The following is a 41,777-nucleotide window of genomic DNA, read 5'->3' as shown; positions in this document are numbered from 1 at the left end:
TGAACTCATATATTTTACTTTCCCGATCAAACTGCCTATCAATTTCAAGCTGTAAATATATTCTTTCAATACAATGCAATATCACTGCACCAGTGTTTATCATACCTCGAATCATTATATATTATTATATTTAATTCATTTTCAATCCCCCCTACTCCCCCCTAGCACCGCCCCCGCCCTTTCCCTACAATAAGGGATCTGTTGAGGCATAACGCAAGGAAAGACGGTGTCGAAAGCCAATCCCAATGCCACTATCGTGGATATCGCCCGCCGCGCCAGGGTGACCAATATCACCGTTTCCCGCGCCTTCAATAAGCCCGAGCTGGTCAAGCCGGAAACCCGCGAGCGCATTCACGCCATCGCCAAAGAGCTGAACTATGTGCCCAATGCCTTCGCGCAGGGGCTGAAAAGCAGCAGCAGCCAGATTATCGGCATCGTCACCAGCAGCATGTACAACCCGTTCTATTCCGGCCTGATCAAGACCGTGTCGCGCATTGCGCGTCAGCAGGGCTACCAGATCATGCTGTTCGACACCGACGGCAGCGAAGAGGCGGAAATGCGCGCCATTCAGGCGCTGTTCGGCTACAAGGCGCGCGGCATCCTGCTGTCGGCGGTGCGCGACGACAAGCGCTACCGCCCCGCCTATCTCGAGCTGGCCGAGGTGTACGGCGTGCCGCTGATCCTGATCGACCGCGATCTCTACGATCAGCAGCTGAGCGGCGTGTTCCTCGACAACCGCGAGATCGGCGTGCTGGCCGGCCGTTATCTGGCAGAGCAGCCGGAACAGAAGCTGCTGATTATCGGCGGCCCGGCGGATTCGGAAATTACGCTAACGCGCACCGCCGGCATCGTCGCGGCGCTGCAGGGCGGCGGCCGTGAGATTCATATCATCAACGGCGACTACGATTTCACCTCGCAGGAAAGCGAAGTGCGCGCCTATCTGGCGCAGCCGGAGAACCGCCCGGATTACATCATCGGCCTGAACGGCATCATCACGCTGGGCGCCATCGCCATCTGCCACGAGATGGGGCTCTATCAGCAGGTGAAGTTCTTCTCGATCGATGAACCGCCGCGCGCCGGCGCTTACGGCCTGCACATTCCGGGGGTGTATCACGATACGCAGAAATTGGGGGAGATCGCCGCGGAGCTGCTGTTCAGCGCCATTAACAGCCCCCGCGGCGAGCTGCCGGTGCGCAGAGAGTTCTTCACCGGCTCGCTGTTGAATCGCTGACGGGCGCTATTGCCCGTAGTAGGCGTGTTTGCCGTGCTTGCGCAGGAAATGTTTGTCCAATAGCTCCGGCTGCATCGGGGCGATGGCCGGCGCCAGCTGGCGCGTCGCCATCGCCATGATCGCCACCTCTTCCAGCACTACCGCGTTGTGCACCGCATCCGCCGCGTCCTTGCCCCAGGCGAACGGGCCGTGGGAATAGACCAGCACTCCCGGCACCTGCTGCGGATCGCGCCCCGCCTGCTTGAAGGTTTCGATAATCACCTTGCCGGTTTCCCCCTCGTAGTCGCCGGCGATCTCCGCCTCGCTCATCGGCCGGGTGCAGGGAATGTCGCCGTAAAAGTAGTCGGCGTGGGTGGTGCCCAGCGCCGGGATCGGCTGCCCGGCCTGCGCCCAGATGGTGGCGTTGCGGCTGTGGGTGTGCACCACGCCGCCGATGTCGGCGAAGGCGCGGTACAGCGCCAGGTGGGTGGCGGTGTCGGATGAGGGCTTGCGGTGCCCTTCGCGCACCTTGCCCTCCAGATCCACCACCACCAAATCCTCCAGCGTCATCGCCTCGTAGGCGATGCCCGAAGGCTTGATCACCACCAGCCCGCTCTGGCGGTCGATCGCCGAGACGTTGCCCCAGGTAAAGGTCACCAGCCCGTATGCCGGCAGGCTGAGGTTGGCGGCCAGCACCTGCCGCTTGAGTTCGTTCAGCATGCGATGCCTCCATCAATCATCTGTTGTTCGATCCAGGCCTTGGCCTGGGCGATGCGTTGCTTATCCTGCCCGTCTTCGCGCGCCCACATCTCCAGCAGGTAGGGGCCGCGATAGCCGAGCGCGTTGAGCACGGCAAAGGCGTGAGCGAAATCCACGCAGCCCTCACCGAACGGCACGTCGCGAAACTGCCCGGCGCTGCCCGGCCCCACCGCGACGGTGTCTTTGAGGTGCACGGCGGTGATGCTGCCGATGCCCAGCGCCAGCTCGGCGGCGACGTCGTTGCCCCAGGCGCTGAGGTTGCCGAGATCGGGATACACCGTGAACCACGGGCTGTTGACGTGACGGGCGATGTCGCGCCATCTGCTGATGCTGTTGATGAACGGCGTGTCCATCACCTCCACCGACAGCATCACCTGCGCCCTGGCGGCCTGCGCCGCCGCCCACTGCATGCCCTCGATAAAGCGTGCGCGGCTGTGGCGATCGGCGGGTTCGTAATAGACGTCGTAGCCCGCCAGCTGGATGTTGCGGATGCCGAGATCCGTCGCCAGTTCCAGCGCCTTGCTCATCAGCACCCGCGCCCGCTCGCGGGTGACAGCGTCATGGCTGCCGAACGGATCGCGCCGGTGCGCCGACAGGCACAGGCTCGGCACCGTCACCCCGCTGTCGAGCCGCGCCTGGATAAACGCCAGCCGCTGGCGGCGATCCCAGTCCAGCCGCTGCTGGCGCGCCGGCTGTTCGTCGATCGACATCTCCACAAATTCAAAGCCCAGCTCGGCGGCGGTGGCCAGCCGCTGCGGCCAGCTCAGATTGGCGGGCAGCGCCTTTTCATACAGCCCCAGACAGGCGGCGTTAGTCGTTTGCATCAGTCACCTCACTCAAAGCCTGGGCGACCGCCAGATAGCGCGCCTGCTGGGCGCGCAGGCGCCGGTGGGCGGCGGTCGCGGGATAATAACAGCGCAGTTTGGGCGGCGCGGCGGCGATCGCTTCGGCGAACCCAGCGTACTCCCCGGCGCCGACGGCGGCGCACAGGGCGGCGGCGCGGCAGCCGCTCTGGCGCGTTTCCACCACCTCGAGCGGCAGGTTGCCGGCGTCGGCGTACATCTGCATCCACACCTCGGACTGCGTCGGCCCGCCGGTCATGCGTACCCGCTCGATGCGCGGGTTCAGTTGCACCATGCGCTCCTGATGGATCAGGTGCGAGAACACGATGCCCTGGTAGATCGCCTGCACCACGTCCGCCATCTCGTGGTGGGCGCTCAGGCCGATCAGCCCGCCCGGCGTGTTGCCGCCGAGGTTGGAGCCGTACAGATAAGGCAGGAACAGCAGCCCGCTCGGCTGCTCGCGGCGCTCGGCCACCCAGGCATTGAACTGGGCGTAGCGCTGCCGATCGTCGGCGCAGAACTGGCGCAGGAACCAGGCCAGGTTGCCGGCCGAGGTCGGGCTGCCTTCGTGCACGAAATAGCGGCCGTCGATGCAGTAGCGCCCCCAGGCGTAGGGATAATCGGCGGGAATGATGCGCTCGGTCACGCAGGTGGCGATCGACCAGGTGCCCGCCACCGCGCTGAGCGTGCGATCGTCGGCCACGCCGGAGCTGAGCGCCGCGCCCACCACGTCGAACAGGCCGCCGTACACCGCGGTGCCCGCGCGCAGGCCGCATTGCGCCGCCGCCGCGGCCGTCACTCGCCCGGCCAGCTGCGCCGAGCCGATCACCGGCGCGGTCTTCTCCTGCGCCTCTTCGATGCCGAAGGCCGCCATCAGCGCCGGATCGTAAGCGCCGCTGTGCTGGTTAAACAGGTTGCTGCCGGAGATGTTGGTCACTTCGGCCGCCGCCTCGCCGGTGAGGCGAAAGCGCAGGTAGTCGTGTGCCATCAGGATGCGATCGACGGCGGCGTACTGCGCCGGTTGCCGCTGCTTCAGCCAGCGCAGCAGCAGCGCCGGGTGGCTGGGCCACAGCGGCTGCAGGCTGCGCGGGTAGGTCTGCGCGTCCACGCCGGCGCGGCGCAGCTCAGCCGCCGTGGCCGCCGCGCGGTTGTCCGAAGAGAGGATGCCGTTGCCGACCGGCTTGCCGTGGCGGTCGATGGCGTACAGCCCTTTGCCGTGCGCCGAGAAGCTGACGCCGCGCACCTGCCCGGCCTCCAGCCCCGCCGCGTGCAGCGTCTGGCGGATCGCCGCGCAAACGTCATCCCACAGCGCGTCCATATTGCGTTCGCTGAAGCCCGGCTGGGCGGCAATCGCCGCGCCGTCGCGCTCGGCGATCGCCAGCTCTTCGCCGCTTGCCCGGTACAGCCCGGCCTTGATCACCGTGCCGCCGACGTCTATGCCAAGAAAGACTGCCATCGCGCCTCCTATTTGCGCCGCACGGAGCTGAGATAGATGGCGGCCAGGATAATGCCGCCCTTCACCACGTTCTGGATATACGGCGACACGTTCATCAGATTGAGGCCGTTGTTGAGCACCCCGAGCATCATCGCCCCCACCAGCGTGCCGACGATGGCGCCGCGCCCGCCGGAGATCGCCGCCCCGCCCAGCACCACCGCGGCGATGGCGTCCAGCTCGAAGCCTTCGCCGGCGTTGGGCTGCCCGCTCATCAGGCGCGAGGTCAGCACCAGCCCGGCCAGCGCGGCGGTCAGGCCGCTGATCACGTACACCAGCATCTTGTAGCGCGGCACGCGGATGCCGCTCAGCCGCGCCGCCTCTTCGTTGCCGCCCATCGCATAGACGTAGCGACCGAACGGCAGTTGGTTGAGCATCAGCCAGGCCAGCACATACACGCCGAGCATGATCAGGATCGGCACCTGGATGCCCAGCACCGTACCGCGGCCGAAGAACGAGAAGACGTCGGGCAGGCCGGAGATCGGGTAGCCGCCGGTATAGAGCAGCGCCAGGCCGCGGGCGATGCCCATCGACGCCAGGGTGACGATGATCGGCGGCATGCGCAGGTAGGCGATACAGGCGCCGTTGGCCAGGCCGAACAGCGCGCCGACCGCCAGCGCCGCCACCATCGCCAGCGGAATGGGCACCGCCGCCAGCATCAGTCCGGCGGCGACCGAACCGGCCAGCGCCATCACCGGCCCCACCGAGAGATCGATGCCGCCGGTCAGGATAGCGCAGGTCATGCCCACCGCGATGATGGCATTGATCGACACCTGGCGCGCCACGTTGGTCAGGTTGTTGACGCTGAGGAAGCTGTCGTTCAGCAGGCTCATCAATACGAACAGGACAGCGAAGCCGATAAACGGCAAGACCGCCGGGTGATGCAGCAGTTTTTCCCAGCGCTTGCCGAGGCTGGGGCCGGCGGCGCGGCGCGCCACGGCGGGTTGTTCAATTCCGATCATAAGGCACTCCCGGTCGCGTGAAGCATGATGTGGTTGGATTCGATGTCGTCGCCGGTCAGCTCGGCGACGATGTGGCCGCCGCGAAACACCAGCACGCGGTCGCACACGCCGATGATCTCCGGCAGTTCGGAGGAAATCATGATGATGGAGATGCCCTGCTGGGTCAGTTGCTGCATCAGCTGGTAGATCTCGGCCTTGGCGCCCACGTCGATGCCGCGCGTCGGTTCGTCGAAGATCAGGATGTTGCAGTCGTTGTTGAGCCAGCGGGCGATCACCACCTTCTGCTGGTTGCCGCCGCTCAGGGTGCTGACGGCGGTCTCGGCGTCCGGGGTTTTCACCCCCACGGCGCGGATCAGCCGCTGCACCACGTCGCGATCCTGGCGGGCGCTGACGAAGATCTTGCCGCGCCGGTGGTGCCGGTTGAGGGTGATGTTCTGCGCCACCGAGAACGGCAGCACCAGGCCCTCGGTTTTGCGGCTCTCCGGCAGCAGGCCGATGCCCTGCTCCAGCGCCTGCGCCGGGGAGCGCAGCGCCGCCGGTTGGCCGCCGAGGCTGACGCGTTTGCGGTGGCAGCGGCTGGCGCCGATCAGCGCCGAGACGGTCTCGGTGCGCCCGGAGCCCACCAGCCCGGCGAAGCCGAGGATCTCGCCCTTGTGCAGGTGGAAGCGGTCGGTCGCGCCGTGCTTCTCGCGCTGGATCTCCGCTTCCAGCAGCACCGTCGCGGTATCGACCGGGTGCTGTTTCACCGGGAAGGCGTTCTCGATTTTGCGCCCGACCATCAGCCGCACCAGCTCTTCCACGTTGGTGTCGCCGGTGGCCAGCGTTTCGATGTAGGCGCCGTCGCGCAGCACGGTGATGCGATCGCAGATGGTGAAGATCTCGTCCAGGTGGTGCGAGATAAACACCATGCCGACGCCCAGCAGCCGCAGATCGTTCATCACGCTGAACAGGTGCTCGGCCTCGCCCGGCGTCAGCGTGGCGGTCGGTTCGTCCAGCACCAGCACCCGCGCCTCCAGCGACAGCGCCTTGGCGATCTCAACGAACTGCTGCTGCGCCACGCTCAGCTGCTCCACCGGGCAATCGAGATCGATAGCCACCGTCAGCCGCTTGAAGATCGCCTCGGCCTTGCGCCGCATCGCCCGCCGATCCAGCAGGCCCCAGCGGTTCCTGATCTCCCGGTTGAGGAAGATGTTGTCGATGGCGCTCATGTAGGGAATCAACGAGAATTCCTGAAAAATAATGCCGACGCCGGCCTCGATCGCCTGGCGATAGTTGTTAAAGCGGCGCTGCTCGCCGTCGATAAAAATATCGCCCTCGTCCGGCTGATAGATGCCGCACATGATTTTCACCAGCGTCGATTTGCCGGCGCCGTTTTCGCCCAGCAGGGCGTGCACTTCGCCGCGTTGAATGGCCAGATCGATGCCGTCCAGCGCCTTCACGCCGGGAAAGCTCTTCTTTATTCGCTTCAGTTCCAGTAAAGGTGTCACCGCATTGCCCTCCGCGCCGAACGCCCCGCCGCAGCGGGGCGAACCTGGCCGCTGTTACCAGCTAAAGCCGGCCGCATTGCTGCGGTCGATCAGCTTCACTTTCACCGGCACGGTTTTCGGCACCGTGGCGCCCCAGTAGCGGGCCAGCGCAATGCCGAGCGCGATGCGCAGTTGGTCGCGCGGGAACTGCGCCGAGGTGGCGATGAACGGCGAGTTCGGCTTGAGGATCTCTTTGATGGCTTCCGGCTGGCCGTCGACGCTCACCAGCTTGACCTTGGCGCCGTTGCTTTCGATCGCCGCCAGGGCGCCGAGCGCGCCGACGTCGTTGACGCTAAAGATGCCCGCCAGATCCGGCGCCGACTGCAGCATGTTTTCGGTCACGGTCAGCGCGGTGTCGCGCTCCTGCTTGCCGTTTTGCTTGGTGACGATCTTGATGTCGGGGTATTTCTTCATCGCCGCTTCAAAGCCGCGCACGCGCTCCAGGATCGGCACCACCGGGATACCATCGAGGATCGCCACCTTGCCTTTGCCGCCCAGCGCTTTCGCCAGGTACTCGCCCGCCTGGAAGCCGGCGTCGTAGTTCTCCGAGCCGACGAACGAGTCCAGCGGCCCTTCCGCCTGCGCGTCGATCGCCACCACCACCGCGCCGGCCTTATGGGCGGAGATCACCGCCGACTGCACCCCCACCGAATCGGTCGGGTTGATCAGCAGGATGTCCACCTTCTTCTGCAGCATGTCTTCCACGTCGCCGATCTGTTTGGCGACGTCATGGCGCGCATCGGCCACGTACACCTTGGCGCCGATATCCGCCGCCGCCTGATCCAGCGCCTGCTTCATGGTGACGAAGTAGTCGTTGTTCATTTCCTGGAACGACATACCGATAGTGATTTGCTTGGCCAGCGCCCCATGGCTGGCCGCCAACATTCCACCGGCGACGATAAAAGGCAGGGTCTTTTTGAATAATGAAAACATAGCCAATTCTCCTGTAGGGAAGCTTCTTGTTGTGGTTATCAGAGCAACAGCATGTCTTTACGTTTGGCCGACCGGCCGGCCCCCCATTGCGAGCGGGCCGGCGATCGTGACTGCAACAACGGTACAGCGGGAGGGTCAGGGAACCAGGATCACCTTGATGGAGTCGGTCGAGTCCGCCAGGGCGAAGGCTTCGTCCCAGTCGTTCAATGAATAGCTGTGGGTAACCACACCATTGGAGGTCACCAGCCCGCGCTCGAACAGATCGATGGCGATTTCATAGCTGTAGGGCGCCAGGTGCGCGCCGCGAATGTCCAGCTCTTTGCGATCGCCGATGATCGACCAATCGACGGTGGTTTCCTTGCCGAACACGCTGAACTCCACGAAGCGGCCCAGCTTGCGGATCATCTGCAGCCCCTGGGTGACGCCGATCGGCGCGCCGGTGGCCTCGATGTAGACGTCGCAGCCGTAGCCGCCGGTCAGCGATTTGACGACTTGGTCGGCGTCTTCCTTCAGCGGGTTGATCACCACGTCGGCGCCAAATTCCTTCGCCAGCGCCAGCCGCTCGTCGATGGCGTCGATCACGATCAGTTTCTTCGGCGTCTTCAGGCGCGCCACCTGCACCATGCACAGCCCGAGCGGCCCGGCGCCGGCCAGCACCACCACGTCGTCCAACTGGATGTCGCCGCGCGCCACGGTGTGAATGGCGCAGGCCATCGGCTCAATCAATACCGCGTCTTCATGGCTCAGGCTTTCCGGGATCTTATGCACGATGGCGTTCTCGGAAAAGCGCATGTACTCCGCCATGCCGCCCTCCGCCACGTCTTTTTGGAAACCGTAAATGTTATGCGTCTCACACATCCAGTAACTGCCGGATTTGCAGTAGCGGCACTCCCAGCACGGCACGATCTGCTCGGCGATCACCCGCTCGCCGAGCTGGTATTTGCCTTCCGCGCCCTCGCCCAGCGCGGCGATGCGGCCGTAGAACTCGTGGCCCGGCACCACCGGCGGTTTGACCCACGGGTTCTCCCCCCAAAACATCTGCGCGCCGTTCTTGCACTTGCAGTCGCCGGCGCAGATGCCGCAGCCTTCCACCTTGATCACCAGCTCGCGCGCCTCCGGCAGCGGGGTGGGCACCTGTTCGAAACGATAGTCCTGCGGGCCGTGGCAAACGACCGCGCGCATTTTTTCCGGCAACTGGCTCATCTCTTCCTCCAATACACTCATTAAACGCTTGAACTTTCTTAATGTTGACGTTGTCATTTTTATCCAACAAAAAACAACAAATGTTACAAAGTGATAAATTTCAATAGATTAATCATCAAAAATCCAGGAAAACCAAAAATGACAACGTGAACATAGAGCAACATATAACCAAAGCTGCAAAAATAATTATTTGAGCGAAATCACATATCGTTAACATTGCGGCTAGAAATGCTACAAATGCGGATCGCGATCCCATTTACGGGATCGGCGATCCGGGGGGATCCGCTACATCAACAGGCGCACGCGATCGTAGATCTGGCGATCTTCCGGCCGCGACGATCGCGCCTGCTGGCGCAGGGTGCGCACCAGCGTGTCGATGAACGCATGGGCGGCGGCGCTTAGAATGCTGTTGCGCCGGGTGACGATATTCAGCTGCGCCGGCCGGCAGCTCTCCCGCAGCGCCAGCGGCTGCAGGCGAGAGGCAAACTGCGGCAGCGCGGCAATCGGCCGCGGGCACCAGGTGCACATCTCGGCGGACTCCACCAGCGCCTGCAGCATGCCAAATGAATGCGCCTGGATAATGCGCTGGCGCGGCAGGCGCACGCCGTGGCGGAGAAACACCTCGTCGAACAGCGCATCGAAACTTTCCGGGGTATAGCTCATCACCCAATCCTGCTCCAGCAGCTGATGCAGCGAGGTGCTGTGCGCCAGCGGGTGGCCGCGCCGCACCATGTACGCCGTTTCATACTCCAGCAGCGGCTCGCAGTGGAACTCCTGCGGCGCCGACGACGCCGGCAGCGGCGTGATGGCAAAATCCATCGTGCCCTCGCGCAGCTGCGACTGGGCGTTGGCCATCAGGCTTTCCGACAGTTCCAGCCGCACCGCCGGCATCTTGCTGCGAAACGCCATCACCGCCGACGGCAGCACCGTCAGCATCAACCAGGGGGTGAACGCCGCCTTGACCAGATCCGCCGTGCGCCCGCGCAGCGCCGCCATTTCGCCCTGCGCCTGCTCCAGCTGGTTCAGCACCAGCCGGGCGTGCGCCAGCAAGGTTTTGCCGTAGGGGGTAAAGCCCAGCCCGGTCGGGGTGCGGATCAGCAGCGGCAGCGCCTGTTCCTGCTCCAGTTCGCGCAGCGCGCGGGTCACCGCCGCCTGCGACAGCCCCAGATGCCGCGCCGCCGCGCGAATGCTGCCGCTGTCGGCGCTGGCCACCAGCGCCTGCAGTTGGTGCAGTTTCATGTTCACCTCCTGACAATCATCGGTTGTCAGCATAACCGAACGGCGGCTACCCGGCAAAAACGGAGTTTGCTAGTCTCGATGCCTACCCCTCTGCCCCATTCCCCGCCCGTTGGCCGGGACCCTTTGCCGGAGACCGTGATGAGCCCTTCACTCGTACTGCCTGAGATCGCCGCCGTTCATGATGAGATGGTCGCGCTTCGCCGCCACATACACGCCCACCCGGAGCTGGGATTTAAGGAGTTCGCGACGTCGGATCTGGTGGCGCAGCGGCTGGAGGAGTGGGGTTACCGCGTCACGCGCGGCGTAGGACAAACCGGCGTTGTCGCCACATTGCAGCGCGGGCCGGGAAAATCGCTCGGCATCCGCGCCGACATGGACGCCCTGCCGATCGCCGAAACCACCGGCTTGCCGCACGCCAGCACCCATGCCGGGGTGATGCACGCCTGCGGCCACGACGGGCACACCGCCATGCTGCTGGCGGCGGCGCGCTGTCTGGCGCGGCAGCCGAACTTCAGCGGCACGCTGCACCTGATCTTTCAGCCGGCGGAAGAAGGCGGCGGCGGCGCCAGAGTGATGATTGAAGACGGCCTGTTTGAGCGCTTCCCCTGCGACGCGGTGTTCGCCATGCACAACGTGCCCGGCTTCCCCACCGGCCACCTGGGCTTCGCCAGCGGCCCCTTGATGTGCTCGGCCGATACGGTGCACATCACCCTGCACGGCCACGGCGGCCACGGCGCGGTGCCGCAAAGCACCGTCGATCCGGTGGTGGCCTGCGCGGCCATCGTCATGAGCCTGCAAACCATCGTGGCGCGCAATATCGATCCGCAGGAAACGGCGATCGTCACCGTGGGGGCGATGCAGGCCGGCCAGGCCGCCAACGTGATCCCGGCGACCGCCACCCTGACGCTCAGCGTGCGCGCGCTGACGGCGGTAGTGCGCGCGCGGCTGGAACAGCGCATCACCGAGCTGGTCACGGCGCAGGCCGCCAGCTTCGGCGCCCGCGCGGAGATCGACTACCGGCACGGCTACCCGGTGCTGGTGAACCACCCGGCAGAAACCGAACTGGCGCGCGCGGTGGCGCTGGACTGGGCCGGAGAGAGCCAGGTTATCCCCACGCTGCGGCCATTTACCGCCAGCGAAGATTTCGCCTTTATGCTGGAGAAGTGCCCAGGCAGCTACATTTCGATCGGCAACGGCCCCGCCACGCCGGGCAATTCCCTGCACAACCCCGGCTATGACTTCAATGACGACAACCTGTCGATAGGCGCCACCTACTGGGTCAAATTGGTCGAGCGCTTTTTGGCTCGCCCCACTGTTTAATCGCCAACGCTGAGGAAATGACATGAAAACCATCAAAGGGCTGTTGTTGCTGCTGCCGCTGGCCGCGAGCTTTCCCGCGCTGAGCGGCGAATTCAGCGGCAAGGTGATCAAGCTGGGCATCGATCCCACCTTTCCGCCGCTGGAATATAAAAACCCGCAGGGCAAGCTGACCGGCTTTGGCGTCGATATCGCCCAGGCGCTGTGCGACCAGATGCAGGCCAAATGCGTGTGGGTGGAAAGCAGCTGGGACGGCATGATCCCCGGCCTGCAGGCGAAGAAATTTGATGCCATCGCCTCGTCGATGACCATCACACCGCAGCGCCAGCAGCAGATCGCCTTCTCCAGCAAAGTCTCCAACGCCCCGGCGCGGCTGGTGGCGCATAAGGGCAGCAACCTGCAGCCTACCGCCGCCTCGCTGAAGGGCAAATCGGTCGGCGTGCAGCAAGGCTCCAGCCAGGAGGCCTATGCCAACGCGCTGTGGCGCCCAGCCGGCGTTAACGTGGTCGCCTACCAAAGCCAGCAGGAGGTGAACGAAGATCTGGCCAACGGCCGGCTGGATGCGTCGCTGCTGGCCAGCGTCAGCGCCAGCGAGTTCTTCAAAACGCCCGGCGGCAAAGATTTCGCCTTTATCGGCGCCGAACTGAACGACAGCAAATACTTCGGCGTCGGCGACGGCATCGGAGTGCGCAAAGAGGATACCGCGCTGCTGAACGCCTTCAACACCGCGCTGCAGGCGATCCGCGCCAACGGCACTTACAAGAAAATCAACGACAAGTATTTCGACTTCGACATGTACGGTGCGGAGCAGTAACAAGCGTTCCCCGGCGGTCACCTGCAGATCCTGCAGGATGGGGAGGCGCCTTCGGCCGCCGGGGAACGCCCCAACGGAAACGGCAGCGTCGGCAAGAACGGAAAATCAGGCGGGATAAGGATGCGGGCCAGGCAGGACGCCCGGCCCGCTAAAGCGGGTTACTTCACTTCGCCCATCGCTTTCAGCTTTTTGGACAGCTCGCGGCGTTCTTTGGACAGATCGGCATTTTTGATGATGTAGTCATCAACGCGATCTTCGTAGTCGCTGCGCATGTTGGCGATGATGCCCTGAATGTCTTCAATGCTCATGCCGGGCTTGATGTACTCACTCAGGTTGTCGAGCAGCAGCACGCGCTTCTGGTTATCACGAATTTTCTTTTCATTGTCGACGATCTCGCGTTGCAGTTTGTTTTTGCGGCGGAACATACGCACAAACTCCAGCACGTCCTGGAAACTCGGCTTATTTGCATTATCCATCTTTATACCCTTGCTTTAGTAATACACAGATTCATTTGCTTACGGCCACATGGCACCAAGATACAGGTTTGTGGCGGTCCGGCACAACAGTGATTGCCTTATCTTACCCACTTTGCCCCGGCGGCCAAAACCCAAAGCGCCGCCTTCATGATCTGACCCCTTATTCGCGCCCGGCGGCGGTGCAGACCAGGAGCAGATCCCCCAGCTCTTCCAACTGCTGCGCAAGCTCCATGCTGAGCCAGACATAGCCGTAAATCGGCGCTTCGCCGTGCTGGCCGAGGCTCACCTCCTGCATCAGCGTTTTCAGCTCGCCGGCAATCTCCGCCAGCTGCCCCGCCGCCGCCTGCCGCTGTTCCTGCGGCCCTTCGCGCATCAGCACCGCCAGCGATTCCAGCGAGCTCAGCGTCAGCAGCTGGGTGCTGCGCAGCGTGCGGGCGTTCAACATGATGAAGTGCGTTTCACGCGAGGCCCAGTAGGCGTCGGCCATCAGCTCCAGCGTGCACACCAGATTGCGGCTGAGGGTTTGCACCGCCTCGAACACCGCTTTGGGGATGCGGGTTTCCTTACTGGCGGGCACGATCAGGCTGCGCAGCTTCACCACCTGATTCAACAGATCCTTGAGCTGCGGCTCCAGCCGCGGCCGCTCGATAACGTTCGGCGAAAAATACGCGCCGTAGATGCGGGCGGCGGTTTGCAGGCAGTCCGCCATTTGCATGCGCCACAGAATATAGGCGCGCTGTGGGTAGATGCTGGTGAACAGCAGCGCCAGCAGCGAGCCGAAGATCACGTCGCCGCTGCGCCACAGCGCGGTGTGCATGTCGCCGGCGCCCGCGCCGCACACCACCGCCAGCGTGATCCCCACCAGCAGCGCCATATACGGCCGCTTGCCGAGCGTCAGGTAACCGCAGACGAACATCACCACGCCGCACCAGGCCAGCATCAGCGGCAGCGAATAGAGTTCCAGATACAGAGCAATCAGGCCGGAAGCGGCGCCGAACACCGTGCCGGCAATGCGTTGCAGCGCCCGCTGCAGCACGTTGCCCCAAAATGAGATCGGCCCCATCACCACCACCAGGGTGATCAGCGGCCAGGTGCCTTCAGGCACCGCCAGCAAGCGGATCAGCAGAAAGGTCAGGATAAACGCCAACCCAATGCGCACGCCGTGAACGATGCGATAGTGCCGATAGGTCAGCAATTCAAGGGAAGAGATTTTTCGATCGAGGCGCACGATGCCTCCGATAAAGACCAGCCAGGCCGCTATTTTAGCGGAGGAAACCCGGCAAGGAAAAGGCGAATGAGGCGTCCCCCATTCGCGGTCAGGCTCAGGCGGCGTACTTGTCGACCAACGCGCGCAGAGCGGCGGCGGTTTCGACATCCATCACGCCGTCATACTTCTGCTGGCGAAAGTGCAGCTGGAACGCGCGCACCAGCTGACGATAGCCTTCTGCGGTGTTCGCCGCCGAGGTATCGTAGCCGTATTGGGCGAACAGTTTCAGCAGCTCGGCCTGCGCCGGCAGCCCCTGGCGGCAGTATTCCTGCTGGCGCTGCTGCTTGGTCGTTTCGTCATACCAGGCGCCGACGCCGGCCTGATACAGCTGCTGCCACGGGAACTGCGGGCCCGGATCGCTCTTGCGGCCCGGCGCGATGTCGGAGTGCGCCACCACGTTCACCGGCGAGATGTCCGGATAACGCTGCAGGATGTTCTGCGCCAGCTGGGTGACCGCCTCGATCTGCTGCGGATTGAACGGCGGGAAGGTGATGTTTCCACCGTCGCCGCTCGCCAGGTTGACAATCTCGATGCCGATCGAGGTGTCGTTGATATTGCTGCGGGTGCCCCACTGGCTGGCGCCGGCATGCCAGGCTCGCTCGTTCTCATCCACCAGGTTGAAAATGCGCACGCCGCTGAAGCCGGCGGCCTGATAGGTGGCTTCGGTCGGATCCGGCACCAGATAGTGTGCGCTGACCGATTTTCCGGTCAACGACTTCACCGAGTCGGCGAAGTTTTGCGCCGTGTAGTGCAGCACCAGAAAACGCACGCGGTGGCCGAAGCTGGCGACCGATCGGTAGCTATTGTAATCAATCTTGTACATCGTAAAGTCCCTCTCTCGCTTGATTTCACTGAGCGGCCCCTCATCATGACAGGCCGCCCCGCACAGGTGAACCTTTGGCTCACTCTTTTTGTTTTAGCTAATTGCTAAATCATGCGCAAGCGTTTTTTAGCAAAACCGTTATTTACCTTTTTGCTAAAGAGTGCGATCATGGCACGATGGAAACTAAAGAAATCAGGCGCAACAATCTGCGCGAATTGATGGCCCGCTACGCCCGGCAAGGCGTCAACCAGAATGAATTCGCCACGCTGGTTGAGTCTTCCGCGCCGACGCTGAGCCAAATCATCGGGGAAAAATCCTCCCGCAATCTTGGCGACAATCTGGCCAGGCGGATCGAGGCCAGGCTGAATTTGCCCAAGGGCTGGTTCGACGTGTTTCACGAAAAGCAGCTGGTACGCCCGTTTGACAACGTGGCAGCGGAGTCGGACTTCCAGCCCGCCCGTTTGAAACCGGTGGTATGGGAAGATACCGAACAAGACAAGGAAGAGTTTGTGGAGATCCCGCTGCTGGATATCGATTTTTCCGCCGGCGACGGCTGCTACGAAATCGTCGATCGCGAGGAGTTTTCGCTGATCTTCCGCCGTTACTATCTGCACAAGATGGGGGTGGCGGTCAACGCCGCGCGCATTATCCGCATCTCCGGCTCCAGCATGGAACCGCGTCTGCAGGACGGCGACGTGGTCGGCATCAACACCGACGATACGCGCATCCGCGAAGGCAAGACCTACGCCATCCGCCACGGCAATTTGCTGCGGGTGAAGGTGCTGATCGAGCAGCCGGACGGCGGCGTCGTCATCCGCTCCCTCAACCGGGAAGAGTACCAGGACGAGCATCTCAGCTATCAGCAGCGCAAGGAGCAACTGGTGGTGCTCGGCCGCGTCTTCTGGTCCTCTTCGTCCTGGTAGCAGAGCAACCTCGGGCGCCCGGTGCGCCCGGCGGTTATTTGAAGTCCACCACCATCTGCTGCTGGATAGACAGCCCGCGGGTCGACTGCACGCAGCCGGCGATATAGTCGGTAAAGCGCGGCGGCTTCGGCATGCCCAGCTTGAGGATCTTTTCGTTGCTGAAACGCACGTTGAGCATGGCGAACGATCCGTACAGGCGCATCGCCTTGAGCATCAGCCGCTCGTTGCACGGGCCGAAAATGTCTTTCAGCTGGCGGCGCATTTTCACCAGCGCGTCATAGGTCACCTGCGCATACTCATCGCCCACCGGCGCCTTTTCCAGCGCCGCCGCCATGGCGCGGTCGATTTCGGCAAAGCTGACGCTGCTCTCCTCACCGGCGGAGATGTGATAAACGTCGTTCTCCAGCGTTTCGCTGTTCATCAGCATCACCAGCGCATCCGCGCAGTAGTCCGCCGGGATCACGTCGATATTGTCCTGCAGCGAGCACATGAATTTGCGCAGCATCAGCGCCATGCCGAACACCCAGAAAATGCTGCTGGAAGGCTGGCAGCCCAGGCGGGTGTGGCCCACCACGATCGACGGACGAGCGATGGTCAGCGGCAGTTGCGGGCAGCGCTGGCGCATCAGCTGTTCGATGGTGGATTTGGAACGGGTGTATTCCACCAGATGCTCGGCGTCTTCCTCAAACTCGCCGCTCTCCGCCACCAGCGAACCCGGCTCCGGCGAACAGGACATGGCGGTACCAACGTGCAGGAAACGTTTTAATCCCGGCACCTGCGCCATTCTTTCGGCAAAGACCAGAGTGCCTTCTACGTTTACCTTCCAAATGAGCGGGTTATTACCAAATGAAGCAACGGCCGCGCAGTTAATAACGTGCGTGACTTTGTTAATACGTGCGTCAGTTAAAAAGTCGGCCGGCTCGGAAAGGTCGCCCAACAATATATTTTCTATCGTAATTTTAGACAGCAGGTTCGCGTCGATATTAAACTTTTCCATATTCGCGCGAATACGGGCCAGCCCTTGTTGCGCATCGTCGGCGCGCACCAGTAAAAGATAATTAACAGACTGATTTTCAATCAATAATTTCTCGAGAACCGCACCACCCAAAAAGCCGGTAGCGCCGGTCAACAGTAGCGTTTTCATAATTTTCATCCACATTGGTATTGAATGTGGGAGATTGTATCTGCGGGTATTTAAACAAATATTAAATAGAATTACGGCGCTAGAAATCACTTCTCTTAATATTATCTTAAGGAATCTTTTGATACATCCAACGTGGATTTAGTAACAAAAGAATCTCATCTATTTTATGATTAATCTCTGCCGTTTAAATACCATTGATGTAGCACCTGATTTAATTTAGCGGTCAATGTTATTTCTCTTATCGTCCGTGGAGGACTTATGACCTATAACCAAAAAATCTGGTTGGGGGTTTTGCTGCTGTGCGCCCTGTTTTGGGGGGCGGTGATAAGCGGCGCCTATTCGCTGTATAACCGGGCGGATCGCTTCCAGGCTCACCACCCGGAGAGCGAGCTCGCCGCTCGCCACAGCCAGCCCCCTTGCACGCAACCCAGCTCACAGGCATCAAGCGCCCCCCGGAATGGGTAGGGACAAGACCCGCTAACGATCCTATTATGCCCTAAGGTTAACAGGGAGATAACGATGGCTCGAAAGCTGGATAGCTTACCGCAGGCACAACGCGAAAAAATAGAAACCGATTTGCTGGCCATCAGCGTGATCTACAATGAGCGCTACGGCATCGCCTCGACCCAGGCGGAAACGGAACGACAGATCCCCGACCACCTGCTCCCCTACTTTCATCAACGGCTGGATTACTATCGCCGTGCGTAATTGCGCGCATTTCGCTAACCGTCGCTTGGCATCGCTCCCTACGCCGTTACAATAGGAACATATTGTATCCGCCACTGAAGAGACGCGATTTTGAGCAGCAAGGCAACGGCCACATTTTATATTCACGATTACGAAACCTTCGGCAAAAGCCCGTCGCTGGACCGCCCGGCGCAGTTTGCCGGCGTGCGCACCGATATGGATTTCAACATTATCGAAGAGCCGCTGGTCATCTACTGCGCCCCGGCCGACGACTACCTGCCGGAACCCGAGGCGGTGATGATCACCGGCATCACGCCGCAGGTGGCGCGCGCCAAAGGCGTTAACGAAGCCGAATTCACCCGCCAAATCCACCAGGCCTTCAGCGTGGCCGGCACCTGCATTCTCGGTTACAACAACATCCGTTTCGATGACGAAGTGAGCCGCAATATCTTCTATCGCAACTTCTACGATCCCTATGCCTACAGCTGGCAAAACGGCAACTCGCGCTGGGATCTGCTGGATGTGATGCGCGCCTGCTACGCCCTGCGCCCGGACGGCATCGTCTGGCCGGAAAACGAAGACGGCTTCCCCAGCTTCCGCCTGGAGCATCTCACGCGCGCCAACGGCGTCGAGCACACGCAGGCTCACGACGCAATGTCGGACGTTTACGCCACCATCGCCATGGCCAAGCTGGTCAAACAGGCGCAGCCGCGGCTGTTCGATTTCCTGTTGCAGCACCGCAACAAGCACAAGCTGAACGCCCTGATCGACGTCGCCGAAATGACGCCGCTGGTGCACGTCTCCGGCATGTTTGGCGCGGCGCGCGGCAACACCAGCTGGGTGTCGCCGTTGGCCTGGCACCCGGACAACAAAAACGCGGTGATCATGTGCGATCTCGCCGGCGACATGACGCCGTTGCTGACGCTGAGCGCCGAGCAGCTGCGTGAACGGCTGTACACCCGCCGCGACGACCTGGCGCCGGATCAGGCGCCGGTGCCGATCAAGCTGGTGCACATCAACAAATGCCCGGTGCTGGCGCCGGCCAAAACCCTGCTGCCGGAGAACGCCGAGCGGCTGGGCATCGATCGCCAGGCCTGCCTGCAAAACCTGCAGCTGTTGAAACAGCACCCGGAAGTGCGCGAGAAAGTGGTGGCGCTGTTCGCCGAAGCCGAGCCGTTCAAAGGCTCCGACGACGTCGACGCCCGGCTGTATGACGGCTTCTTCAGCGACGCCGACAAGGCGGCGATGAGAATTATCCAGCAGACCAAGCCGCAGAACCTGCCGGCGCTGGATCTGGCCTTCAGCGACGGCCGCATGAAAGAGCTGCTGTTCCGCTTCCGCGCGCGCAACTACCCGAATACGCTGGACGATGCCGAACAGCGCCGCTGGCTGCAGCACCGCCAGGAAGCGCTGAGCGCGGAGCGCGTGCAGAGTTACCTGCTGCAGCTCGAATCGCTGTATAACCTGCACGAAGGCGACAAAGAGAAAACCGCCCTGCTGAAAGCGCTGTTCGATTACGGCAAAGAGTTGGTGGGGTAAACCCGCAGCAAGCAGAAAAGGAAAAGGCCGCAAATGCGGCCTTTTTTGTGGCTGAGGAGACGGCTCGCGCTTAGGCGGCGTCTTCGCTCGCTTGCGGCACCGGCAGACGGAAGCTGCGGGTGACGAAGGCCAGGTAGATCAGACCGATGGCCGCCCAGACCAGGCCCAGCGTCATCGAGCTGGCTTCCAGGTTGATCCACAGCGCGCCGACGGTCAATGCGCCAAGCACCGGCAGGATCAGGTAGTTGAACGTGTCTTTCACGGTGCGGTTCATCTTGTCGCGAATATAGAACTGCGAAATCACCGACAGGTTGACGAAGGTGAAGGCCACCAGCGCACCGAAGTTGATCAGCGCGGTCGCGGTCACCAGGTCAAACGACACGGCGGACAGCGCGATGGCGCCAACCAGCAGCACGTTCAGCGCCGGGGTACGCCACTTCGGATGTACATAGCCGAAGAAACGAGTCGGGAACACGCCGTCGCGGCCCATCACGTACATCAGACGCGAAACGCCCGCGTGCGCCGCCATGCCTGACGCCAATACCGTCACGCAGGAGAACACCAGGATCACCGACTGGAAGAATTTGCCCGCCACGTACAGCATGATTTCAGGCTGCGACGCGTCAGGATCCTTGAAGCGCGAGATGTCCGGGAAGTACAGCTGCACGAAGTAAGACACCACGATAAAGATGATGCCGCCGATCAGCGCCGTCAGGAAGATGGCTTTCGGGATCACTTTTTCCGCGTCTTTGGTCTCTTCAGACAGCGAGCTGATGCCGTCGAAGCCCAGGAACGAGAAGCACAGGATGGTCGCGCCGGTAATCATCGGCACCACGTGAGCGTTATCGGACCAGAATGGGCGGCTGCTGACCAGCGTACCGGCGCCTTCGCCGTGGTAAACGCCGTTGATCACCAGGCCGAGGAACACGATCATGATCGCCACCTGCACCACCACGATGATGGAGTTCAGGTTAGCCACCAGCTTGATACCGCGCAGGTTGAAAATCGTCATCAAGCCGACCAGCACCGCCACGAAAATCCAGGACGGAACGCCCGGGAAGATCGCTTCCAGGTAAATCTTGGCCAGCAAAATGTTGATCATCGGCATGAACAGGTAGTCCAGCAGCGATGACCAGCCCACCATAAAGCCGACGTGCGGGCTGATGGCTTTCTGGGCGTAAGTGTAGGCGGAACCGGCAGAAGGAAACTTCTTCACCAGTTTGCCGTAGCTCAGGGCGGTAAACAGGATCGCCAGCAGAGCGAAGGCGTACGCGGTCGCGACGTGACCATCGGTCAGGCCGGATACGATGCCGAAGGTATCGAAGATGGTCATTGGCTGCAGATAAGCCAGGCCCATCATCACTACCGGAACCAAAGTCAGGGTTTTACGCAGCTGAGTGCGCTGAGCCGGAGCGGCGTTGAGGGTGTTATCGGACATTGTTCAGCCCCCCCTTACCTTGAGCCTTGCGGATGGCGGACACGCCAAGACTTAAGGTTGCGGGGAAACTTCGCAACGAGCGACTTAATTCTAAAAGAAGGGGATTGTAAGCTGGATAACGGGTCGAGGTAACCTCGGCTGCTCCATAGTCGCTGCGGCCACAGCGGAAACCGGCGGGCACCGGTGCTAAAGTGAAAAATTGCCCCATCTTTCTAATCCTCATGAGTCACGACCATAAAGTTTTGTTTGATCGTGCACGAAACTATTTATCTATCCGGATCGGTGTCCGGCCTCGCTTGGTGTATGAAACGCTACGTTGGTAAAACTTAATGCAAAAAAAATAACCGACGCGTTAAAACGTCGGCTATCTGCATTTGAGATATTTTGCACCAGAATGCCTCCGGATGACAAGATCCGGAAGCCCTCAAATACAAATTCTTTTTGTCGATCGAGCGGAAAACCGGCCCGGCAGGCGAATTAATCCACTACCGGCAGGCCGGTCGGCCGCACATACCTCTTACTTTATACGCCCATTCAGGCATTTTTCAACATCCAGTCAATCTCGGTTTCCGTCACCCGCCGCTCGAACTGCAGCAGTTCGTCGGTCTTGCAGGCGTGATAAACCTGGGTGAAACGCTCGCCCAGATAGTGGGTCAGCGCGTGCTGATGCTCAAACTCGTACAGCGCGTCGCTCTGGCGGATCGGCAGCGGCAGCCCCTCCTGCTCCAGCCCGTTGCCGGTCACCGGCTCAGGCAGCGGCAGCGCGTTGTCCAGCCCGTAAAGCATGCCGGCCAGGATCGCCGCCATCACCAGATACGGATTGGCGTCGGCGCCGGCCACGCGATACTCCACCCGATGGTTCTCCGCTTCGCCGCAGGGAATGCGCAGCGCCACGGTGCGGTTGTTGTGGCCCCAGGCGGCCTGGATCGGCACATACATCCCCGGCTGGAAACGCCGGTAGGCGTTGACGTTCGGCGCCAGCAGCGCCATCGACGCCGGCATCAGGGTGATCATCCCGGCCAGCGCCTGTTTCAGCAGTGGCGAATCCTCGCCTTCGTCGTCGGCGAACAGGTTGTTGCCCGCGCCGTCCTGCATGCTGACATGCACGTGCATGCCGCTGCCGGCATGATCCTCGTAGGGCTTGGCCATAAAGGTGGCGTGCATGTCGTGGTTCTCGGCCACCAGCCGCACCAGCCGTTTCAGCGCCAGCGCGTGGTCGCAGGCCAGCAAGATATCGTCGGTATGACGCAGGTTGACCTCGAACTGCCCCGGCGACGCCTCCGCCACCGCGCCGTCCGCCGGCAGCCCCTGCAGCTTCGCCAGCGCGTCGATGTCGTTCAGCACCTCGGCGAAATGGTTCAGGTTATCGACGGAGTACACCTGGCTTTGGGTGTTGCGCTCCTGGGTGCCGGGCGCGCACGGCGGCTGCAGATCGCCCTCCGCGTCGCGCTGCCGATCGATGAGATAAAACTCCAGCTCTACCGCTGCCACCGGGAACAAGCCGCGCTGTCGCAGCGCCTGCCACACGCGGTTCAACACATTGCGGGGTTCAACGTCAAAGGGAGTGCCATCTTCATCCAGCATGGTCAGCAGCACCTGGCCGATATGCTGCGGATCGGCGGCCGACGGCGTCAGCGAGCCGGGCACCGGCAGGCAAATGCGGTCCGGCTCGCCGAGCTCTTGCCCAAGGCCGGTCTCCTCCACCACGTTGCCGAGGATGTCCATGGCGAACACCGACGCGGGGAAGTAGCTGCCTTTTTCCAGTTTTTTCAACCCAGAGACGGGTATGCGTTTGCCGCGGAAGGAACCATTGAGATCGGTGAGAAGGATATCGACATACTGCGTGGCGGGATGGCGTTCCAAATAATGAGCAACCTCATTTTGGAACGCGCTACTTCGCCTCTCTTCATGATGCTGTGCAAAATTTTCAACTGCTGCGCTATTGGTTTGCATACGTCACCCGCCATTATGCTCTTAAGGCGCGTTGGCGCCCGTCCGCCGTTCGATTCAACACATGATTGGATTTCTCGCCAGGCTGCGCCGCTGCCGGGCGCTCAAAATAACATCCACACCATGAAACATAGTCTTAACAGAATAGGTTTGCAAATGTTACAATCCTGTTTGATTATTCGCCGCCGGCTGCTAAATTGATAAAATATTGACCGAAAAGGCCTTGCCGCCATTTTTACGTCAACTATTTCGTCCAACGCACCGAGAGTGAACATGGGCAATATATTTTCCAAACCTGCCCTAACTACCGATATCATGCAACATCGTTATCGCCCAGACAGGCGCCCGATAGCGATATTCATGTCTGCCTGTCGCCCCTACCAGAAGGAAGTACCGCTATGAGCGAAGCCAGCTTGGCACCGGGCAAACGCCTGTCGCAGATCCGTCAGCAATTGGGTTTGTCGCAGCGCCGGGTCGCCGAACTGTCCGGGTTAACCCACAGTGCGATCAGCACCATCGAACAGGACAAGGTCAGCCCGGCCATCAGCACGCTGCAAAAGCTGCTGAAGGTGTATGGCCTGTCGCTGTCTGAATTCTTTGCCGAACCGGAAGCCGTCGACGAGCCGCGCGTGGTGATCGACGCCGAGGATCTGATTGAGATCGGCAGCCAGGGGGTGTCGATGAAGCTGGTGCACAACGGCAGCCCGACGCGCAACCTGGCGATGATGCTGGAAACCTACCAGCCCGGCACCACCACCGGTGAAAAGATCAAGCACCAGGGCGAAGAGATCGGCACCCTGCTGGAGGGCGAGATCGTGCTGACCATCAACGGCCAGAGCTACTGCCTGACCGCCGGCCAGAGTTACGCCATCAACACCGGCATCCCGCACAGCTTCAGCAATACCTCGGCGCGCATCTGCCGCATCGTCAGCGCACACACCCCCACCACCTTCTGAGCGCTTCTCGCACCGGCGCAGCCTGACGCGGGTTGCGCCCCTACCCGCCAACGCGTTTTCCACCGCCGTTATGCCATTTTGTTGGTTGCCAACGGCGTAATCTGTGTTACAACAGAGCATAACAGCCATCTAAACATCTAAACGGCCTTAATACCCTATGTCAACCGCAACGCCTTCACGCCTCGAGATGCGCAATATCTCGATCGCCTTCGCCGGCTTCAATGCGCTGCAGGACGTGGACTTCACGCTGCAGGGCGGCTCAATCCACGCGCTGGTCGGCGCCAACGGCGCGGGCAAGTCGACGCTGATGGCGATCCTCTCCGGCGCCCACGATCATTATCGCGGCGAGATCCTGATCGACGGCCAGGCGGTGGCGATCCACTCCCCGCTGCAGGCGCGCCGCCACGGCATTCACGTGGTGCAGCAAGAGGTCGACGTCGCGCTGATCCCCACGCTGTCGGTGGCGGAAAACATCATGCTGGACTGGCTGAACGAACCGGGCCACTGGCTGAACTGGGCGGAACTGCACCGCCGCGCCGCGCAGCTGCTGCAGCAATGGGCGCTGCCGCTCAACCCACGCAGGCGGCTGTCGGACTGCACGCTGGCGGAAAAACAGCAGGTGCTGCTGGCGCGCGCGCTGTCACACCGCTGCCGTTTTCTGGTGCTCGACGAACCGACCGCCCCGCTCGATCGCGCCGAGAGCGAGCGCCTGTTTAACGTGGTTCGCCGCCTGCAATCCGAAGGCATCGGCATCGTATTTATTTCCCACCGCATCCACGAACTGAGAGACATTTGCGATCGGCTGACGGTGCTGCGCGACGGCCGTCGCGTCAGCGAAGACGCCATGCGCGGGCTGAGCGGCGAACAGATCGTCGAGAAGATGCTCGGCCATCGGCTGGACGATATTTTCCCGCCGCCGCGCCCGCCGCACGCCGAGCGAACGCTGCTGCAGGTGCAAGGCTTGCGCGATCGCCACAAGCTGCGCGACGTTTCGCTGCGGCTGCATGAAGGCGAAATTCTCGGCATCGCCGGGCTGGCGGGAGCCGGCAAAACCGAGCTGTGCAAAGCGCTGTTCGGCGCCAGCGCCGTGCAGCTTGAGCGCGGCGAACTGCGCGGGCAGCCCTGGGCGCCGCGCGCGCCGCACCTCTCGGTCGAACAAGGATTGGCGCTGGTGCCGGAGGAACGCCGCAAAGAAGGCATTTTCATCGATGAGGCGATCCCGATGAACCTGAGCGTCAGCGCCGACGACAGCTTCTCGCGCTGGAGCCTGTTCAGTCGGCGACAAGAGCTGCGCTGGGCGCGCGAGATCATGCAACGCCTGAACATTCGCGCCTCCGGCCCGCAACAGCGGCTGGCGCGCCTGTCCGGCGGCAATCAACAAAAAGTGGCGATCGGCAAATGGCTGCGCGGCGACGCCGAGGTGCTGATCTTCGATGAACCGACCAAGGGCGTGGACATCAAGGCCAGGCAGGAGCTGTTCAGCCTGATCGACGGCCTGGCGCGCGCCGGCAAGGGCGTGATTTACGCCTCCGGCGAGTTCGCCGAACTGGTTGGCCTGTGCGATCGCATCTGCGTGCTGTGGGACGGCCGCATCGTGGCGGAGTTGAACGCCGCCGACATCGACGAAGAAACCTTATTGCTCTATTCCACCGGAGGAACCCCTGCGTGAGTAAAGAATTAGCCCTGCGGCCTGCGCTGCCCTGGCGCCAACAGCTGTTCGATTTCCTCTACAAATGGGGCATGCTGCTGACCGTGGCGGCGCTGATCGCCCTGTTCGGGCTGGCGTCGGACAACTTCCTCGATGCCAACAACATCATCAATATCCTGCGTTCGATCGCCATCGTGACGGTGATCGCCATCGGCGTCTCTATCTCGCTGTCGGTCGGCGGTTTCGATCTGTCGGTCGGCTCGACCGCCTCGCTGGCCAACGCGCTGGTGATTTCGCTGTTCGTCTGGCACGGGTTCGGCACCACCGGCGCCATCGTAGTGACGCTGCTGCTGTGCACGCTGGTCGGCCTGTTCAACGCCCTACTGATCGTGGTGTTCAGAATTCCCGATATGCTGGCGACACTGGCCAGCCTGTTCGTGATCCAGGGCGTGGCGATGACCTACAGCTACGGCGGATCCATCACCCAAAACATGGTGCTGCCGAATGGCGACATGGCGGAAGGCCTGATTCCGGAGGTGTTTTCCGCCCTCGGCCAGGTGCCGGTGATCGTGCTGATCATGCTGGCGGTCACCGTGGCGGTGCAGCTGTTCCTGTCGTTGACCAAGCATGGCCGCCGCATGTATGCCATCGGCGGCAACCCCGAGGCGGCGCGCCTGTCGGGCATCCACACCGTGCGTTACAGGGTTACCGCTTATGTCATTTCCTCTTGGCTGGCGGCGCTTGGCGGCATCTTGCTGGCGTCACGTATCGGCTCTTCGCAGGTCAACGCCGGCGGCGGCTATCTGATGGACGCGGTGGCGGCGGCCTATATCGGCTTCTCGCTGGCCGGGGCCGGCAAACCTAATGCGCTCGGCACGCTGATCGGCGCGGTGATCCTCGGCGTGCTGCAAAACGGGCTGGTGATGCTGTCGGTGCCCTACTACGCCATGGACATTATCAAAGGCCTGGTGCTGGCGCTGGCGCTGGCCATCACCTATATCCAGAAACGCTGATCCTCCCCGGCGCACGCCCGCTGCGCCGCTTTTCCCTTTAATTCATCCGGTTAAACTTTCCCGCCAGCAAAACCAGCATACAAATGATATGGATTATCATTAGCGTTTACATTCAGAAAAAAATCCTTACAATAGCCTCACGCAACGTTGACGAAGCTAAGCATTTCTCAGCGAAAGACGAACAATTTCATTAGAAATTCAATTGGTTAATTACTTTCACTTCAATCCAGGAAAGGTTTACCTCATGGAAACGCCACGTTACAGCAAGCTCGCCGCTCTGGTGATCGCCTCACTCAGCGCCACCGCCGCGCTGGCCGCGCCGCAGGACGACACCCAGGACACCATGGTCGTCACCGCCTCCGGCTTCCAGCAAAAAATTCAGGACTCCGCCGCTTCCATCTCGGTGATCCCGCGCCAGCAGATCGAAGACAAGGCCTATCGCGACGTGACCGACGCGCTGAAAGACGTGCCGGGCGTGGTGATCACCGGCGGCGCCAGCAGCAGTGACATCAGCATCCGCGGCATGTCCTCCAAGTACACCCTGATCCTGGTGGACGGCAAGCGCGTCGACACCCGCGGCACCCGTCCGAACAGCGACAACGCCGGCATCGAACAGGGCTGGCTGCCGCCGATGGAAGCCATCGAGCGCATCGAAGTGGTGCGCGGGCCGATGTCTTCGCTGTACGGCTCCGACGCCATGGGCGGCGTGATCAACGTCATCACTCGCAAGACCTCCCGCACCGAGTGGAAAGGCTCGCTGCACGGCGACGCCACCATTCAGGAAAACCGCGATTCCGGCGATCTGTTCCAGACCAACGCCTACGCCTCCGGCCCGCTGGTTGAAGGGCTGCTCGGCCTGCGGGTCAACGGCCTGCTGTCGCGCCGCGCGGAAGATAAAATCGTCAACGGTTACAACGAACAGCGCATGCGCAGCGGCACCGCGGTGTTCACCCTGACGCCGGACGAGAAAAACGAATTCGACTTCGAAATCGGCCGTTCGCTGCAAGATCGCAACAGCACGCCGGGCAAATCGGTGGTGGCGGAGCGCTGCAGCAGAGGCAAATGCTCGCCGACGTCCCGCAGCGAAAGCCTGTATACGCGCACCAACTACGCGCTGACCCACAACGGCTATTATGACTTCGGCAACTCCACCAGCTACGTGCAGCGGGAAGAGACCAATAACCCAGGCCGTAACATGAAGATGTACAACACCATCTTCAACACCCAGAACCAGTTCGAACTGGGTTCCCACATGCTGAACCTCGGCGGCCAATACCGCTATGAAAAACTGGGCGACGGCGGTAACCAGCTTGAATCGGCTCAAGGTCTCAGCAAGCTGACGCGCTGGAGCTGGGCATTGTTCGCTGAAGACGAATGGGCGCTGACCAACGACTTCAGTCTGACAACCGGCATCCGCATGGATCAGGACGAAAACTTCGGCAGCCACTGGACGCCGCGCATGTACGGCGTCTGGCACCTGACCGAACAGTGGACGCTGAAAGGCGGCGTCTCCGCCGGTTACAAATCGCCGGACCTGCGCCAATCCTCTCCTAACTGGGGCCAGGTCACCGGCGGCGGCGTGCGTAAAGGCATCATCGTCGGCAACCCGGATCTGCAGCCGGAGAAGAGCCTGAGCGAAGAAATCGGCCTGATGTGGGATAGCCTGAAAGGCGTTAACGCCGGCGTGACCGTCTTCAACACCGACTTCAAGAACAAGATCACCGAAGTACGCCGCTGCGAAGACACGCCGGATTGCACCATCGGCGGCACGTCCTACGACTTTATCAGCGATCGCGTCAACGTCGACAAAGCCAACATGCGCGGCGTGGAAGCCACCTTCGGCTGGCAGATCAACAAAGACTGGAAGTGGAACACCAACTACACCTATACCTCTTCCGAGCAGAAGAGCGGCGAGTTCCAGGGCAAGGCGCTTAACCAGATGCCGAAGCACATGCTCAACACCGTGCTGGACTGGCGCGCCACGCAGGACCTCAGCCTGTGGTCGCGCGTCAACTTCCGCAGCCGCACCTCTGACTACCTGAGCCGCACCTCGATGGCCAAGAGCACGCCGTCCTACACCTTCGTCGATGCGGGCCTGAGCTACCAGGCGGCGAAAAACCTGCAGCTGACCGGCGGGGTCTACAACATCCTCGACAAGACCGTGGATTACGACCACTACAACACCACGCTGGACGGCCGCCGTTACACCGTCGGCATGACCTATAACTTCTGATGCCCCCGGGCGCGCGCTGCGCGCCCTTTTCATTCCATCACCGTGAGGAAGCCCCATGAGATTACGCCGCTCCCCCCTGATGATCGCCCTGCTGGCAGCGATGGCGCTGGCGGGTTGCCACAGCAAAACCGCTACGCCGGTAGCCGCAACCCCGGCCACCGTCAACGTCCAGCACCTGAACGGCAGCACCGAGGTGAAAAAGCACCCGCAGCGCATCGTGGTGCTGGATTACGCCTCGCTGGAAACGCTGCAGCTGCTGGGCGTCGATCCGCTGGCGCTGCCCGGCAACCGCAAGAACTTGCCGGATAGCCTGAAGCGCTATCAGGACGACAAATACCTCAATGCCGGCACACTGTTCAAGCCGGATATGGCCGTGCTGCGCGCCGCCAAGCCGGATCTGATCCTGATCGCCGGCCGGGCGTCCAAAGCCTATGACGAGCTGAACGCGCTGGCGCCGACGCTGAACATGTCCGTCGATCCGCAGGATCAGCTCGGCAGCCTGAAACAGCGCACGCTGCAGCTGGGCGAGCTGTTCGATAAGCAGCAACAGGCGCAGGCGGCGGTCGATAAGCTGGATGCGCAGATCGCGGCGGTCAAACCGCAGGCCGCTCAGGCCGGGCGCGGGCTGGTGGTGCTGTTCTCCGGCGGCAAGATCAGCGCCTACGCCCCCAAGAGCCGTTTCAGCTTCGTCTATGACGCCCTCGGCTTCGCGTCTGCGCTGCAGTCCGACGAAAAAGACGTGCGCGGCAACAAGCTGACGCCTGAGCAGGTGGCCAAACTGAATCCGGACTGGCTGTTCGTCATCGACAGAGACGCCGCGACCGGGCGGCCGAACGCGGTGGCGCCGCAGAAGATCCTCACCGGCACCGCGCTGAAGAAAACCACGGCGGTGAAAAAAGGCCAGGTGGTTTACCTGCCGGCGGCCGAGGTGTATCTGTCCGGCGGCATCGTCACCGCCCAGCACGTCGTCGAACGCGTGAGCGAGGCGCTGAACCACGCAGCACGATAAAGAAAGCCCGGCGATGCCGTAATGCCGTTCACTTAAGCGGAGCTGCGTTGCGATTCACCGGATAGCGCGTTTTTGATAACTTAACTGCCCTCGGCCTTGATGGTCGGGGGCGTTTTGCTATGAACATCGCTTCTACACTGCCTCTTAGGTGCATGAGCCGTTTGGGGATTGTGCCCGGTGATAGCGTGTTTCCCAGCCAGAACAGCTCCGCCGATATCACATCAAAAGCGAACTTGAAGCTGATTTCCGACGGTGCCCTTTTATGCTGTCTGGCCGCCAGCGCCGCCTCCCGGCGGATAAGGTTATAAGCCAGCAGCAGCCCCCAGACCTCTTGATGTAACAGCTCGACCTTTCTGCTTCTCAACACCAGCGCATTACTCTGCAGGCTACTTTTGATGTTCCTGAACCCAACCTCGATTTCCCACCGGCAATGATAAAGCTCTGCTACCGCTTTTGCCGGATAACGATTGGCGGGTAATGAAGTCAGCACCGTTTTTTCCACTCCGTTCAACGCATAACTGACCGCCCGTACATACCAATACTCCGGTAAGGACGGGTTCTGTTTTCGGGCCTGCGGAGAGACTCTCATTTTCAGTAGCCGGTCTCCCGCTCCGTAACTTTCCTGAACCTCCGAGACGATATCTTTGCGCGCCGGCAACAGCCAGTGGCGGTTTTCGCCACTTCGATTCAGCGTCAACAGCAGGTCAGCGCTGTGAAAAAGCTTATCGAACAACGTGATTGAGTTATCCGGCAACGCCTTAATCAGGGTATGTGCCAGCCGGGTCTCACTGCAGCGATAAGGGCCGGTGACGGCATCCAGTAAGACATGACTGTTCAGGTTCATCAGGGCCACCAGACGCATCACCGGGAAAGGGCTCTGCCGTTCCGTGGATGTGTTGCTGGAGCCGAAGTGTTCACGCAGTTCAGGTTCATCCGGCGTGCGCAGCTGTGCGCCATCAACCGCGAAGAGCTGCAGACCTTTCCAGTCATCTTTGGGATAGCGCTCAGTCCCCCAGACATGAGCCGTCTGGCGAAACAGCCATTCCACGGGTGCTGCCCCGACGCGTTGCCTGGCCTGAGTGATGGCACTGCGGGCAAGCAACTGCGTTCCGGCTTCTCCATCGGCGCTTAGATTGAGACGACGAACAATTTCGGTGATAGGTTCATTGCGGAAAAACGCCATGCAGACCACCATCCAAACGACCATATCACCGGGTAAGCGGCGGCGTCTAACGGTGGCATGGGAAGAAAGGGAAAGGCAGTGCTGGAGCCACTCAACGGGCAGGTGTTCAGCAAAAAGCTGAGCTGAAGGGAGTGGCATCAGTGGATTTTCGCTGAAATCCAGCAAGTCGTTGAGAAGTGGCATATGAGAACGGCTCCCTGTTGTGGAGCCGTTATAGTGCCGCAGATTAAGGATCGGTCAACCGATCCTTAACTGATCGGCATTACGGCGATGCCGGGCTTTTTCTTGGATTAAATCGTCGGCTGGTTCACCAGACCGTCTATCAGCACCTGCGGCGTGCCCTGCGAACAGCGCTCGATACGCCCGCGCACGCCGTAGACCCGCGCCAGGCTCTGCGGCGTAATCACCTGATCCGGCGCGCCGTCGGCGATCAGATCGCCATCCTGCAGCATCAGCACGTGGTCGCCGTGGCGCAGCGCGATGTTGATGTCGTGCACCACCACCACCGTCACGATGTTGCGCTTGCGGGTTTCGCGGCGCACCAAATCCATCACGTGGAATTGATAGTTGAGATCGAGCGCGCTCAGCGGCTCATCCAGCAGCAGCAGCGAGGGCTGACGGATCAGCGACTGCGCCAACCCCACCAGCTGTTTCTGGCCGCCGGACAGCTGATCGAGATAGCTCAGCGCCAGGTGGGCGATACCCAATTGCTCCAGCAAAGCCATCACTTCCGCTTCGCTGCCGGCGTTGCTGCGGCCGCCCGAGGCGCGCTGCGCCACGATGATCGACTCCAGCACGTGCAGATGCACCCCGGCGGGCAGCGACTGCGGCAAATACACCACTTTCTCCGCCCGACGGGCGAACGGCATCTGCATCAGATCGCCGTCGTCCAGCCACAGCTTGCCCTGCGCCGGGTTCAGCCCGGCCAGCGAGCGCAGCAGCGTCGATTTGCCGCTGCCGTTCGGCCCCAGCAGCACGGTGATTTGCCCGCGCGGCAGCATCGGCACCGAGAGATCGTCGATCACCTGGCGCTTCGGGTAGCCCGCCGAGAAGTGTTCTATTCGCAGGCCCTGGCTCATACGTTCCCCCGGTGGCGCAGAATAATGCTCAGGAAGAACGGCACCCCGACCAGCGACGTGACGATGCCCACCGGAATGATCACGCCAGGCACCAAATTTTTCGACGCCACCGAGGCCATCGACAGCACCAGCGCGCCAATCAGCGCGCTGGCCGGCAGATAGAAACGGTGATCTTCGCCGAAGATCATGCGGGCGATGTGCGGCGCCACCAGGCCGATAAAGCCGATCGGCCCGACGAACGCCACCGCCAGCGCCGAAAGGATGCTGATGCGCAGCAGCGTGGTCAGCCGCAGACGGCGCACGTCGATGCCGAAGCTCACCGCCCGGTCTTCACCCAGGCGCAGCGCGGTCAGTTTCCACGAGCTCATCATCGACAGCGGCAGCAGCACGGCGAACACGCCGAACAGAATGCCCAGCTTGTCCCACGAGGCGCGCGCCAGGCTGCCCATGGTCCAGAACACCAGCCCCTGCAGCGTGTCCTCGCTGGCGATGAACTGCATCATCGACACCAGCGCGTTGAAGGTAAACACCAGCGCGATGCCGAACAGCACCACGCCGGAGGTGGCGACCCGCGTCCAGCGCGTGATGCCGTCGAGCATCAGCGCGGCGAACAGCGCGAAGATAAAGGCGTTGGCGGAGATGAACCACTGATCGGGAATGCCCGGAATGCCGATGCCGAGCACGATCGCCAGCGCGGCGCCAAAGGCCGCGGCGGAAGACACGCCGAGGGTAAAGGGGCTGGCCAGCGGGTTATTCAGGATGGTCTGCATTTCCGCCCCGGCCAGGCCGAGCGCAAACCCCACCACCACCGCCATCAGCGCGTAAGGCAAGCGGATGTCCCAGACGATCACCCGCGTGCCGGCATCGGCCGCCGCGGGGTCAAGCAGCGTTTGCCATAAGGACGACAGCGACAGCCCGGACGGCCCCATGGTGAAATCCAGCAGCAGCGAGCCCAGGATCGCCAGTGCCAATACGCCCATCATCAACAGGCGATGGCGAAGAATATGCTGATAACGCCCCATCACGCCGGCGTTGGGTTGCCCCTTGGCGTCAGTCATGGGATCGGTGGATACGCTCATTCGTTAAGATACCTGTTACAACCATCATGACAGCGGCGCGAAAGCGTCCGCCGTAAACCGCGCGGCGACAGCCTGCGCGCAGCCGTCAACAATAAAGCAAACGATAATACTTATCAATCATATCAATAGGTGAAAACGGCGTTATCGAAATGTAATAAATTGTTTTTCCACGCCATTCTTCAATCCATCGCGTTTACCCCCGCTGCGGCCAGCAGGTTCATTATTCTGAAAGTTATTCCTGATCCGACCAGACTCTGACAAATAACGAAAAAACCACATAGAATCCAAAATCACAGCACCGAGCGTGCAAAAAACTTCAGGCCGCCGCAAGAGCGGCCTTATTGACGAGGCTGTAATGAGAAGTCCATCTCCGGCGGTAACGCCCAAACGCCCGGCGCTGCTGAACTGGCTGTTGCACAGCCCGCTGCACGCCGATGACGAGCCGTTTAAACGCCAGCTGCGGCTCACGCTGACGCCCTCTCCTCTCACTCCCTGGCTGAATGCCGTGGGGCCGGCGGCGCTGTTGGTGGGGTACGCCTGGCTGAACCAGCGGCTGGTCGGTATCGTTCTGCTGCTGCTGTTGCTGCTGCTGACCGCCGGGCGCGCCTGGCTGGCGCAGAGGCGCCAACCCGCCTGGCCGGACGCCATGCTGGTGACGGTGTTGCTATGGATGCTGCTGGTCGGCGCCAGCGCCGCGCTGGCGATGCTGTCGGGCCGCTTTGTGCTGATCCTGTTCGCCGGTCTGACGATCACCGCTCTGGCCTGCTGGCTGATGCAGCGCCATGCCGCCGCGCCGCGTTTCGCGCTGCTTGAGGTGATCGCGCTGACGCTGCCCTACCTGCTGGCGGCGCCGCTGTCGCGCGTGCAAAACCTGTTCGTCCTGGCGGATCTCACGCCGCTGTGGCTGGTGCTGGCCCATGGCATGATCGCGCGCTACCACCGCCAGCGGGTACAGCACGTCACGCTGGCGTGGGAGAAGCAGCAGGCGTCCCACCGCGATCGCCTGACCGGTTTCCTCAACCGCGCGGGCGGCGAGGCGGTGATGCGCAACATCTGCCGCCCTGGTACGACACAGCCAATCTCTCACCTGTTCATTCTTGAATTCGGCCCGCTGGCGGCGCTTTACCAAAGCCACGGCGTGCAGATCGGCGACGACGTGCTGCGCACCGTCGGCGAGCGCCTCAAGACGCTGATCCGCCCCAGCGACTACGTCTGCCGCTACACCGGCGGCCTGTTTTTGATACTGGTGCACGATCTGCCCTACGGCGCGGAAAGCGAGTTCCTGGCGCGCATTGTGCCGCCGCTGGAAGCGCCCTACGATTTTGGCGCGTTCGGCGAGGTGAACATGCAACTCAACGCCGGCATTTTGGCGCTGACGCAGGATTATGCGACGGTGGAAGATTTGATGAGTTCGGCGCAGCAGGCACTGGCGGAAGCCAAAAGCGGGAAAAAGTAAAACCACACGCGGCGGGAGCTCCCGCCGCGTGTCACTCACCGAAGATTACTTCACGTCCATCTTCGGGAATTCCATTTCGCTGTACTTCACGACGCGGGTGCCGCGCGACAGCTTGTAACCGAACCAAATCAGCAGGAACAGCGGAATGCCGATGTAGGTGGCGGTCACGCCGTACCAGTCAATCTTGTCTTGCAGGAAGGCCTGGTAGTTCTGGCCCAGGGTAATGATCAGGCACAGCACGAAGGCGAAGATCGGCCCCAGCGGGAAGAACCCGGAACGGTATGGCAAGTCGTTCAGATCGCGCCCCTGCAGCATGTAACCGCGACGGAAACGGTAGTGGCTGATGGCGATGCCCAACCAGGCGATGAAACCGGTCATGCCCGAGGTATTCAGCAGCCACAGGTAAACCGACTGGTTGCCGAACATCGAGGTCAGGAAGCACAGCCCGGCCACCACGCAGGTCGCATACAGCGCGTTGCGCGGCACGCCGCCTTTCGACAGCTTGGCGAAGATGCGCGGCGCCTTGCCTTCCGACGCCAGGGTGTACAGCATGCGGGTAGAGGCGTACATGCCCGAGTTACCGGCGGACAGCACCGCCGTCAGGATCACCGCGTTCATCACCGCCGCCGCCGACAGCAGGCCAGCATGCTGGAACACCAGGGTGAACGGGCTGACGCTGATGTCTTTCACGTCATTGCGCAGCAGGCTCGGATCGGTGTACGGAATGATCAGGCTGATGATCAGAATGGCGAAGATATAGAACAGCAGAATACGCCAGAACACCTGACGCACCGCGCGCGGGATGTTTTTACCCGGGTTCTCCGATTCGCCGGCCGCGATGCCGATAAGCTCGGTGCCCTGGAACGAGAAGCCGACGATCATCGCCACGCCAATCATCGCCGAGAAGCCGCCGGCGAACGGCGCGTCCCCTATCGTCCAGTTCTGCCAGCCGGCGTGCTCGCCGCCTTTCAGAATGCCGACGATCATCAGCATGCCGACGGCGATGAAGATAATCACGGTGCTGACCTTGATCAGCGCGAACCAGTATTCCGCCTCGCCGAACCCTTTCACCGAAATGTAGTTCAGCAGGAACATCAGGCCGAGGAACAGCGCGCTCCAGATCCAGCCGGGGGTGTCCGGGAACCAGTAGCTCATCACCAATTGCGAAGCCACCAGGTCAACGGCGATGGTCACCGCCCAGTTGTACCAGTAGTTCCAGCCCAGCGCGAAGCCGAAGCCTTCTTCCACGTATTTGGCGCCGTAGGTGGAGAATGAACCGGAAACCGGCATAAAGGCCGCCAGTTCGCCCAGGCTGGTCATCAGGAAGTACACCATCAAACCGATCAGAGCGTAAGACAACAGCGCCCCGCCGGGGCCTGCCTGAGAAACCGTGGCGCCCGAGGCGACAAACAGGCCGGTGCCGATGGAGCCGCCAATGGCGATCATGGTCAAATGCCGGGCTTTCAGCTCGCGGCGCAATCCGGGTGCTTGCTGCCCCGATGTTTTTATATCCTGCTGAGCCATTCGTACCCTATCTGCTCTTTGAAAAAATGAGGGCGGATTGTAACAAATACCCGCCGGTGAACTAGCAACATTGCACTGATATAAGATAGCTTCATAATTCAGAGGCAATTATTAGCCGCGACCCTTATGGCCTTACTTACTCTCATTAATGTGAGCGCGCGCAGGTTTTTATGCTTTCTTCGGCCTGCGCGGCAGCAGAGGACGTGACGCGCTGTCGATTACAGCGCGCAATAGCTGAGAAAACGCTGCAAGGCGTTGGAAATGTGCTTTTGCCGATGGCGGATTAGGTACAGGGTGCGCCGCAGCGGCGGCAGCGGCACCGGCAGTTCCACCAGCGCGCCGCTGGCCAACTGTTCCGCCACCACCCGCCGCGACAGGCAGCTGATGCCGATGCCGTGCCGCACCGCGTGCTTGATCGCCTCCGAGTTGCCGAGCTCCATCACCAGCTGGAAATGCGGCAGGTGCGCCAACAGCAGATGATCCAGCACCTCACGGGTGCCCGAACCGCGCTCGCGCAGGATCCAAGGGGCATTGGCCAGCGCCTCCAGCGTTGGCGGCTGACGGGTCAGCGGGTTGTCCGGCGCGGCGAACACCACCAGCTCGTCCTCCAGCCACGGCTGCGTCACCAGCTCCGGCATATGGCAAGGCCCTTCGATCAGCCCCAGATCGACGCGGAAATCCGCCACCGCCACGATCACGTCCTGGCTGTTGCCGACGTTCAGCTCCAGCGGCGTGGCCGGAAAGTCCCGGCGGTAACGGGCGATCATCTCCGGCAGCATGTAGTTGCCGATGGTGCTGCTGGCGGCGATGCGCAGCGCCCCGCCGTCATGGCGAAACAGCTGCTCGATCTCCCCCGCCTGCTCCAGCAGCGCCAGCGCCTTGGGATACAGCAACCGGCCGTGCTCGTTGATCACCAGCCGTTTGCCGACGCGATCGAACAGCTGCACGCCCAGCTGCCCCTCCAGATCCGCCAGCGCCGCGCTGACCGCCGACTGCGACAGCGCCAGCACCACCGAGGCCTGAGTGGTCGAACCGCTTTTCAGCACTTCGGTGAAGACTTCCAGTTGACGCAACGTGATATGCATAGCCGTCCCGGTAATGAAAAAGGGTTCTGCCAGAGAACCGCAAAATGATGTCAACATGCTGTGGGGAGCGCGGCGAGGCCACCCCGTTTACGGCCAATTCGGCGCGCTACTTACCCAAGGCGACCAGCTGCGCCGCCGCAGCCAGCGCCGCCTCGCGCGGCGTGCCGGCTTCGTCCCGCTGTATCAATTGCAGCATCGCCACGAGATGGTCGCGGTCGATCGCCTTGTTTTCTTCAATCAACCGCCGCACCGCGCGGCCCACTTCCCGGTCTATCTGCTCTCTGCGTTGATCGTCGGTATCCATCGCCTGCTCCTGTTCAGTTGGAAAGTTGACGGCGGTACGCCGCTCCTCCTCACCCTAGCCGCAATGCGGCTGTATGCCAATGCCTGACGCCATACCACTTATTCAGATAGGTTATAAATATATAATCAATTTCTCTTTTATTCAGCCCAAACGTACTCTTGGCAGCAAGAAACAGACTGAAGGACTGACTTTTATGGCGACTGATACCACTCATACTTACCCCGAGCGACGCTTTCCGCTGTTCGGCCTGCCGCGGCTGGTGCCGGGGCTGGCGCTGACCGGCGCGCTCACCGCGCTGGCCGTCTGGGCCGGCGACATTCCCTGGGTGGCGGAGCTGGGCCTGGGGGCGCTGACGCTGGCGATCCTGTTCGGCATTCTGGTGGGCAACACGCTGTATCCCCGCTGGCAAACCGTTTGTCACGGCGGCGTACAGCTGGCCAAACAACGCCTGCTGCGTCTGGGCATTATCCTGTACGGCTTTCGCCTGACCTTTCAGCAAATCGCCGACGTGGGCGCCAGCGGCATCATCATCGATGCGCTGACCCTGACCACCACCTTCCTGCTGGCCTGCTGGCTCGGCAAGAAAGTGTTCGGCATCGACAGCCAGACCGCGATGCTGATCGGCGCCGGCAGCAGCATTTGCGGCGCGGCGGCGGTGATGGCCACCGAGCCGGTGCTGAAGGCCGACTCCAGCAAAGTGGCGGTGGCGGTCTCGACCGTGGTGGTGTTCGGCACCCTGGCGATCTTCGCCTACCCGTGGCTGTATCAATTGAACGAGCACTTCCAGTGGCTGCCGTTCAGCCAGGAAACCTTCGGCATCTACGCCGGCTCCACCATCCACGAAGTGGCTCAGGTAGTTGCGGCCGGGCACGCCATCGGGCCTGACGCCGAAAATGCGGCGGTGATCGCCAAGATGATCCGCGTGATGATGCTGGCGCCGTTCCTGCTGCTGCTGTCGGGCTACATCAGCCGCGGCGGCGCAGGCAAGGCGGAAAAATCCGCGATTACCATTCCGTGGTTCGCCGTGCTGTTTATCGCCGTCGCCGGGCTGAACTCCTTCAACCTGCTGCCGGCCACGCTGGTGCAGCACCTGATCACCGCCGACACCTGGATGCTGGCGATGGCGATGGCGGCGCTGGGATTGACCACCCACATCAGCGCCGTGCGCCAGGCCGGGATGAAACCGATTCTGTTGGCCACGCTGCTGTTCGTCTGGCTGCTGGTCGGCGGCGGCGCGATAAACCAGCTGGTGCAACACTGGCTCTAATCACTCCCTTCTGCCCCTTCTGCGGCTCGCTTCGGCGGGCCGCATTTATTCCGCCCGCCATCAATGCCATAATGTCACCGATAACACAGGAGAATGAAGATGAAGTTTGTCGGTGCACATGTCAGCGCGTCAGGCGGCGTGGATCAGGCGGTTATCCGCGCGCACGAATTGGAGGCGACCGCGTTCGCCCTGTTCACCAAAAATCAGCGTCAATGGAAGGCCGCGCCGCTGGCCGCCGACGTGATCGATAAGTTCAAGAGCGCCTGCGCCCAGTACGGCTTCGGGCCGGGGCAGATCCTGCCGCACGACAGCTACCTGATCAACCTGGGCCACCCGGTGGCCGACGCGTTGGAAAAATCGCGCGAGGCGTTCATCGACGAGCTGCAGCGCTGCGAACAGCTGGGGCTGACGCTGCTGAACTTCCACCCCGGCAGCCACCTGCTGCAAATCGATGAAGACAAGTGCCTGGCGCGCATCGCCGAATCGATCAACATCGCGCTGGATAAAACCGCCGGCGTGACGGCCGTGATCGAAAACACCGCCGGCCAGGGCAGCAACCTGGGCTTCAAATTCGAGCACCTGGCGGCGATCATCGACGGCGTGGAAGACAAAAGCCGCGTCGGCGTTTGCATCGACACCTGTCACGCCTTCGCCGCCGGGTACGATCTGCGCACCGAAGAAGACTGCGAACACACCTTCAAACAGCTCGGCGACATCGTCGGCTTCAACTATCTGCGCGGCATGCACCTGAACGACGCCAAGAGCGAGTTCAACAGCCGCGTCGACCGCCACCATAGCCTGGGGGAAGGCAACATCGGCAAAACGGTGTTCAGCTACATCATGCGCGATCCGCGCTTCGACAATATCCCGCTGATTCTGGAAACGGTAAACCCGGATATCTGGGCGGAAGAGATCGCCTGGCTGAAAGCGCAGCAGTAACGCGGCGCCAAAACGACAAAACCGGAGCCTGGGCTCCGGTTTTTTTATGGCTGGACGCCGTTACGCCACGCTGGCCGCCGGCACTTCAGCACGTTTCAGCAGGGCGTAAGCCACGCCCGCCAGCAGCGTACCGGCGGCGATCGCCACCAGGTACAGCAACACCGGCGAAATCGCGCCCGGGATCAGCAGCACGAACAGCCCGCCGTGCGGTGCCATCAGCTTGGCGCCGAACGCCATCGACAGCGCGCCGGTCAGCGCCCCGCCGGCAATGCAGCACGGCAGCACGCGCATCGGGTCGCGGGCGGCGAACGGAATCGCCCCTTCGGTGATGAAGCACAGCCCCAGCACCAGCGCTGCCTTGCCGCCTTCCTGTTCGGATTTCGGGAACTTGCGGCGCGCCAGCAGCGTCGCCAGCCCCATCGCCAGCGGCGGCACCATGCCCGCCGCCATGATCGCCGCCATCGGCGCATACACCGAGGAGCTGAGCAGCGCCACGCCGAAGGCGTAGGCCGCTTTGTTCACCGGGCCGCCCATGTCGGTACACATCATGCCGCCGAGGATCGCCCCCAGCAGCACGGCGTTGGCGGTGCCCAACGATTGCAGCCAATGAGTCAGGCCTTCCATGATTTTCGCCACCGGCGTGCCGACCACGTAAATCATGATAAGACCGGTGATCAGACTGGCCACCAGCGGAATGATCAAGATGGGCTTCAGCGCTTCCATACTCTGCGGCAGGCGCAGCTTGCTGCTGATCGCCTTGGCGACGTAACCCGCCAGGAAACCGGCGATGATGCCGCCGAGGAACCCGGCGCCGGTGCTCACCGCCAGCATGCCGCCGATCAGGCCCGGCGTCAGGCCAGGGCGATCCGCGATGGAGAAGGCGATGAAACCGGCCAATACCGGCACCATCAGCGCAAAGGCGGAGCCGCCGCCGATCTGCATCAGCGCCGCCGCCAACGTGTCTTTGACTTCAAACGCCTTAATGCCGAACACGAACGACAGCGCGATGCACAGGCCACCGGCCACCACCATCGGCAGCATGTAGGACACGCCGGTCAGCAGGTGACGATACGGGCCGTTGCCCTCTTTCTTTTTACCCGCCGGCGCCGCGCTACCGCGCTGCTGCGGCTGGAACACCTCAGCCTCGGCCAGCGCCTTGTCCAGTTCCTGGGCAGTTTTCTTCAGCGCCAGGCCGGTGGAAGTGCGGTACATCGGCTTACCGGCGAATTTATCCAGGTCCACCTCAATATCCGCCGCGACGATCACCAGATCCGCCGCCGCCACCTCTTCCGGGGTGATGGCGTTGCCGGCGCCGACGGAGCCGCGCGTTTCCACCTTCACCCACCAGCCGCGTTTATTCGCTTCGCTTTCAATGGCTTCGGCCGCCATAAAGGTATGCGCTACGCCGGTTGGGCAGGCGGTAATCGCCACGATGCGTTTTTGCCCGGCGGCTTTCACCGGCGCCGCCTGCGGCGCCTGATAGGTTTCAGCTTCGGCCTTGGCGCGCGCCAGAAAAGCGTCCGGTTCACGCACCGCCTGTTCTACATCGCCCACATACACCAATTTGCCGTTCAGCCCGGCGTCAGCCGGGGCCGACTGCCCCGCCACCGCCACCAGTTCGGCGTCCTGCAGCGACTCGACCAGCGTCAGGCCGGTTTTGGCCGCGGCGGCCTCCAGCATGCGTTTCGCCAGGTGGCCACGGGCCTGCCCCAGCGAACTGTCTACCATCAGCAGCGTTTTCATTCTGCCTCCTGCTATTGATTGAAAGGTTTCAGATCGACGCGCGCCATCATCGCGGCCAACTGGGGACGATCGGTCACGCCGACGTTGCTCTGGCTGACCGCCAGCGCCGCTACCGCCGTGGCCAGACGCAAGGTGTGTTCGCTGGATTCGCGCATCAGCAGGCCGTAAATCAGGCCGCCGACCATCGAATCACCGGCGCCCACGGTGCTGACCACCTCACAGGACGGCGGTTTGGCGATCCAGGCACCGGAGGCGTTAACCCACAGCGCGCCTTCCGCGCCGAGGGAGATCACCACGTGGGCGATGCCCTGCTCGCGCAGCGCATGCGCGGCCTCGACCACGTCCGCCAGCGCCGGCAGCGGGCGGCCGGCCCAGATCTCCAGCTCGCGGCGGTTCGGCTTCACCAGCCACGGCGAGGCCTTCAACCCGGCGACCAGCGCTTCGCGGCTGCTGTCGAAAATGATGCACGGGCATTTGGCGCGCAGCTGGGTCATCCAGTCGGTAAAGGCATCGGGATCGACGCCGGCCGGCAGGCTGCCGCTCACCGCCACCATGTCGAACTGGCCCAGCCAGCTCAGCGAGTCGCTGACGAAGCGATCCCAGTCCTGCGGCGTCACTTCAAAACCGGAGAAATTGAAATCGGTGACTTCGCCGTCTTTTTCCGTCAGCTTGACGTTGATGCGGGTGCGGCCCGGCACCACCTGGAAGCGGTTGG

Annotated in this window: 37 protein-coding genes (1 of these 37 only partly in view); 15 read left to right on the top strand and 22 right to left on the bottom strand. The window is 62.0% G+C overall.

Annotation, left to right across the window (positions count from 1 at the left end; all coding sequences use genetic code 11):
- Positions 1 to 226 precede the first annotated feature (226 nt).
- Positions 227 to 1,231 (top strand): LacI family DNA-binding transcriptional regulator, encoded by a 1,005-nt coding sequence (locus ACJ8IN_RS15850; RefSeq protein WP_060422607.1) that lies wholly within the window; start codon positions 227 to 229, stop codon positions 1,229 to 1,231.
- Positions 1,232 to 1,237: 6 nt separating this feature from the next.
- Here the strand turns inward: ACJ8IN_RS15850 and araD are convergent, their stop codons facing one another.
- From araD to ACJ8IN_RS15810, 8 genes are all read right to left on the bottom strand, one after another.
- Entirely contained in the window at positions 1,238 to 1,930 is a 693-nt protein-coding gene (araD, locus tag ACJ8IN_RS15845; protein WP_060388044.1) for an L-ribulose-5-phosphate 4-epimerase, read from the bottom strand.
- A complete protein-coding gene (locus ACJ8IN_RS15840; RefSeq protein ID WP_060422610.1) occupies positions 1,924 to 2,793 on the bottom strand; it encodes an L-ribulose-5-phosphate 3-epimerase in 870 nt (289 codons plus the stop codon). Before ACJ8IN_RS15840 ends, araD begins: the two co-directional genes overlap by 7 nt.
- The gene (locus ACJ8IN_RS15835; RefSeq protein ID WP_060422612.1) at positions 2,780 to 4,267 is read right to left on the bottom strand and encodes an FGGY-family carbohydrate kinase; all 1,488 of its coding nucleotides are present in this window, start codon (positions 4,265 to 4,267) and stop codon (positions 2,780 to 2,782) included. The genes ACJ8IN_RS15840 and ACJ8IN_RS15835 overlap by 14 nt, the downstream gene beginning before the upstream one ends.
- 8 nt (positions 4,268 to 4,275) lie before the next feature.
- On the bottom strand, positions 4,276 to 5,265 hold the full coding sequence (locus tag ACJ8IN_RS15830) for an ABC transporter permease (RefSeq protein WP_038877882.1): 990 nt from the start codon (positions 5,263 to 5,265) through the stop codon (positions 4,276 to 4,278).
- Positions 5,262 to 6,752 (bottom strand): sugar ABC transporter ATP-binding protein, encoded by a 1,491-nt coding sequence (locus ACJ8IN_RS15825; protein WP_060388110.1) that lies wholly within the window; start codon positions 6,750 to 6,752, stop codon positions 5,262 to 5,264. Before ACJ8IN_RS15825 ends, ACJ8IN_RS15830 begins: the two co-directional genes overlap by 4 nt.
- A 54-nt stretch (positions 6,753 to 6,806) precedes the next feature.
- Positions 6,807 to 7,724 carry an ABC transporter substrate-binding protein gene (locus ACJ8IN_RS15820; protein ID WP_015378502.1) on the bottom strand — a complete coding sequence of 306 codons (918 nt, stop codon included), beginning with the start codon at positions 7,722 to 7,724 and terminating at the stop codon, positions 6,807 to 6,809.
- A gap of 135 nt (positions 7,725 to 7,859) precedes the next feature.
- On the bottom strand, positions 7,860 to 8,927 hold the full coding sequence (locus ACJ8IN_RS15815; RefSeq protein WP_308326152.1) for a zinc-binding dehydrogenase: 1,068 nt from the start codon (positions 8,925 to 8,927) through the stop codon (positions 7,860 to 7,862).
- A 285-nt stretch (positions 8,928 to 9,212) separates the two neighbouring features.
- Complete coding sequence (locus tag ACJ8IN_RS15810; protein ID WP_060422616.1) at positions 9,213 to 10,166, bottom strand: LysR family transcriptional regulator; 954 nt, start codon at positions 10,164 to 10,166, stop codon at positions 9,213 to 9,215.
- A 138-nt stretch (positions 10,167 to 10,304) separates the two neighbouring features.
- Here ACJ8IN_RS15810 and ACJ8IN_RS15805 point away from each other — a divergent pair, with 138 nt between their 5' ends.
- Together ACJ8IN_RS15805 and ACJ8IN_RS15800 are read left to right on the top strand one after the other, a co-directional pair.
- Positions 10,305 to 11,486, top strand: coding sequence for a M20 aminoacylase family protein (locus ACJ8IN_RS15805; RefSeq protein ID WP_047571284.1), 1,182 nt, complete (start codon positions 10,305 to 10,307; stop codon positions 11,484 to 11,486).
- A gap of 22 nt (positions 11,487 to 11,508) precedes the next feature.
- Positions 11,509 to 12,297, top strand: a complete 789-nt coding sequence (locus ACJ8IN_RS15800) for an ABC transporter substrate-binding protein (protein ID WP_033655109.1) — start codon at positions 11,509 to 11,511, stop codon at positions 12,295 to 12,297.
- A 158-nt stretch (positions 12,298 to 12,455) separates the two neighbouring features.
- On the opposite strand, the gene tmaR is transcribed toward ACJ8IN_RS15800, so the two are convergent.
- From tmaR to ACJ8IN_RS15785, 3 genes are all read right to left on the bottom strand, one after another.
- Positions 12,456 to 12,773 carry a PTS system regulator TmaR gene (gene tmaR, locus ACJ8IN_RS15795; protein ID WP_004935612.1) on the bottom strand — a complete coding sequence of 106 codons (318 nt, stop codon included), beginning with the start codon at positions 12,771 to 12,773 and terminating at the stop codon, positions 12,456 to 12,458.
- Between the two features lie 160 nt (positions 12,774 to 12,933).
- On the bottom strand, positions 12,934 to 14,001 hold the full coding sequence (locus tag ACJ8IN_RS15790) for an FUSC family protein (RefSeq protein ID WP_047571282.1): 1,068 nt from the start codon (positions 13,999 to 14,001) through the stop codon (positions 12,934 to 12,936).
- 94 nt (positions 14,002 to 14,095) lie between these two features.
- On the bottom strand, positions 14,096 to 14,863 hold the full coding sequence (locus ACJ8IN_RS15785; RefSeq protein ID WP_308325905.1) for an N-acetylmuramoyl-L-alanine amidase: 768 nt from the start codon (positions 14,861 to 14,863) through the stop codon (positions 14,096 to 14,098).
- Between the two features lie 176 nt (positions 14,864 to 15,039).
- Here ACJ8IN_RS15785 and ACJ8IN_RS15780 point away from each other — a divergent pair, with 176 nt between their 5' ends.
- Entirely contained in the window at positions 15,040 to 15,786 is a 747-nt protein-coding gene (locus ACJ8IN_RS15780) for a S24 family peptidase (RefSeq protein WP_004935623.1), read from the top strand.
- Positions 15,787 to 15,820: 34 nt separating this feature from the next.
- Here ACJ8IN_RS15780 and ACJ8IN_RS15775 read toward each other — a convergent pair whose 3' ends face one another.
- On the bottom strand, positions 15,821 to 16,930 hold the full coding sequence (locus tag ACJ8IN_RS15775; protein ID WP_047571760.1) for an SDR family oxidoreductase: 1,110 nt from the start codon (positions 16,928 to 16,930) through the stop codon (positions 15,821 to 15,823).
- 519 nt (positions 16,931 to 17,449) lie between these two features.
- Here ACJ8IN_RS15775 and ACJ8IN_RS15770 point away from each other — a divergent pair.
- Positions 17,450 to 17,638 (top strand): DNA polymerase III subunit theta, encoded by a 189-nt coding sequence (locus ACJ8IN_RS15770; protein ID WP_033635247.1) that lies wholly within the window; start codon positions 17,450 to 17,452, stop codon positions 17,636 to 17,638.
- A 90-nt stretch (positions 17,639 to 17,728) separates the two neighbouring features.
- Positions 17,729 to 19,156 carry an exodeoxyribonuclease I gene (gene sbcB, locus ACJ8IN_RS15765; protein WP_033635248.1) on the top strand — a complete coding sequence of 476 codons (1,428 nt, stop codon included), beginning with the start codon at positions 17,729 to 17,731 and terminating at the stop codon, positions 19,154 to 19,156.
- 70 nt (positions 19,157 to 19,226) lie between these two features.
- Here sbcB and ACJ8IN_RS15760 read toward each other — a convergent pair whose 3' ends face one another.
- Together ACJ8IN_RS15760 and ACJ8IN_RS15755 are read right to left on the bottom strand one after the other, a co-directional pair.
- Positions 19,227 to 20,594: an APC family permease gene (locus ACJ8IN_RS15760; RefSeq protein ID WP_033647989.1), complete on the bottom strand. Its 1,368-nt coding sequence runs from the start codon at positions 20,592 to 20,594 to the stop codon at positions 19,227 to 19,229.
- Between the two features lie 534 nt (positions 20,595 to 21,128).
- Positions 21,129 to 22,547, bottom strand: a complete 1,419-nt coding sequence (locus ACJ8IN_RS15755) for a glutamine synthetase family protein (RefSeq protein WP_308325906.1) — start codon at positions 22,545 to 22,547, stop codon at positions 21,129 to 21,131.
- Here ACJ8IN_RS15755 and ACJ8IN_RS15750 point away from each other — a divergent pair.
- From ACJ8IN_RS15750 to ACJ8IN_RS15725, 6 genes are all read left to right on the top strand, one after another.
- Entirely contained in the window at positions 22,461 to 22,745 is a 285-nt protein-coding gene (locus ACJ8IN_RS15750) for a hypothetical protein (RefSeq protein ID WP_197765946.1), read from the top strand. The genes ACJ8IN_RS15755 and ACJ8IN_RS15750 overlap by 87 nt on opposite strands.
- A gap of 197 nt (positions 22,746 to 22,942) precedes the next feature.
- Positions 22,943 to 23,500 (top strand): HTH-type transcriptional regulator PuuR, encoded by a 558-nt coding sequence (gene puuR / locus ACJ8IN_RS15745; protein ID WP_016927000.1) that lies wholly within the window; start codon positions 22,943 to 22,945, stop codon positions 23,498 to 23,500.
- A gap of 157 nt (positions 23,501 to 23,657) precedes the next feature.
- Positions 23,658 to 25,169 carry a sugar ABC transporter ATP-binding protein gene (locus tag ACJ8IN_RS15740; RefSeq protein ID WP_197846122.1) on the top strand — a complete coding sequence of 504 codons (1,512 nt, stop codon included), beginning with the start codon at positions 23,658 to 23,660 and terminating at the stop codon, positions 25,167 to 25,169.
- Entirely contained in the window at positions 25,166 to 26,161 is a 996-nt protein-coding gene (locus ACJ8IN_RS15735) for an ABC transporter permease (protein ID WP_060427528.1), read from the top strand. The genes ACJ8IN_RS15740 and ACJ8IN_RS15735 overlap by 4 nt, the downstream gene beginning before the upstream one ends.
- A 244-nt stretch (positions 26,162 to 26,405) precedes the next feature.
- A complete protein-coding gene (locus ACJ8IN_RS15730) occupies positions 26,406 to 28,394 on the top strand; it encodes a ligand-gated channel protein (RefSeq protein WP_442519505.1) in 1,989 nt (662 codons plus the stop codon).
- 55 nt (positions 28,395 to 28,449) lie between these two features.
- On the top strand, positions 28,450 to 29,403 hold the full coding sequence (locus ACJ8IN_RS15725; protein WP_308325907.1) for a siderophore ABC transporter substrate-binding protein: 954 nt from the start codon (positions 28,450 to 28,452) through the stop codon (positions 29,401 to 29,403).
- A gap of 28 nt (positions 29,404 to 29,431) precedes the next feature.
- Here ACJ8IN_RS15725 and ACJ8IN_RS15720 read toward each other — a convergent pair whose 3' ends face one another.
- From ACJ8IN_RS15720 to ACJ8IN_RS15710, 3 genes are all read right to left on the bottom strand, one after another.
- Positions 29,432 to 30,769, bottom strand: coding sequence for an IS4 family transposase (locus ACJ8IN_RS15720; RefSeq protein ID WP_060422635.1), 1,338 nt, complete (start codon positions 30,767 to 30,769; stop codon positions 29,432 to 29,434).
- 107 nt (positions 30,770 to 30,876) lie between these two features.
- Positions 30,877 to 31,665 carry an ABC transporter ATP-binding protein gene (locus ACJ8IN_RS15715; RefSeq protein WP_033647994.1) on the bottom strand — a complete coding sequence of 263 codons (789 nt, stop codon included), beginning with the start codon at positions 31,663 to 31,665 and terminating at the stop codon, positions 30,877 to 30,879.
- Positions 31,662 to 32,744: a FecCD family ABC transporter permease gene (locus ACJ8IN_RS15710; RefSeq protein WP_031300718.1), complete on the bottom strand. Its 1,083-nt coding sequence runs from the start codon at positions 32,742 to 32,744 to the stop codon at positions 31,662 to 31,664. Before ACJ8IN_RS15710 ends, ACJ8IN_RS15715 begins: the two co-directional genes overlap by 4 nt.
- Positions 32,745 to 33,099: 355 nt before the next feature.
- On the opposite strand from ACJ8IN_RS15710, the gene ACJ8IN_RS15705 reads away from it, so the two are divergent.
- Positions 33,100 to 34,200 (top strand): GGDEF domain-containing protein, encoded by a 1,101-nt coding sequence (locus ACJ8IN_RS15705; protein WP_308325908.1) that lies wholly within the window; start codon positions 33,100 to 33,102, stop codon positions 34,198 to 34,200.
- 45 nt (positions 34,201 to 34,245) lie between these two features.
- Here ACJ8IN_RS15705 and ACJ8IN_RS15700 read toward each other — a convergent pair whose 3' ends face one another.
- The 3 genes from ACJ8IN_RS15700 to ACJ8IN_RS15690 form a co-directional block, all read right to left on the bottom strand.
- Positions 34,246 to 35,724 carry an amino acid permease gene (locus ACJ8IN_RS15700; protein WP_308325909.1) on the bottom strand — a complete coding sequence of 493 codons (1,479 nt, stop codon included), beginning with the start codon at positions 35,722 to 35,724 and terminating at the stop codon, positions 34,246 to 34,248.
- A 218-nt stretch (positions 35,725 to 35,942) separates the two neighbouring features.
- The gene (yieE, locus tag ACJ8IN_RS15695) at positions 35,943 to 36,809 is read right to left on the bottom strand and encodes a DNA-binding transcriptional regulator YeiE (protein WP_016926991.1); all 867 of its coding nucleotides are present in this window, start codon (positions 36,807 to 36,809) and stop codon (positions 35,943 to 35,945) included.
- 106 nt (positions 36,810 to 36,915) lie between these two features.
- On the bottom strand, positions 36,916 to 37,113 hold the full coding sequence (locus ACJ8IN_RS15690; protein ID WP_033647996.1) for a hypothetical protein: 198 nt from the start codon (positions 37,111 to 37,113) through the stop codon (positions 36,916 to 36,918).
- A 193-nt stretch (positions 37,114 to 37,306) separates the two neighbouring features.
- On the opposite strand from ACJ8IN_RS15690, the gene ACJ8IN_RS15685 reads away from it, so the two are divergent.
- Positions 37,307 to 38,380 (top strand): YeiH family putative sulfate export transporter, encoded by a 1,074-nt coding sequence (locus ACJ8IN_RS15685; protein WP_033653801.1) that lies wholly within the window; start codon positions 37,307 to 37,309, stop codon positions 38,378 to 38,380.
- A gap of 99 nt (positions 38,381 to 38,479) precedes the next feature.
- Positions 38,480 to 39,319: a deoxyribonuclease IV gene (gene nfo, locus ACJ8IN_RS15680; protein WP_033635262.1), complete on the top strand. Its 840-nt coding sequence runs from the start codon at positions 38,480 to 38,482 to the stop codon at positions 39,317 to 39,319.
- 60 nt (positions 39,320 to 39,379) lie between these two features.
- Here nfo and fruA read toward each other — a convergent pair whose 3' ends face one another.
- Positions 39,380 to 41,062 carry a PTS fructose transporter subunit IIBC gene (fruA, locus tag ACJ8IN_RS15675; protein WP_049195140.1) on the bottom strand — a complete coding sequence of 561 codons (1,683 nt, stop codon included), beginning with the start codon at positions 41,060 to 41,062 and terminating at the stop codon, positions 39,380 to 39,382.
- Between the two features lie 11 nt (positions 41,063 to 41,073).
- Positions 41,074 to 41,777 carry the 3' portion of a 1-phosphofructokinase gene (gene fruK / locus ACJ8IN_RS15670; protein WP_308325910.1) on the bottom strand. The gene runs 238 nt beyond the window's last position, so 704 of the gene's 942 nt are visible here — the last part of the coding sequence; the start codon falls outside the window, past its right edge; it ends in the stop codon at positions 41,074 to 41,076.

The sequence above is a fragment of the Serratia sp. CY31944 genome (assembly GCF_052169175.1).
In the GTDB taxonomy this organism is placed as follows: Bacteria; Pseudomonadota; Gammaproteobacteria; order Enterobacterales; family Enterobacteriaceae; genus Serratia; species Serratia sarumanii.
Note: the sequence above shows the minus strand (reverse complement) of the source record. Positions and strands in the feature narration are given on the sequence as shown.

Bases quoted from the DNA above. Each gene is read 5' to 3' on its own strand.
- araD (WP_060388044.1), bottom strand. From the start codon at position 1,930: ATGCTGAACGAACTCAAGCGGCAGGTGCTGGCCGCCAACCTCAGCCTG.
- ACJ8IN_RS15840 (WP_060422610.1), bottom strand. From the start codon at position 2,793: ATGCAAACGACTAACGCCGCCTGTCTGGGGCTGTATGAAAAGGCGCTG.
- ACJ8IN_RS15835 (WP_060422612.1), bottom strand. From the start codon at position 4,267: ATGGCAGTCTTTCTTGGCATAGACGTCGGCGGCACGGTGATCAAGGCC.
- ACJ8IN_RS15830 (WP_038877882.1), bottom strand. From the start codon at position 5,265: ATGATCGGAATTGAACAACCCGCCGTGGCGCGCCGCGCCGCCGGCCCC.
- ACJ8IN_RS15820 (WP_015378502.1), bottom strand. From the start codon at position 7,724: ATGTTTTCATTATTCAAAAAGACCCTGCCTTTTATCGTCGCCGGTGGA.
- ACJ8IN_RS15815 (WP_308326152.1), bottom strand. From the start codon at position 8,927: ATGAGCCAGTTGCCGGAAAAAATGCGCGCGGTCGTTTGCCACGGCCCG.
- ACJ8IN_RS15810 (WP_060422616.1), bottom strand. From the start codon at position 10,166: ATGAAACTGCACCAACTGCAGGCGCTGGTGGCCAGCGCCGACAGCGGC.
- ACJ8IN_RS15805 (WP_047571284.1), top strand. From the start codon at position 10,305: ATGAGCCCTTCACTCGTACTGCCTGAGATCGCCGCCGTTCATGATGAG.
- ACJ8IN_RS15800 (WP_033655109.1), top strand. From the start codon at position 11,509: ATGAAAACCATCAAAGGGCTGTTGTTGCTGCTGCCGCTGGCCGCGAGC.
- tmaR (WP_004935612.1), bottom strand. From the start codon at position 12,773: ATGGATAATGCAAATAAGCCGAGTTTCCAGGACGTGCTGGAGTTTGTG.
- ACJ8IN_RS15785 (WP_308325905.1), bottom strand. From the start codon at position 14,863: ATGTACAAGATTGATTACAATAGCTACCGATCGGTCGCCAGCTTCGGC.
- ACJ8IN_RS15780 (WP_004935623.1), top strand. From the start codon at position 15,040: ATGGAAACTAAAGAAATCAGGCGCAACAATCTGCGCGAATTGATGGCC.
- ACJ8IN_RS15775 (WP_047571760.1), bottom strand. From the start codon at position 16,930: ATGAAAACGCTACTGTTGACCGGCGCTACCGGCTTTTTGGGTGGTGCG.
- ACJ8IN_RS15770 (WP_033635247.1), top strand. From the start codon at position 17,450: ATGGCTCGAAAGCTGGATAGCTTACCGCAGGCACAACGCGAAAAAATA.
- ACJ8IN_RS15760 (WP_033647989.1), bottom strand. From the start codon at position 20,594: ATGTCCGATAACACCCTCAACGCCGCTCCGGCTCAGCGCACTCAGCTG.
- ACJ8IN_RS15750 (WP_197765946.1), top strand. From the start codon at position 22,461: ATGAGCAACCTCATTTTGGAACGCGCTACTTCGCCTCTCTTCATGATG.
- ACJ8IN_RS15755 (WP_308325906.1), bottom strand. From the start codon at position 22,547: ATGCAAACCAATAGCGCAGCAGTTGAAAATTTTGCACAGCATCATGAA.
- puuR (WP_016927000.1), top strand. From the start codon at position 22,943: ATGAGCGAAGCCAGCTTGGCACCGGGCAAACGCCTGTCGCAGATCCGT.
- ACJ8IN_RS15740 (WP_197846122.1), top strand. From the start codon at position 23,658: ATGTCAACCGCAACGCCTTCACGCCTCGAGATGCGCAATATCTCGATC.
- ACJ8IN_RS15730 (WP_442519505.1), top strand. From the start codon at position 26,406: ATGGAAACGCCACGTTACAGCAAGCTCGCCGCTCTGGTGATCGCCTCA.
- ACJ8IN_RS15725 (WP_308325907.1), top strand. From the start codon at position 28,450: ATGAGATTACGCCGCTCCCCCCTGATGATCGCCCTGCTGGCAGCGATG.
- ACJ8IN_RS15720 (WP_060422635.1), bottom strand. From the start codon at position 30,769: ATGCCACTTCTCAACGACTTGCTGGATTTCAGCGAAAATCCACTGATG.
- ACJ8IN_RS15715 (WP_033647994.1), bottom strand. From the start codon at position 31,665: ATGAGCCAGGGCCTGCGAATAGAACACTTCTCGGCGGGCTACCCGAAG.
- ACJ8IN_RS15710 (WP_031300718.1), bottom strand. From the start codon at position 32,744: ATGAGCGTATCCACCGATCCCATGACTGACGCCAAGGGGCAACCCAAC.
- ACJ8IN_RS15705 (WP_308325908.1), top strand. From the start codon at position 33,100: ATGAGAAGTCCATCTCCGGCGGTAACGCCCAAACGCCCGGCGCTGCTG.
- ACJ8IN_RS15700 (WP_308325909.1), bottom strand. From the start codon at position 35,724: ATGGCTCAGCAGGATATAAAAACATCGGGGCAGCAAGCACCCGGATTG.
- yieE (WP_016926991.1), bottom strand. From the start codon at position 36,809: ATGCATATCACGTTGCGTCAACTGGAAGTCTTCACCGAAGTGCTGAAA.
- ACJ8IN_RS15690 (WP_033647996.1), bottom strand. From the start codon at position 37,113: ATGGATACCGACGATCAACGCAGAGAGCAGATAGACCGGGAAGTGGGC.
- ACJ8IN_RS15685 (WP_033653801.1), top strand. From the start codon at position 37,307: ATGGCGACTGATACCACTCATACTTACCCCGAGCGACGCTTTCCGCTG.
- nfo (WP_033635262.1), top strand. From the start codon at position 38,480: ATGAAGTTTGTCGGTGCACATGTCAGCGCGTCAGGCGGCGTGGATCAG.
- fruA (WP_049195140.1), bottom strand. From the start codon at position 41,062: ATGAAAACGCTGCTGATGGTAGACAGTTCGCTGGGGCAGGCCCGTGGC.